Consider the following 44,034-nt stretch of genomic DNA (forward strand, 5'->3'; position numbering starts at 1 on the left):
GATGAGGGAGATGAGGGAGATGAGGGAGATGAGGGAGATGAGGGAGATGAGGGAGCAATATGCTTCTGATGCCCCTCGTCCTTGTGATGTTCCCCACTTCTTCCAGGGCTTATAGAGGAGAACGCTTAAATGAAGGCAGTATGTTGGCACGGCGCTAATGATGTGCGGGTGGAGACGGTACCAGATCCAAAAATTCTTAACCCGCGTGATGCTATTTTGAAAATAACGTCAGCAACCATCTGTGGTTCTGACTTGCACATCTATGATGGCTACATCCCGACTATGAAATCTGGTGACATTATTGGTCACGAGTTCATGGGGGAAGTGGTCGATATTGGTAGTGAAGTTAAGAAATTGCGAAAGGGCGATCGCGTTGTCGTCTCTTCAATTATCGGGTGCGGTCAATGCCATTACTGCCAACATCAGAAGTGGTCGCTGTGCGATAATTCCAATCCCAACGGATGGATACAAGATAAATTATTTGGATTTGGTACATCAGGGATTTTCGGCTATTCCCATGCTTTTGGAGGCTATGCAGGAGCCTTCGCGGACTACATACGGGTGCCATTTGCTGATTACGGCGCTGTGCAAGTTCCGCAAGGCATTCCTGATGAAAAAGTGCTGCCCATCTCCGACGCCTTCCCCACCGGCTATATGGGCGCGGAAATGTGCGATATTCAACCCGGAGACATCGTAGCAGTTTGGGGTTGTGGTCCTGTGGGACTGTTTGCCATGAAAAGCGCCTATATGCTGGGTGCAGAACGCGTCATTGCTATCGACCGATTCCCCGAACGCCTCCAAATGGCTAGAGACTTCGCCAATGCGGAAACTATCAACTATGAGGAAATCGATGCAGGCGAAGCCCTCAAAGAAATGACGGGTGGACGTGGTCCTGACTCTTGTATTGACGCCGTCGGACTTGAAGCACACGGTATGGGTCTAGAAGGATTCTATGATGAAGCCAAGACAGCGGTGAGGCTAGAAACTGACCGCCCCCATGTGTTGCGGCAAATGATTCTGGCTTGTCGCAAAGGTGGTACTCTTTCAATCATGGGTGTTTACTCTGGCTTTGTGGACAAAATGCCACTGGGTGCAGCCATGAACAAAGCTTTGACCTTGAAAATGGGGCAAATGTTCGGTCAAAAGTATATGCCCATGTTGTTGGATCATGTTTTGAATGACAAAGTTGACCCATCTCGCGTTTTCACCCATACCTTACCCCTTGAACAAACAAAGCAGGGCTTTGAGCTTTTCAAGCACAAGAAAGACAACTGTGTCAAAGTTCTGCTTAAACCATAAAGCTTGTTAGTTGATAGTTGTAGAAACGCGCTGTTTGAAGCGTCTTTACATAAGTTGTTAGTTCTCAAAAAGAACCAATAACTACTATCTACTAACTCAATCCAAACTGAATATATCGGAGGAATTGTATGAATCGCTTGCGTCAGATTTTGACTGTTTTTGTAGTAGGATTAACATTTTTTGTAATGCAGGCTTTTGGCTACAGTAACAGACTGATAGCACAAGCTGAAGAAACCGTAGAATCCCCAGTGGGCATTTATTACAAGGGGACACCTTCTGATACAAGCTCTGGTAAAAGCTCTGATAAAAGCTCTGATACAAGCAATATCCAAAACGACAATAAGCTGGTTGAAAAAGCTAGAAAGAATCTGAAAGAAACTGCTGATAATGTCAGAGAAAAAGTTAGCAATATTGGTGAATCTGTTTCTGGCAGTAGTTCTGGCAGTAGTGATGGAAACGTGAAATCCCCAGTGGGTATTTATTACAAGGGGACACCTTCTGATAGAAGTTCTGATACAAGCAGTATTCAAGACGACAACAACCTGATTGAAAAAGCCACAAAAAAGGTGAAAGAAACTGCTGATAATCTCCGTGCATCGGTCGATCTAGATGAAAACGTAGCAACACCAGAGGCAAATTATTACAAAGCACAACCACAAACAACCACGAGCAGTAACGGCAACAACCTGATTGAACAAGCCAGAGAAAGCCTGAAAGAAACTGCTGACAATGTCACCGAAAAACTCAATCTTAATGAAGAACTTCCTCGCAGCACAAAAGAATTTTTGAACTCAACTGAAAAAAGAGTTGAAAAAACAGTTGCGCCAGTAACTGGAACAAGAGAAGGGTACTACCAAGAACCCCCTCAAGCTAGATAAGTAGAAAGAGAGTGGGGGAAGTGGAGGAAGTGGGGGGAGTATCTTCTTCCCTATCTTCCCTTACTTCCTTATCCCCATACTCCACTAAACTAAGGACTATTGAATATGAAAGCAGTTTGCTGGCATGGTGCCAAAGATGTGCGAGTCGAGACGGTGCCAGATCCAAAAATTATTAACCCCCGAGATGCTATAGTCAAAATCACCTCGACGGCAATTTGCGGTTCTGATTTACATCTTTACGACGGTTTCATCCCCACGATGGAAAAGGGCGATATCCTTGGTCATGAATTCATGGGGGAAGTCGTTGAGATTGGCAGCGCAGTTAAGAATATCAAAATAGGCGATCGCGTTATCGTTCCCTTCACAATATCCTGCGGCAACTGCTATTTTTGCAAACGCGATTACTGGTCGCTGTGTGACAACTCCAACCCGAACGGCTGGATGGCAGAAAAGTTGATGGGTTATTCACCATCAGGTCTATTTGGCTACTCTCATATGATGGGTGGTTACGCTGGAGGTCAAGCAGAGTATGCCAGAGTTCCCTTTGCCGATGTAGGCTTGTTCAAAATTCCTGATGGATTAACGGATGAACAAGTCTTATTTTTAACAGATGTTTTCCCAACTGGCTACATGGCAGCAGAAAACTGCAACATCAAACCTGGTGATATTGTTGCTATCTGGGGTTGTGGACCAGTTGGACAATTCGCTATCAAGAGTGCTTATTTACTAGGTGCAGAGCGTGTCATTGCCATTGACCGCGTCCCTGAACGTCTACAGATGGCGAAAGAATACGGCAAAGCAGAAGTCCTCAACTACGAAGAAGTGGATGTTGGCGAAGCCCTCAAAGAAATGACTGGCGGTCGTGGTCCTGATGCTGTGATGGATGCAGTGGGAATGGAAGCGCATGGCACCGACTTTATGGCGTTATACGACAAAGCAAAGCAAGCAGTGCGTCTAGAAACAGACAGACCTACAGCCTTGCGCCAAGTCATTCTCTCTTGCAGTAAAGGCGGTCATGTATCAATTCCGGGTGTTTACGGAGGCTTTTTGGACAAAGTACCAATGGGTGCTGCCATGAACAAAGGCTTAACATTCAAGACGGGACAAACCCACGTCCACAAGTACTTACGTCCTTTACTTGAGTACATACAGAACGGCAAAATCGACCCAACATTTATCATCACCCACCGCTTACCTTTAGAACAAGCGCCTGACGGCTACGAAATTTTCAAGCACAAGAAAGACAACTGCATCAAAGTTGTACTGAAACCCTAACATCATGAGTCATTAGTCTGTTGCCGCAAAGAACTAATGACTCATGACTAATAACTAATAACTAACTATGTTTGACTCCCTAAAAAAAGAACTATCTCGCCGCGCTCTTTTACACAAAGCAGGTTATGGGTTCATGGGACTCAGTGTTGCTGGGGCAGTCGGACACATTATCAAACCTGTACGTACTTTCGCCCAAGCAGCACCATCTAAAGAACCGTCTTTGCCTCCTGAAAAAAAGCTAGGATGGGCAGTCGTTGGTTTAGGTAAGTTTGCCACCGAACAGATTATGCCCTCATTTGCTGAGTGCAAGAGGTCAAAGTTAGTGGCTTTGGTGAGTGGCGATCGCCCTAAAGCCGAAAAGTATGCACAGCAATACGGCATCAACCCAAAAAATATCTATAACTACCAGAACTACGACTCTATCCGTAATAACCCGGAAGTAGACGTTATTTATATCATCTTGCCTAACGGGATGCATGCTGAATACAGCATTCGTGGGGCGCAAGCAGGCAAACACATCATGTGTGAAAAGCCGATGGCGAACACCGTCGAGGAATGCCAAGCAATGATTGACGCGGCAAAGAAAGCAAACCGTAAGTTGATGATTGCCTACCGCGCCCAATACGAACCGTACAACCTCGCCACCATTCAACTTGCACAAAGTGGCAAACTTGGCAAGCTCAAGTCGATAACCTCAGACCACGGGCGGACACTCAACCCCAAAGACCCCGCCGATATCTGGCGAATGCAAAAAAAACTAGCTGGTGGCGGTTCCCTCTACGACATTGGTATCTACAGCTTGCAAGCAGCGCGGTACGTTACTGGCGAGGAACCTGTAGCAATTAGCGCCATGATGTATAGCACTCCTGGCGATCCCCGCTTCCGTGAGGTCGAGGAAAATGTCAACTTCGTGCTACAGTTTCCCAGCGGCGTCCTTGCCAACTGTACCTCAAGCTACGGCTACTCCAATACCAAACGCATTCAAGTTTTTGGGTCTGATGCAGTCTTGGAATTAGACCCAGCCACCGACTACTACAAACATCGCCTGATCATTAAGGACAAGAACGGTAACCAAGAGCAAAAAATTGAAGAAAAGAACCAGTTCGCCCTAGAAATGGATCACCTTTCCGAGTCGATTATGCAAAATAAACAGCCCAAAACTCCTGGCGAAGAAGGCTTGCAAGACGTTAAACTTATGCAGCTCATTTACGAAGCAGCCCGTACAGGCAAAACCATCAAAGTTTAGCACTCACAACTCTCTTATTCCTTCTTGGCGCTCTTAGCGTCTTGGCGGTTGATTTTTCACAAACTTAATTGAGGAAACAAATATGGCTGACACAAGTGTTAAAAAAGTAGACTCCGCTTATTCCCCTAAAGGTCAACAAGGTCAAAAGTATCTCGCATCCGGCAAAACTGTTTCAATGCGTCTTTGGGAGAACGAACAACCTGACGAACCCAAAGAACCAGCAACGCGGGAATATGAAACCGTTGGTTATGTCATTAGTGGTCGTGCTGAGTTGCACATCGAAGGTCAAGTCATTCTACTAGAGGCTGGAAATTCCTGGGTAGTTCCAAAAGGAGCATCCCACACTTACAAAATCCTAGAACCATTCACCGCCGTTGAGGCAACCAGCCCACCCGCTCAAGTTCACGGACGGGATGAGGATTAATTTATACACCTTCACTTCTTACCAGAATCACTCATAGTAACATCTCACCAGAGGCTGATCCTCTGGTTTTTTCTTTATTTTCTAAAGGCAGCAGCCTCTGGGATAGCATTCTTTGTCTTCTGCCTAACAACTCAATGACCTCAGTCAGTTTACTTATTTTTTCAGTATTTTTTATTTAACTATAGAGTGAGGTACAACAAGCATTAAATAGGTTTCCTAGAAAGCATAGGCGACACAAATATCAATTGAGCCTGAATTTGTGCCGCCCTGTATGCAAATGAGGTCACAATAATGTTTTACCACACTAAGAAGCTTCAGTACTTCAGACCACCAGAAAAACCCGATCCAATTTACGCCAAGAAAATTCAAGAACTCATCGGTGGCACCTTTGGTGAAATGACCGTGATGATGCAGTACCTGTTCCAAGGCTGGAATTGTCGTGGACCTGCAAAGTACCGCGATATGCTTTTGGACATTGGTACCGAAGAAATCGGTCACGTCGAAATGCTTGCCACGATGATTGCTCACCTATTAAATAAAGCACCCATCAAACTACAAGAACAAGGTGCACAAGACCCAGTGGTGGGCGCGGTTATGGGCGGTACCAATCCACAGGATGTGATTGTAGATGTTATGGCGGCAGCTATGAACCCCCAACACGCTATCGTCTCCGGTTTAGGTGCCACACCATCGGATAGCGTCGGTTTCCCCTGGAACGGTCGCTTCATCGTCGCCAGTGGTAACCTGATGGCTGATTTCCGGTCAAATCTCCATGCGGAATCTCAAGGACGCTTGCAAGCAGTGCGGATGTACGAGATGAGCAACGACGCAGGAGTGAAAGATACCCTGAGTTTCATGATTGCCCGCGACACCATGCATCAAAACCAGTGGCTAGCAGCCCTTGAAGAGTTAAAAGCAGATGGACTGGAAGACACTCCAGTTCCCAGTTCCTTCCCATTGGAATTGGAGAAGCGCGAATTTGCTTATCAGTTCTGGAATCATTCAGAAGGCACCGAAAGTGCTCAAGGTCGCTGGGCACAAGGACCTACCCCAGACGGCAAAGGGCAATTCGAGTATGTTGAAAATCCTAGACCGCTAGGACCAGAACCCCTACCACCCGTACCCGATCCAAGACTGCACGGGACACCTACAGACAGACAAGCGGAAGGTGGAGCAGACCCTTTAATTAAGCGCACAACCATTGGCGGCGAAGGAAGTACCAAATAAATTATCCATTATGTAGGGTAGCTTCCGGCGTACGACAATTGAGATTTTACATACAGGACTTGCATTGCGCCGTAACCCACGATGCGTCACTACAAATTGGAGATTTTTTTAATTGCAAGTCCCTAATCTTGACGCTTTCATTTTGATAATTTTGGTTGTCACTGGGAAAAATAGATAGTAACCAACTAACTGGCACGTACACCTCATACGTGCCAGATTTTTTATGCTGCATTTATATATGTGTCTGGCAATTACCTGTAACTACATCTCTAGCGCTGCTAATGATGGGTGTTAGTATTGCTAGTCCTATGACTTTGAGCCTAGTATATGAACTACCCGCCCTTCTACGAAGTAAGGGCGGGTTTCTACATCCAGCCCAGTAAGAGTAGATTTTTGACGCTTCGCGCGTCCTAGTTGCTTCATACTTCCCGCAGTTTTGCGGGTGCGTGAAGTAGAGCTAGCGACATCGGCGTCTTCGAGGCTCGTTCCAAACCCCGGTAGAGTTCCTTTAGCCCAGTAAAGCATCACTTCTGCGGCAGCAACATCTCTGTCTTGTACATATCCACAGACACTGCACTCATGGACGCGCACATCCAGAGTCTTTTTGTGCTGGTGTCCGCATTTAGGACAGGTTTGACTTGGTTTTACTTTCTTGGTTGGAACTTCAATGAACACACCGCCAATCTGTTCTACTTTGTACTTGATAGTGCTTTTGAGCATCCCAAATCCAACGTCAAGTATTGACTTATTCAAGCCAGCCTTTTGTTTTTTACGTTTGCCAATATGCGCCTTACTGGTCATCTTGGTGACTTCTAGCTTTTCAGTTGCAACGAAGCTATTACCGCTTACAATCTCTGCTGCAACTTGATGTACCCAATCTTGTCGTTGGTTAGCAACTTTACGAGTTAGTTTGCCAACCTTCGTTTGGGCTTTCTTCCATCGTCTAGAAGCCTTAACTTTCTTCTTTCTGTTTGGTGCTTGTTTGCGTCTTTTCTCTTTAGACGCTTGTTTTATTCTGCGTTCGGCATTCCGTAGAAACTTAGGGGCGTCAATCTGTTGATGATTGGTTCCATCAGTCATAGACAAAGCTGACTTGCAACCCAAATCAATACCAATTGCACCAACTGGTAAAACATTACTGTTTAAGACCTGCTCCAAGACATCAATAGTAATAGATGCGTACCACTTCCCATTGCGATAAACAATTGTGCAAGTAGTTGGAGAACCCCAATACTTAGCCTTACCACGCATTACTATGCGTCCAATCTTGGACAAAACAATATATCCGTTTTCGCCACTTGACTCAACAGAGTAGCCAGTTTTAGCTGGATACGTCCATCCCGAATAATGGCGAATTGATTTGTATTTTGGACGTTTGCCCAATCCCTTGAACCACCGTTCAAATGCAAAATCCACTCTTTTGAGAGTAGCTTGTAAGGCTTGAGAGTTAACCTCTTTGTACTCTGTCCAAACCTCTTTGAATGCTGGCAAACTATTCTGCTGCTCTATATAGCTAACAGAATGCTTGAACTTTTCGTATTGCGTAAATCTGTTGTATACAGCAGCGTTGAACAAGTCTTTATGAAGTTTCCGGTGATACCGCACGCGACTGTTCTATTTGTTTGGTTGGGTATAACCGAAAAGTCATTCGTCTTGTCGCCACTACTTGTTTTTACCTTCCTTGTGCTAGTCTATATGTGTCTACAATAAGAGTAACACGGATTCCGGAAATATGGTTAGAATTGCGAGAACAAATAAAATTATTGTGCGGTTGACAGACAAAGAAAAAGAAAGGCTAGAGAATTACGCGGTTGATCTTGGTGTGTCCATGTCTGAGGTCATTCAAGACTACATTAAGTCTCTCCCTGATACGAAGATTGGCAATTCTTCAACCATCCTCCGCCCTGTCAAACCTACGGTTTAATTCGGTTGAGGATGTCTTCATTATTGCCCGCTCCCTATACCTACCATTAGAGTACATTGAAGGTGGGGACTTCCGCAATATCGTTAAATGGTCGAGTGTTGTTTACGCGCTGCTTCCGGAATGCCTGCCGGTGCCTTAGTGTATATAGTTGCTCGGCTTTTTACCCTCCAATTCATGATCTTTGTTGCGTAAGCACAAATAAAAAAGAATTTAGTGATTCCCTACACCCCTAGAAAATCATGCTAACCTTGACCCAACGTCAACCGCCTAATGCTGATACACAAGTGACCTTAACCTTGGCTTTAACAGCAGAAGAACGCACCCGCAGTCGTCATCGTTTTGAGAAAGATGGACAAGTTGTGTTTTTGGGTTTACCCAGAGGAACGGTGTTACGAGATGGAGATATTCTGCAAGATGAAACAAGTGGTAGTTTAGTAAGAGTTATCGCAATACCAGAACCAGTTTTAACTGTCACTGCCAAAACACAGCTAGATTTACTACGGGCAGCTTACCATTTGGGAAATCGTCATGTGCCAGTAGAGATCACAGCGACCTATTTACGGTTATCTCCTGATCCAGTTTTACGCGCCATGCTGGAAAAACTTGGGTTAGAAGTCAAGGAGGAATTTTCACCGTTTCACCCAGTACCAGGTGCTTATGGACATCATCACACTCACTGATGGCAACCTTTTGTGCCTTTTGCAACTAGCTAGCCCAGCTTTACCTGTGGGAGCTTATAGCTATTCTGAAGGATTGGAAACGCTGGTTGAGAATGGCACGATCGCTCATCAAGCAGCCTTACAGCATTGGTTAGAGGCAGAACTGCGTTACGGGGCAATACGGTTAGAGGCGGCGGTGATGGTACGAGCTTATCAATCTGTCAAAATGGGTGATTTCAAGGCGCTATCGTACTGGAATATGTGGTTATCTGCTGCTCGGGAAACAGAAGAATTACGCGCCTCTAGCTGGCAAATGGGGCGATCGCTCATCCAGTTGCTTAGTAAACTAGAACCACAAATCATGCCGATTGTCAATGCTGTTGGTAATCCTTGCAATTATGCGATCGCTTTTGGGATTGCAGCTGCTGATTGGGATATCAATATCAAAGCGGCATTATTGGGATATCTGCATACTTGGGCAAGTCATATGATGACTGCTGGGGTAAAGCTGATTCCTTTGGGACAAACAGTAGGACAGCAGTTAATGCGATCATTACAAGGATTACTTTGTGATGTAGTCGTGGAGATTATGAATTTGGAGGATGATGAACTTGGTTGTTGTAGCTGGGGTTTGTCTTTGGCAAGTATGATGCATGAAACGCAGTATACAAGGTTGTTTAGGAGTTAGGGCAAAATGAAGAGGCAGGGAAGTCTGTCGGAAATTAAAGGTTGAGCCTTTAAAGTTGAAAGTTGACTAATAACTAATGACTAAGTTTAATAAATATTAAATGCATCTTCATTGAGAATTGGACTTTGGACAAAAAGACAAAAAAGATGTGTTCGTGGATATTACAAAATCGCGTTGCTCGCAATTTGATTATTTATGATATTGTCTTACTTGTGTCCAAAAAACTAATTTCTTCATGGAGACAATATAATTGATGTACACTCTTGAGCATCGCGAGCTTCAAGAAGGCGAATTTTGGCGTGAAATCCCTGTTTTCGCTAAGGTTTCTCAAAACGAATTTCTCGACTACAAATGGCAAATAAAAAATTCTATTTCCGACTTGATAAAGCTCGCCGAGACAATCAAAGGCGTCGTTAGCGACGATTTTATTGTAGCTATTAGCAAGGGATTTCATTTTGCGCCAATGAATGTTCGTGTCACTCCCTATTTGCTGAGTTTGATTGACTGGAATGACCCCTGGAATGACCCAATTCGCAAACAGTTTATACCTGTGAGCACCCAGCTGATAGAAGACCACCCGATGCTGACACTTGACTCCCTGCATGAGCAGAAAGATGCTCCAGTATCAGGTCTGACACACCGCTACATTGACAAAGCACTTTTTTTGACAGTAAATGCATGCCCAGTTTACTGTCGTTTCTGCACACGCAGCTATGCTATTGGCGCAGACACTGAAACTGTTAAGAAAGTTGATCTGTACCTCAATTCCAAACATTGGGAAAATGCATTTCAATACATTGAGTCCCGTCCAGAGCTTGAGGATGTAGTCATTAGCGGTGGTGACACATATAATCTATCTGCTGAAGCTCTTAAAAAAATTGGTTTTCGGCTACTTCAGATGCCCAATATTCAACGCATTCGCTTTGCAACCAAAGGGCTTGCTGTCATGCCAATGAAAATTCTCAGCGATGAAAAGTGGCTAGATGCACTCACGGAAGTATTCCTTTTAGGGCGTAAACTACACAAACAAGTAGCCATCCACACGCACTTCAATAATGCTAAAGAAATCACGATGATATCCAAACGTGCTATGGATAAGTTGTTTGAGCGTGGTATAACCATACGTAACCAGTCGGTACTTCTGCGTGGCGTCAATGACACATATGAAAAAATGCAGCTTCTCGTTAAACGATTGAGTTATATTAACGTCCAGCCTTATTATGTCTTCCAACACGACATGGTCAAAGGTGTCGAAGATCTTCGCACTTGTGTTAAAACTGCTATCGAAATTGAAAAGAATGTGCGTGGTGTGACTGCGGGCTTCAACACCCCAACATTTGTCTTAGACGCCCCTGGCGGTGGTGGCAAGCGTTGCATTCATTCCTACGAATACTACAACCGTGAGACGGGCGTGAGTGTGTACACAGCACCATCGGTCAAGCCAGGTAAGTACTTCATGTATTTCGATCCCTTCCACAGTCTGTCAGAAGAAATTCGTCAGGCATGGAGAGACCAAAAGAAACGACAACAAATGTGCTTGGATGCAATATACCATAGCGGTGTGGGAGCGTGCTCGCGCTTAGCCTGAGAAGTAGGGGATTTCTCTAGGTTGATTCGTCATGCCTACCCGCTTCGCGTGCGCTCGTAGGGCTGGTCATTTTTTGGGGAGTATGTAGCGCGATCGCTTCAGGACACCAGTTGTATTATTAGTTGTATTATTATAAGTAGTCTATGATAAAATTTATTCCAGAAAGTCACAGACACACTCTAGGTGTTGTGTTGATCGTTGTTACAGCTTTAATATTGGGAACTATTCCTGCAGCAATCAAGGAGGCGATCGCTAGTCTTTCGCCAGCTACGCAATTTGCAATTCGCTTCACAATTGGGGCAATAATTCTTACCCCGTTTGTTCGTAACCTGAGTCTAAAGTTAGTACGTGACGGGCTAATTCTCGGAGTATTACTTTTTGCAATCTTTGCTACTGCAACGATTGGATTGGAAACTATCTGTGCAAACCAAGCTTCATTTATCTTTGGTCTCAACATGGTCTTTGTCACCTTGTTTGAGCTACTGTTTCGCAAGCGCCTATCCGTTAGGGCGGTACTAGCTGTGATGCTTGCTTTTACCGGAATTGGGGTGATGTCTTGGAAGAGTGGGGAGCCTCTTATCGGCGACTTTTGGTTGTTAGGTTCTGCCTTCAGCGATGCCGTTTATATCATTGTGCTTGAGATGTTTTCGCCACACCACCCACCCATACCATTGACTACAATCCAGATTTGGGTCGTAGCAGTACTAGGCATATTGTGGGCTGGTTTCGGAGTGACTGAACACATTGAGGCAATTCAAACGAGTTTAGGTGTACTAATCTACCTTGGCGTAGTTGCCACTGCCATAGTCATTTTGTTTCAAACAGTTGCACAGCAATGGATATCTGCCCACGAAGCAGCACTATTCTTTGCTCTAGAACCTGTGTTCGGGGCAATTGTCGCATTTTTGCTACTCGGCGAAACCTTTTCAACTCGCAGTTTCATTGGTGCGGCAATGGTGCTAATTGGAATAATTCTGACTTTGATCCGTCCCAAAATTGACGAAAGTGATACAGAAACCCCACAATTACAGGAAAGCACGGTTCCAGACGGTATGGCACAAAAGGGCGAAGTTTTGGTAGGAGTGCTAAGTGCTAATCAGGAAATTGAAGAGCTGCTTTAATTTTTTCTCATAGCGTATTATAAGTGCAGTTGTAAAAATGACAGATGAAAACACCTATCAATTCCATAAACTCCTCTCTTGCTAATGCATGTCAGCTAACTCAAGCTAGCTGCTGCAAGGCGGGTCTGTTGTTTTTGCCCGAACAAGAATATCAAGCAATTGTTCAGTGGCTTGCAGGCAACTCAGCAAGTGAACTTGGTGAATTCGAGTCTCGATGTGTTAAGTACGACGGATTCTACCTCTACGACCAAAAAGATAATTGTCAGTTTCTAACCGAAACAAACCTGTGCAGGCTGCATCCAGAGGGTGTAAAACCGTCCGAGTGCTTTTGGTGGCCCGTGCATATTTACGGCACAGAGCCAGAAAATCTTGAATTGTGTGTTGCAACTAAATGCTGTACTGCCTGCGAGTACATTGACGCTAACTCATATCTGCTTGACGACATTACGAAGAGGGCTCATGAACTTGGATGTGATGTAATTTGTCGCTTCAGAAGAGTCTACTTGGGAAGCTATGAAAAACGGTTCTTGCGTAAGTTGTAGCGGCTTTAAGCCCCCATTGGGCACCCTAAAGTGTTAGACTACGGATTTTGGACGAGCGATCGCTATGAGGCAAAATTTGGTTGCTTAAGAAGTGGCGGAAATTGTATGCGATCGCCATGACATCACACGCGAACTTGCTTTTTTGTCCAAAGTCCAATGACTAATGACTAATGACTAATTGCTTATGAACGCTTTTCGAGTTGGTGTTGCAGGTCCAGTGGGTTCTGGGAAGACGGCTTTGGTTGATGCTTTGTGTAAGGCGATGCGTGATAAATATCAGATTGCTGTGGTGACGAATGATATTTATACGCAGGAGGATGCTCAGTTTTTGGTGCGTTCTGAAGCTTTGGTAGGCGATCGCATTTTGGGTGTCGAAACTGGAGGTTGTCCTCACACTGCTATTCGGGAAGATGCTTCAATGAATTTGGCAGCAATTGAACAGTTAGAAACGCGGTTTTCAGATTTGGATTTGGTATTTTTGGAAAGCGGCGGTGATAATTTGGCTGCAACTTTCAGTCCGGAATTGGTGGATTTAACGATTTATGTTATCGATGTTGCCGCTGGTGATAAAATTCCCCGCAAAGGTGGTCCTGGAATTACTAAGTCTGATTTGTTGGTAATCAATAAAACTGATTTAGCTCCTTATGTTGGCGCAGATTTAAGTGTCATGGAACGGGATGCTAAAAAAATGCGTGGTGAAAAACCTTTTGTTTTCACAAACTTGAAAACACAGGAAGGTTTGGCAGAGGTCATCCAGTTTGTTGCTATAAATGTTTGCTAATACGGTATGACTATTATCTAGGGTCTACGTCTTTGTATAAAAAAGAGGAAATCAATGGCAATTTTTGAAGTTATAGCAAGAGAAGGATTGCGTTTAGTCAAGGTTATTTTGCAAAACGAAACAGTCAAGACAGAGTCAGGTGCTTTGTACTATATGCGTGGCAATATTACCATGCAATCTAAAGCACCTTCAGCAGGTGGTTTGTTGAAATCCCTAGCAACAGGTGAAAACATTTTTCGCCCCACTTATACAGGAACTGGTGAATTATATTTGGAGCCTTCGTTATCTGGATTTCATATCATGGAATTAAACGGCACTGAATGGATTTTGGATAGTGGCGCATATTGGGCAAGCGACGGTTCTGTAGAGGTAGGTGTTGAGCGAAATAAATTGGTTGCTGGGTTAGTCGGTGGTGAAGGCTTGTTTCAAACAAAAGTCAAAGGCAGAGGTAAAGTGGTCATGGTAGCACAAGGATCTGTAGAGGAGGTGCATTTGCAAAATGACCGTTTAGTTGTGGATGGTAATTTTGCAATTGCTCGCACAAGTACCTTAAATTATCGTGTTGAAAAAGCCACTAAGTCTATTTTTGGTTCCATGACTTCAGGTGAGTTTTTAGTCAATACTTTCGAGGGAACGGGTACTGTGTTACTTGCTCCTGTTCCTTATTGGGGAGTGATGTTGCTACGTCAAATTACCGCAGCGATTCCGAATAACTCTGGTTCAAAATAACTAGAAAAATTTAGAAAAGGAAGGAATTAGAAATTACAGCTATTTTCAGCTAATTGAACCACAGATTTTTGTAGAGGGCAAAGGCTAGCCTTTCTTTGCCCCAAAGAGCGTGGTTTATCTACTTGAAAACCGCTGTAAATCATCACAACTACCCCAACTAGTGGTTTGTTTCATTAATTCTAATGGGTTACAAGAACCCCGACTTTGTAAAAGTTGTCGGAGATCTGACCGTAATTTGTAATTACCAACACAATTACAAATTACGAATTACAGACTACTAATTATATTGGTTTTTGGAGTTTGCAGGCAAGCTGAATTAAGTCATCCGCAGCGGCAGGTTGGAAGAGAAAAAACAAAGATTCGGGTCAAGCTGTTTATTTTTCACTTGTGCGATCGCCTAACTAATACAACGAGTAAAATTTATGTTAAAAACCCGCTTACCCTGCCCCTGTTAATCTCTTGCATTTTATAATATTTGCAGCCCAAGCAGCACCTTCTCTACGAAAAAATAAAAAAACACAAGATTAAACCAGTACAAAAGCATTATTAAAAATGCAGTAAGAAATTTCACCAATAGACTCTTATACTTAATATTTTCATAAGCAATATAAGCTGACAGTCCTAGAAGCATTTCTGGAATAACAAGATACACAGCCCAGTGATTAATTGTGATAACATTCTGAGAAGACCATGAAGGCAATGCCCACATAGTCTGTTCAGCTATACCTACGATAAACAAAGAAACAGCAGCTACACAAATGTAAGCAGTTCTCTGAGAAATATGCTTCTGTACTTGCTCTCCTGCCAAGATTATCAGAATAAGAGGAATAGTCCACATAAAAGCCATGTAGACTGGTATTGGATCAATTTTTATAAAACTATCTTCGGGATAAACCAGCACACCAAGCCCAGAGCAGAGAAACGAATCAGGCAGTACTATAAAAAGACTAAGGGGGAAAACAAATAGCCATAAATCAACCTAGTCATTGTGTTCAAGCCACAAACCTATTCCAGGAATAGCCAAGTTATAAATAACGACTAAGGCGAATAGTCGAATGCCTATGGGTTGCCCCAGAGGAACCATGAGCATTACCATAGAAAGAACGGTAAATGCAATATGTAAAATCAGAATATCCCGTTCTTTGTTTTCGATTAATTCCTTGTTCATATATCTGACGTTTTATTCCAAATTGTCTTGATGGTTGTAAGAATTCAGAATTCAGAATAAACAATGCGTATAGCTATAGGGATAAATAATTGCACAGAATCCATAGAAATGAGATTCCTTGCTCTCTATAACATTCTAAGTTCTGGCTCCTGATTTCTGAATTCTTACTAAGGATTGGTACTGTTTGGATCAATTAGGTCACCAAACATCAAATGACTAAGAAATTAGAATTCTTCGCTTCTGAAAAATCAAGTTAATCTCTGAGCGGTAATTTTTCGTATATCTTCGGATACTATCTCAGCTTTGTTAGGTGTTAATTCCAGCAATACACGCCAAAACATTCGAGGAGTAAAAAGTGAAGAGGTTGGTTTCAACATATGCATTACCTCAGCAAAAGATTGACAGATATCTGGTTCTTTAGCAGCTTTTTGTAAAAGCTGGTAAGTATATCTTTGGATTAATTTATAAACAAACCAAGGCTGGGGTTTAATACCCTTAGTTTTGCTCCAATTGAAGTCTTCTAAAATTGCCAGTAACCAAGGATGAGCAATCACTTTGGCTAATTTTTTCTGAAACCGGATTGAAAAGCCAGTCAGTTTGCCTTTCTTGTATTTTTCTTCTTGGAGCAAATCATCTAAAGTTAATGCACTCAAAGCTCCTACTGTAATTCCCTGCCCATAAACAGGATTAAAGGCACAAACAGCGTCTCCAAGTGTAATAAAACCATCCGGCATTTGAGAAAGTTTTTCGTAGTGATAGAGACGGTTTTGTGTTTGACGATAACTGTGAATTTCCGACACAGGTTTTGCAGATTTTATCGCTTCATGTATTTCTAAAGCTGGTAGCGTTTTACTAAACTCCAGAAACCCTACTTCATCAGTTGGAGGATAGTCACCATTAATTCCAATCAAACCAACATGCCAAAGATTATTTCCTACCGGATAGATTCCACCACCACGTAAATACGGTGGTCTTGGGTACATTTGAACAGCTTTCCAATCAAATTTGAATTCAGGCGAAGGTTGATATAAACGCGATGCATAACCAATTGATGCATCAACTACAGTTTTTTTTTGAAGTGTATAGCCTATTGTTGCTAACCATTTGTGAGCCTCTGTTGCTCGACCAGTCGTATCTACAACAAGTTCGGCAAGTAAGGAGTTAATAGATGGGCTGTCATCGTTTATTCTGTTGTCGCTCCTACACAGTAAGACGCCATTCACCCGTTTTTGAAGAGCGTCATATAATAAGTCAGTGACTTCATGCCCCTCAAGAATGTGGAAGCCTTTAAAAGCTTCTAAACGAGATTTTATAGTCCAATCTAGAAGTGGTCTGCCCAGAAATAGCGTACGTAAATTGAAAGAAAATCTTGGCACTAATTGCGAACCATAAACAATTAATACATCTTTAGGCCAATCTATCTGTACTGCACCTAAATTCAGAAGTTCTTGCTCAATTCCAGGAAAAAGTGATTCCAAAATGATATTAGCGCGTACCATTAATTGATGGAGTTGATGGGCTTGAGCAACTCCTCGGCGAAATTCTGGTTTGACAGGATAAATATCGCGTTCAATGAGTGTGACGCGTTCAAAATGATTGAGTAATATCCTACTGGTTAAAAGTCCGGTCATGCTACCGCCAATTACAATGGCGTGATTTAATTTTGTTGTAGTCATCATCATTTTTGAACAGAAGAAAACACTTTAACTAGTTCAACGTACATTCGATGAATCTCCCCCTCCCCTTCTCCCCCTCAGCCCTAACGATAAGTATTCAACCCAACACAATATGGCGTCACTTTCAAGTTGCAAATGGTGTCAGGTTGTCTAACACTGAACCTAACGGGTTTGTTGCCATAATTGCTAAAATTTGCTGATATTCCTCAAACAAATTTTCGACATATTCGTGTCCGTAAAAGGCGGTATTGTAATTGACATTAATGTTGTACTGAGCGGAACCGTTAATGCCAATGGAAAGCTTCCAGTCAGTGGCTTCAACCCCGTTACGCGGTAAGCGGCGATGTGGTTTGTTTTCCTGAGTGGTTTGTATAATTTGGAATACACACGCTGGCTGCTTCATCATTGCTGCGGCGATACGGATGTCATGGCTAACGAGACGAGGCAAAGAAACTTTTCTGTGGTCTAGACCAGCAAAAATATTTTGGGCTGAAGCTTGAATCACGTCTGCTATGGTAGGGGTTTGTGTCAGATTCACAACTAGCGGAAATAGCTGCAAAAATGTACCAATGGTTGCTTCACTTTCTAAATCAGGACGGCTGCCATTATTGACCACTGCATAGAGGTGGGATTGCCCAGTCATTTGGTATAAAAACAAGTAGTACCCAGCAAGGAAAAATGCGGAGGCTGGCACGCGAATTTGCTGACAATACGAGTGAATCAGCGCCGCTGTTTCCTTTGCTACGGGTTCGCTAATGCTAAAATCCTCGCGGTCATAGGTACTTGGTTGTGGAGGTACAACCGTAGGTTTGCATTGTGCAAAGTGCTTTTGCCAAAACTCGATATCTGACCTGTAACTGGCGCTGTTTCTTAGCGATGCCCATCGAGTGGCGTAATCGCTATACTGAGGACGGACTGCTAGAGAATTGAGTTCATTTCTCAACAGCGCTTGATACACCGCACGCAGTTCATCGGATACCTGCTGTATACCGATGAAATCGACAAAACCATGATGGGCGATCGCAATCACCGTATGGATATTACGACTATGTTTGATCACCGTGCAGCGCAAAAGCGGTCCTGTCTCCATGTCAAAAGGACATTTACTTTCTTTGGTGGTGATTTCCTCAACAATAGACTGTAACTCCATCTCATCGCTGACATATTCATAATTGTGGTAAGTCCATGACACGGATTGGGGTGGTAGTACCTTTTGGCGTACAACAGCGACTTCCAATTGAATTTTGAGAGATATCAATCGATGCAATAATCTAGCTTGGACAGAATTTGGTTTCTCTAACAATGCAATGGTTGCTTGTTCCAGACGCTTAAATTTTGATAGACTTCCTTTATTCTTTGAAGAACTAGGTAGCAGCTTGCTCAGTATTTGAAGAAACCAAGCGCCTTTGCGAATTAGGCGAGTTCGTAAAATTTCATTGCGTTCGACGACCAAGTCACACGCACGCTGGAATAAAACAGGGTCAAACTCACACTCCCAAATTGAACGGTTCGGGATGGAAAATGTTGGTGCAAATGTGTCCCCAGAAGTAAGTTGTGAGGCTACCCAATATAGTTCGAGTTCTGGAGAGAGGGGGTGTTCGTTGTCATTACCCCACCAAGGTTCCTGGTAGGTTTGGGCAAGGAATGTGAGGATTTCTGCTTTACCCTCTTGTAGTTGTGGAATTAGGGTTTCTTTGTCGTATTCCTCTTCAAGTGCCTCACTAGATACATATAAGTCTTGGTTTACTTCTCGAAGCGCCTCAATACTCTGGGCTAAACTAGCGATAGTAGGAGCTTTAAACAAATGCTGTAGAGACAACTCCAGAGAGAAATCTTTGCGTAAGCGAGAAATTACTTGCGTAGCTAACAGGGAATGTCCCCCAAGTTCAAAGAAATTATCGTGAATGCCTACTTGCTCTACCTGGAGTACTTCTTGCCAAATAGTAGCAATGATTTCCTCAGTCTCCGTTTGGGGTTTGACGTAAGCAACTTCTAGTTCTGGAGGCACCACTTTGCTGACAGGCAGAGCAAGGCGATCTATTTTACCGTTAGGGGTTAGAGGTAAAGAATCAAGCAGCACAAAAGCAGAAGGCACCATATAATCTGCTAACTTCTGATTTAGAAAGCCGCGCAGTTCTTTTGTAAAAACATTTTGGATAATTTCGGATAAAGATAAGTTGGGAACTACATAGGCTACAAGGCGCTTTTCCCTTAGTACATCCTCTGTGGCTATGACCACAGCTTCTTTGACAGTAGGATGTTGTACAAGTATCGACTCAATTTCTCCTAGTTCAACCCGCATCCCCCTGATCTTGACTTGAAAATCAGTGCGACCTAATAATTCTATGGAACCATCTGACCAGTAGCGAGCTAAGTCGCCAGTTTGGAATAATCGCTGCTTTCGATCTTGACTCAAAGGGTTTGAGATAAACTTTTCGCCATTCAGCTTTGGATGATTGAGATAGCCACGAGCCAAACAAGCACCACCTATATAAAGTTCGCCGACTTCTCCTGGTGTAACAGGTTGAAGATGTTCGTCAAGGATATAAGCTTGGTTATGGGGATAAGGATAGCCTACGGGTATGTAAATATATCCTCGTTCAGGGTCAAAGTCCTTTGGAACGGAATAAGCACAGTTACCAATGGTTTCTGTTTGACCATAGACGTTGAAAATGCGTATCCGCTCTTGAAACAGGTCTCGTAGTTGTTTGTAAACTTGAACTGGCGGTAAGTCACCAGAAAGCACAATAGTTCGTAATTTAGATTTCTGAAGTGCCTCTGTGTGTCTTTTGTCCAGAGTTTCTAATGCCTGAAGTCCATAGCGCCAAATTGAGTGTATGCCGTCAGAAATCGTTACTCCTTGTTTGTGGATCAGCTCAAACAAACTGATGGGGTTTTTGGTTTGTTCGCGCTTCGCAATAACACTGGTGGCTCCTCGATACAGAGGCACCATTAATTGCCTGACTGAGGAGGAAAACGAGAAAGATGCCACGTGGAGATAGACATCCTCAGGCTGAACTTGCAACACTTGGCTGACTGCTGGAATATAATGCGAGACATTGGCGTGAGTAATTTGCACGCCTTTGGGTTTTCCAGTCGATCCCGAAGTATACATCACGTAGGCAAGATGGTGTGGTGCTAGCTCACTGACTAGATTTTCTTGGCTCTCTCTAGCAATAGCGTCCCCATCCGTGTCAAAGCAGACCAGCCGTGGCTCCTGCTCAAAAAGCTCATTGACCAACCGCCTCTGAGTCAACAGCACCGACACCTGAGTATCCGATAACATGAAAGCCAAGCGCTCTTTGGGATACTCTGGGTCAAGTGGCACGTAAGCCCCACCTGCCTTAAGAATGCCCAGTAGTCCCACCACCATCTCTAAAGAACGCTCTACACAAATGCCTACCAGCACATCTGCTCCCAGACCCAAAGACTTAAGGTAGTGTGCTAACTGGTTAGCACGGCAGTTTAATTCGCGGTATGTAAGTTGTTGATTGTCAAATACAACTGCTACAGCATCCGGGGTAAGCTCTACCTGCTCCTCAAACAATTGATGAATACACTTATCCTGAGGATAATCCACCTGAGTATTGTTGCATTCCAAACTAAGTTGATTTTGAGTAGGTATCATAATTCGTTCAATTATTATTTTGTAATAACATCTGCAAAATCATAAATTAATTCAACTATCTTTCCACCTTTTCACGCTTCTATATAGTTATCTAACTGCATTAGCTCGTATATCCTTCTTAAAATCTAATTCATAATTTTCAAGGAAGCGTTTTACAACATAATCTTCCACTGTCTAAACTTCGCTAACAGCTTCTTGATGCCTATTATCAGCGCAGGATAACTTGACTTTACATGACTGCAATAAATTTAATACTGCATTTTATCTCAAAATATTACTATTTAAAAAAAGTGTAAGTAAGTCGGCACAATAAAACCAAACTGTGTGAAGGAAAGTAAACAAGACGAAAACCCTTTTTCCCCCTGCCCCCTGCCCCCTGCTCCCTGCCTTATCCCAACGATAATTATTTACGCCGACCTACTTATTGAGCTATCTCGTAAGTTAGCAGTATATCAACAAAATAGTCAATTATTTATCGCAATTATATTACTTTTCTTACTTTTCTTACTTTTCCTACTTTTCCTACTTTTTATTGTCGAGAGCGCTCCAGCAAGAAATCGAAACTTGGATTTATTCCTAAAATCTTTACCCGATCAATTTTCTCCACATGAACTGAACGCAATGCTGCTAAGATTTTTTGTAAAACTCGTCTCATAATTTCTCGTGTAGCTACTGCCAAGTTCAATGATTGTCTACGGTATAATTTCAAAATTTTAGAGAAAATGCAACCACAGTTAAGACAGTTAAGACAGTTAAGCAAAGGTTGAAAGAAACTTAACACAATAGCTTAATAGCTTAATACTAACTTCAAAAAGTCAGCTGCACTCTTAGAGGATGTTTGGAAAGTGTAGTTTTGTACCAAAATTTATCAATGATCCCCCTAAATCCCCCTTAAAAAGGGGGACTTTTACCCCCCTTTTTAAGGGGGGTAAAAGTCCCCTCTGGGGTTGGGGGGCAAAGGGGGGATCAAATAAAATATTTGATACTTCTCAAACATCCTCTTAGAATAATTGAACACACTAGCACCACAGTGCCTGGAAATAAACCGATTACCATTAGACACTGGAATTTAGACTAAAGCAGGCGATCGCGCGGAGCGCAGTGCCCCGAATCGCGATCGCTACGCGGTTACAATGCAAAAAAATGAAGGGATGCTTGTAGTTAGAACAAGCACCCCTTAAGCGGAAGATGAGAGAAGCACAACCAACTCTCAACAACCGCTATGGATTCTTTTGCCAAATTAAAAGCATTTCGTCAAACCGTAATACTAGTTGAACGACTTAAATGTTGCTTAGTCTAAACTCCAGTTTTTACGCTTCAGCAGTGAAGCGATGCCCAAAGCAGACAACATTAATACCCCTAATGTAGAAGCAGGTTCAGGGACACGCGAAATCGAAGTAAAGGCATTTGTGGAAGATAGAGTAGCCCCTGTGGGAGTATTAATGAGCGCAAATCCGGAGGACGGGAGAGTCGTAACTAAATCGGATAAAGCATTGGAACCTAGGGAATTAGGTAGGTAAGCGAACGTAGCCAAAAATTTAGGATTGCTAGGATCAAAGTTTTTAAAATCATTAAACCCGATGACGTCTGCAGAAAGCCCACTATTATCTGGTCTCGCTAAATTACTTCCCACTACAATCGAATTGGAAGAACCTTTAAAGATATCTTTTCCGGCATTAATAGTATACTCTGGACTCGCGTTTCCATACAAAGTGGCACCGTCAGGTGTCACGCCCGCTGGGATTGAGTCATCAAAGACAAAGTTACCGCTAACTGGCTCACCAGTTTCTTGAGCGTTGAACTGGAAGTTGAAGATAAAAAGGGAAGCTTGAGCAGGAGCGCTACTTACAGTTCCCAGCAACGTAAACGCTGCTCCGACGATAGCCATTAATAACTTTTTTTTGGCTTTCATAACACATCTCCGAAAAGTGCCAATGCGTCTCTATAAGTGGCTGAATATCTGCAAACACGTGAGGAGAAAATCAACCAGTTTCCACTTTAAGAATATACTTATGCCTAAAAATAAAAAATGAATTATCTTTAGGAAAATTTAGTATGTTTTTTATTATTTAAAAGACGACTAATAGGGCCTTGCTGATTTTAAGTATGAAACGCGATTTTGTCATGCTGTTAGCGTAGCTTGTCGCTCTGATAGGCACGCAGCAAACCGAAGAATGACAGCATTCATCCCTCGCTTGGGCAACCCCACTCATAGTATCTCGTCAAATTCGGTAAATGCACCCCCACTTAGAGATATTCTGCGGCTGATACAAAACTGAATGCAACAATGCAACTTTATGTAAGTTCGGGCATAAAACCCGCTATTCTAGGCAATAATTCTGACAAAGCACCTTCAGCCGCCATGACTCACCACATTCTCAAAGCCACCAAAGAAACCGTGCATCTGGGTGGGTTCTCTCATCTTTTAGAACCAGCACTCACTGTTGACTCTGGCGACACAGTTGACGTAGAAACATACACTGGCTACTACCTTTACGACAAAGCACCACCGGAGTTTCTCACATCTGCCTTTCTGGATATTTGCCAAAATCTTCCCCCAGAACGCAAAGTTGCAACAGGACCACATCTACTCACCGGACCAATTTACGTCCGGGAAGCGGAACCTGGAGATGTTTTGGAAGTAAAACTAGAAGCAATCTCACCCAGTTTACCCGTTGGCTTCAATGCGATTCGTACAGGTTGGGGAGCGTTACCACATCAGTTTCATCAACCCGCCTTGAGATTTATTCCCCTCAATTTAGAGGATAACATCGCTGAATTTCCCAAAGGGAGCGGTATTAAAATTCCCCTCAAACCTTTTTTTGGTATCCTAGGTGTTGCAACTACGGAAGCATTGCGAAACTCAATCCCTCCTGGTCACTATGGTGGTAATATCGATAACCAGGAACTACAGGCTGGTTCTAAGATTTTTTTGCCGATTTTCGTTCCTGGTGCCCTATTTTCTATCGGTGATGGACATTCAGCACAGGGAGATGGTGAAGTCAATGTCACGGCAATTGAAACTTCTATGAACGGCAAGATTCATCTTAAACTTCGCAAGAATTTACCTTTGACAATGCCAATTGCTGAAACTCCTACAGACATCATCACAATGGGATTCGGTCAAACATTAGATGAAGCCTTAGAGTTAGCTTTAAAAAACATGATTAATTTTTTAGAGCGCTTCATCAATTTGTCGCCGGAAGATGCTTATGTATTATGTAGTTTAGCCGTCAACTTTCGCATCACTCAAGTTGTCAACAGTCCACAAAAAGGCGTTCACGGAATGCTACCAAAATCAATTCTACCTAGAGAATTTTCGTTTTCACAAGAAGCAGAGTAACGCAACATCAAATTCTTAGTTCAACATGATCACAAATTCAGAATCAAGAACTGATGAAGTTTTGACTCTGAACTCTTGATAGCCTTAACGAATGTTTGCAAGACAAATAGAATTGCTATATTAAGGCTAATATTTTCAGGCGTTAGTGATTAAGCTTTAGTTTCAGCGCATTCCTATTGGCAAGATTCTCATGTAAAAGAGCTGTACACTCCGGAACACCCACATTTTTCTTCTGCAACCATCCGTCACTATCTTTTAGCCGTTGCATTTCTTCTTCAAGCGCGGCTTGAGCAGCAAATAGACAAGGGGTACTGTAGTTAACAATAGACACACCAACTTCCCTAAGGTCTTGTAAGCCATATGCAGGAGATTTCCCTCCGGCAATTTGATTAAATAAAAGAGGCTTGTCCAATTTACTTTTTAGAGTTTTAATGACCTCTAAATCCTTGATTCCATCAGCCAATATGGCATCAGCGCCCACCTCAGCAAATGCCTTAGTTCTTCTAACAATTTCGTCAATATCACTTGCATCTGTCCGAGCCACTACAAATATATCTTGACGAGTTGCCAAAACTTTTTTCAATTTCTCAAGGTAATCATCCAAGTCCATCAGCAGTTTGCCATCAACGTGACCGCATCTTCTTGGTCGTTTTTGGTCTTCAAGAATTACCCCTGCTGCTCCAATATTTTCTAATAAATGAACTACATGACAAGCAACTTCAGTATCAACATATCCATCATCAATATCGACAATAATGTAATGCTGGGGAAGCAGGGTTTTGACTCTTTGGACAAACGCAACTATATCAGACCAAGAAATAAATCCAATATCGGGTAAGCCGTAGTAACTAGCTGCAAAACCGAAACCACTAATAAAAATTCCATCGTAATACCTCGCCGCTATTGATGCCGAAAAAACATCATAAACGCCAATGAAAGGAATGATGTCTCTAACCATCAACTCATTTCGTAAGCGACTACCAAAAGTTGCATCCATATTGTTAAATGTTGAGTAATCAGTCGTGTTAACCATAGTTACTGCCACTCCATTGATTGAATTTGGTTGAGCAGTCGTTAGACTTCTTTGTCCAATTTGTCCAAAAGGTATTTGACATCTGCAAACACATCAACTATTGCTTGAAAGTGTTATTTTCTAGCCTGACTTTGGTAATTTTTACAGTCATGCTAATAAAAGTGGAGTTCTAAAAAAAAGCTCAACTTCCACTAGTTCTTGTACTCAATGTGCATATTAGTAGGTTAGAAAAACTCTTTGCTGCTATTATTTTGTAGGTGAGGCTTGATGTCTCTCCTGATTTATTTAAGTAAGTCGGCGGGAATAAACAGAACTATGTACTTTATGTAAATGCACCTGAAACTCTTACCAATGACCATGACCTATGACAAAGCACGGTCTTCACCAGTTAACTTTAATGTGCCGACCTACTTATTGCAAATGATAATAATACGTTAATAAAATATATGTCAATGGTGAGAGGACATAATGCTTATTATTAATCCTAATATTTCTATCGAAAATAGTTTAATTTCATATAAGTAATCTATATAGCAATATAATTGTAATAAATTTCCTTATGGTGTTATTGTAGCTAAATACTCGCGTTATTAATAAATTTTATTGAAATAATATTCATGAGCTATTTTCAGTATAATCATATTTATTGCAGGCGTATTGAGTAATAGCTTCTAAAGATGCTAGTGTAAAAAAATGATAACTTTATTATTGAGTTTACAACAAAGTACGACTTAGGTTTCTTAAGACAAGATTATTTGACAGTTGCCAAAATAGCGTTAACAAAGAAAAGTTGTTCCCAGACTGTAGCGGTATTACAATTGCCATAAAACCTTTTTCTGGTATCCTTAATGTTGCTACTCCAGAAGTAACCCAAAGTTATATTCTTCCTGCTTGCCGTGTGGCAATATGTATAACTTAGAATTACAAGCTGGTGTTAGATGCCTACATAACGTATACTTGCTCAGTGACTTTGCGGTATCAAAAGTTTGCACTGAAGCTATTCATCTAAGCCAATATTACTTAAACAATTACGCTATAGAAATCTGACCTAATGTGTGAGATAGTGTAATTCATAGTAGGTTGAAAGATTGTGAGATTAAACAAATAGTGGTTGAATGGTTGGGTAAATTTGCCTCAAGCCAGTCTCTTTTCTATTTGAAGAAGAAAGCATTTCAACGTCACTTGAATATTAGTCCAAAACTCCTAATCAATATGGTTTCTACACACAGGTTGCTTCTTGTTATTAGTGGACTATTTTCTGGCATTCTTGCTGGATTTTTAGGAATAGGCGGCGGTACAGTTTTAGTCCCTATACTAGTTACTTTGGGATATACACCAGTGCAGGCAGTCGCTACCAGTAGTCTAGCAATTTTGATTACATCTATTTCTGGTACTGTGCAGAATTGGCGCATGGGTTACATTGATTTTAAGCGGGTGATTTTGTTAGGATTGCCTGCTTTAATCACTGCACAAATTGGTGTTTATTTGGCAAATCTTGTACCTTCTTATATTTTGCTGAGTGCCTTTGGATTATTGCTGTTATTGAATATTTATTTGGTGGAATTGCGTAAGCGCCTGACAAAAGGGGAAGTACAAACTCAAGAGCAAAGGTTTAACCCCACGCTTGCCAAAATCTTTACAGGAGGAGCAGCTGGTATATTAGCAGGTTTATTTGGTGTAGGTGGTGGTGTCATTATGGTTCCACTGCAAATTTTGCTACTAGGGGAACCAATTAAATTGGCGATTCAGACGAGTTTAGGCGTGATTGTTATTACAGCAATTTCTGCCACTATAGGGCATGCTGTCAGCGGCAATATCTTATTTATAGAAGGAGTAATTTTGGGAACTGGGGGACTTGTAGGAGCGCAAATTAGTACTCGCTTTTTGCCTAAATTGCCAGATCAAGCTGTGATTTTCGCGTTTCGGACTCTGCTAGCAATTCTAGCAGTTTATATGTTTTGGCAAGCTTGGCAGAAGTATTAAAAAATAACTACGGATAAACACAGATAAACACAAATAACATTTAATCGGTGTTTATCTGTGGTATGATAATTATTATGTATAAAATCTTAATTCTAATTCATACGTTTATAATTTTGTATAATCTAAACCATTATTTTTTCTTTTTTAAGTAAATGGGCAGAAAGAGCAAAAAGCTAAAATCAAGCGAATAACTGATACCCAATCTCTGCTACCAACACGAAAAGTTTATTTGAGCGAGTCGATTAAATCGATAAATATGGAGCGTCGCAAGTTTTTAAAATATGCCACTTTAGCAGGAACTAGCTTTACCTTTATTGGTTGTACAGGTGGCGGAAAGTCGAAATCACAAGGTGAAGCTCCTGTCCTAACTTCGCCGATGGCGGCGAATGAACTTCTCAAGGTAGGATTTGTCTATGTTGGACCTGTGGGTGATTTTGGGTGGACTTATGCCCACGATTTAGGTCGCAGAGAAATGGAGGCAAATCTTCAGCAGAAAGTGAAAACGACTTTTGTAGAAAATGTCAGCGAAGGTGCGGACGCTGAGAGGGTGATTCGTCAATTGGCATTAGAAGGTAATAAGTTAATTTTTACGACTTCTTTTAGCTATATGAACCCCACAATTAAAGTAGCAAAAGACTTTCCCAATGTTGTTTTTGAACATTGTACTGGATACAAACGCGTCAGGAATGTCGGTACCTATCTGGGACGCTTTGAAGAACCGCGATACCTAACTGGTATGATTGCTGGCAAGATGACAAAATCGAATGTGATTGGTTTTATTGGTTCATACCCAATTCCTGAAGTCATTCGCGGAATAGGTGCGTTTACGCAAGGACTGCAACAGACAAATCCCAAAGCAAAAGTGAGGGTGGTTTGGGTGCAAAATTGGCATGATCCAGCTAAAGAAAGAGAAGCTGCCCAAGCTTTAGTTAATTTAGGTGCGGATGTCCTAACGCAGCATACCGACTCGATCGCTCCTATTCAACTAGCAGAGGAAAAGGGTATTTATGCTTTTGGCTACAACACTGATATGAGTAGGTTTGGTGCAAAAGCTCACCTAACATCAGCTATCAATAAATGGGGGAAATTTTATATAGATAAAGCCTTGGCTGTGATCAACGGAACTTGGAAGTCTGAGGAAGTTTGGTATGGAATTGCTCAAGGAATGGTGGATATTTCGCCCTTGAATCCTGTGGTTCCTGAAGATGTTCAACAATTGGTCATAAGGAAACGCGAGGAATTTATGAGCGGTGCTGCACATCCTTTTGATGGGGCGGTGAAAGACCAAAATGGTGTGGTACGAGTCCCGAAGGATCAGGTGTTGGGCGATAAGGAACAACTGGCGATGGATTGGTATGTTCAGGGAATTGAGGGAGTCAAAACAATTCAAAATTCAAAATTCAAAATTCAAAAATAATACCCCATGGCGCGCATCCAGGGGCTTGTATCCCAACTGTCAATTCAAAATTTTTCTTAAATTTTGTAAAGTGCGTGCCGTAGGCATACTAAGAATTTCGCGAATTTTGAATTCAAAAAATGGTCATTCCCAAGGTAAAGTCTTGAAAAATGAACCGCCCTAAGCGATTGCCCAAGGGGTAGGCAAGAGAGCGCAATCGCATTGCTGCAATCTACAAAGGGCTAGTTTCTCCCCTCAAGTTAATGCAAGATACTAATCGTGATAAAATTGGAAATTGGATTGGGAGCGTCGTCAGCGAAATTCCACAACATCGCGTTTGATTAAGACTTCGCGATCAGCAAAAAAGCTCTGTCCCAAAAGAGGAGTATCACCTCCTCCAATCGCGACTTCTACATTCTCAGCCTTAGCTCCACCAACTTCTATCGATTTCACTTCGCCAATCGGCATTTTCACTTTTTTGCCATCGGCGAGTATGAAAACACCTTCACCCACGGGCTTAACTTTCAAAGTTTTTGCCATCTCCTGGGTGATAGTGGTGAGAGAGGCTCCCGTATCCAACATCATCTCCTGTTGATAATCGTCATTGAAAGTCACGTCGATTCTTGGGGTGAGATCATCACCCCGTTTAATTTGGGCTGGTCCAGACTTACGTGGGTAATGAATAACCAGAGCTATCAGTAACATCAACAAGGCTAATTCCATATAAAATACCCCGTAGAAACACTGAGCAAATCAAAAATGTGGATTTTGTATTAAAAACAAAACCAGGGCAAAACTTTCCGGATTCCTTTGTTAGATATATTGGCAATGTTGAAAGGCTGCTTGAACAATTTGTCGGGGTATATTTATTCAGCTAGATAAAAAAAAATTTTGAAATAGAAGTTGACATAACATCACTATAGTGATAATCCTAAAAGATACTCTTTGAAAAAAAATGACTTTTCAAGCTAGTTAACAATCAAACAATAAAATTGGACGCTGCATCGAAAAATTAGCTTTCATTGCACAGCAAGCATCCCATGCTCATTAAACTTAAGCCTGATAGTATACAGTCAAAAAGCTGGCAATTGCTATCACCAGCAACTCCATTGATATGTGCTGACTGCAACTCTATAAGCTAAAGCAGTATCAACAGAACCCATAGATAAAACTGTACTGCAAGTTGCCAGAGTCATGAGACTTAATTTTTTGACAGTAAACATAATGATTACCTACTGTCAATAACTAACTAATCGTAGGAAAAAAAGCCCCTCATAAAAGAGGGGCATGTATGTGGCATAAAGAACGCATTAAATGCGAACGAAGTAACTTTTTAGAAAAGCACAAAAGTTTTAGGTGAATATACTATTTGCTTACTGTGGTGGATTGAAATCGCGAATCAATTCACGCCAGGTATTACTTCCAACGGCTCCATCCGGTGTCAGACTATTGTTACGTTGAAACTCTGTAACTCTCCTTTTAGTTGTCTCTCCAAAAGAACCGTCCACACTCAGAGCAAAGCCCAAATATCTCAGTAGCTTTTGCACCAAAATAACAGCATCGCCAGAGTCTCCTGTTTGTAATTGGGGCAAAGGCTTGACAGCTTGAAGTTCAATATTTTCTAGATTTGACATGATGAAAATCCTCTTGATGGTTTTAATGAAATATCTAGGACTTACGCATTGGCAGAAATTTGATTGTATGCGTAAAGCCTTAGTTGATTTACGGGACAGAAGTTAAGCACTCTTACGCGCTTTCCTTCTGTATTTTTAATAAATGTAAGCACGCATCAACTTATGCAGTTCTGGGATAGAGATGGAAAAATTCCCAGTATTCTGGTCAAGGCAACCCTACATAGCAACTATCCTTGTACTAGTAAGCTGTTGCGCCTACAAGTTGCAAAGCGACAAGTAACAAAGTTCTTGTGCTATGGGCTAGACAGCCCGTCGGTAACAATGCAACTTAAAAGGGCGACAGCTTATCTGGCGCGATGCCAAGACGATCCAACTGGGGCACCCGCCTCACTAGGACAACCCTTGCGTCCTAATAATTAATATGTAGCGTCATATACTATTTGCTAAAATTTGGTTGTGTACTATACGCAAAATTACCTAATATGTCTATACTTACTCTCTTTTTGTTCAATCAGCTAAGAATCATAGTTAATATAGACTATTGAGTTTTGACCATTGCTGAAATAATCAACATAAGTTATAGATTTTGAATTTTACCTGCGTGAATTTTTAATTATGCAACCTCCATTTTTTCAATCAATAACACAACGTCCGGTTCTGAAATTACCGAATAATGCCAGAGTTGCTGTTTCGGTGGTGATGAATGTTGAACACTTCGCTTTTGGCAAACAGGGGACAGCAATTCAACCTGATTTAAATAGTTATCCAGAAATTGCCAATTATGGTTGGCGCGACTATGGCAATCGAGTTGGGATTTGGCGCTTATTTGACTTATTTGCTGAATTAGAAATTCCCGTGACGGCAGCAGTGAACGGCGAAATATGCACACTTTATCCGGAAATTATCGCAGCCATGCAGCAACATCATTGGGAAGTGATGGCACATGGTCTTAACAATTCCAAAGGTCATAGTGGCATGGATAGGGAAGCAGAAATAGAAATCATTGATAAAACGCTGAGTTTACTAGAAGAAGCCACTGGAAAAACTCCAAAAGGTTGGTTAACACCGGGGTTTTCAATTACAGAATCAACGTTTGAATTGTTGTATTCTGCGGGAATTGTTTATACTGCTGACTGGGTAAACGATGACCAACCCTATTGGTATTATTTACCCAACGGACGCTTGTTGGCAATTCCCTATACTCTCGAAACCAATGATATTACCTTATGCTTGAATAACCGATTTTCTGGTGCAGAATTTGCCCAAGCGATAGAAGATCAATTTGACCAACTTTGGTTAGATGGAGAATCTCAAGGGCGGGTTATGACTATTAGCTTGCATCCTTTTATTGTGGGTCAACCACTGCGGTTTAAGTATTTAAAACAATGTTTGTTACATATTAAAAGTCAACCTAATACATGGTTGACAACAGGTGAGGGCATTTATGAATGGATGACTGAAACCACAGGAGTCAAGACACCGCAATATGAAGAAGACAATGAATAAAAAGACTAAGTAGAGCGGCACAAATAAAGTTAACTCGTTCAGTCATTAGTCATTAGTCATTAGTCATTAGTCATTAGTCATTAGTCGTTAGTAAGAGGGCGCGAGTTTCAGGCGTTATTACCTTCGCTCTTCTTGGTTCTGTGTATTCCTACTTATTTCACAAATTGAACAAAAAACTAAAAATGGGAAAAATGGCAAGATTTCAGTAATATTACTAATTGACGAAGAGAACGCTATTTGAAAAGATTACGAATGTTCATAAGCCCAGAATTTATGCGGATTTGATGGCAGCAAAAGTGTAGTCAATAGCAAAATTCAGGGACAATAGAATTATGAACAAAGTTATGCAGTCCAGCAAAAAATATGTTGTTCCGTTTATGGTTGTGGGTATAGTTGCCAGCCTCAGCAGCTGTAGTTTTCATCCCATCTCTCATCATCTTGAAAGCACAATGCCAACAGCCAATACAACAACTAACAGCCAACTTGCTGCACAAGCAGCAACTGATAGCAAATTATCTTCAACCGAAGAAACCCCAACCCAAAATAAGGCTTCCTTGAGTTCTGCCGCTGTTACTAAAAAAACTGTTAACGTCAGCCTATTTACAAGTGATACTCAATGTCAAGAATTGATTCCACAACAAGTCTTAGTACCAAAGCAAGAACCTGTGATAAGTGCGGTGGGTAACATTATAAAGCAATTTGATAGTGCTGATTTTAGCTTGTCTGGGTATAGTGTCACTGTCAAAAATCAAGTCGCAACAATTGATTTACAAATATCCCCTGATTCCGAGCGTCAATTCACTTCTCTTTCCAGTTGTGAGCAGTTTGCTTTATTTGGCAGCCTTCGCAAAACTTTATTAAGTCAGGTTGAATGGAATATTAAAAAAGTTCGCTTCACCCACCGAGGGGAAGAAATAGTAGTTTGAAAGAAAGAAAATAAAAGATAAAAATATTTTTTTATTCATTCTTCTGTCTTTATACATAGACTATATCCGCTGCTCAACTATCTTCATAAGCTAGGATTTTCTGTGGCTTTCTTATAAGATGAAAAGCGAAGGCAGTATCGTTTGGTTTGTCCTTTTCCTTGTTGTGCTTTGCCCATGAATTTTTCTTTTGCTCAGGATGTGTCCGTTTATCAGCTGGCTTTGGGAATGCAAGCGCCTCCCCAACCATTGCCCCATAGTCCTGCTAGTCTACTGTCACTTGTCAGATCACAAATTGATTTACTTATTGAGCAACAGATTGCAGCCACTTTGTGGGTAAAGCTACCACCAGGAAAAATTTGGCACTCAGAAATTGAACGCTATCACCAACAACTGAGAATATCTGACGTCATTCGTACTTTGCATATTGAGGAAAGTAGCACAGGAATAGAGGGAGTAGAAGAGAACACCTGCGTGGGTGGGTTCCCTGATTTGAGCAGGCTGTCGAAGAGCGACAAAGATGCGCACAGTAGGAGTGAAAAACTCTCCGCGTCTGTGCGTCTGCCAATGGCAGACGCACGCCAGTCGGACGAGATAGACACTCCGGCAAACAGAGGCAACGCGCTGCCTCCTCAATTGGAACCAGAGGCAAACAGCTCCTCAATGGCAACTTCCCCACGGGGCAGCCTCCTGTGTGCGTCTTCTGATATACGAATACAGAGCTTACCAAATAGCCTGTTGCGTAGGGAATACTTTCTCATGGTGTTGTCGCCGCAGTTTTGCTTTCTCATTCTGGCTCATAGACCATTTAGAAAACGCAGAAATAATTCGGCAACGAACAGAAAAAAAAACCCGCCGTTACTTGCTATAAGTACCTTTGATGGAAAAGTCATTCAGCGAGTGTTAGATGTTATCAAACAGGCGATAACACCAGAATCATCCGTGTTTATACCGAACGATTTTATTTGTCCCCCCGCAAGCGAGCCAACACTCATAAGTCAACTGTTGGCAAAACAACTCCAGCAACAGGATGAAATTCATCGTCAAAGAACGACAAAGCGTCTTGCGCACATGCAGCAGCAAAATCAAAAATTGCAGGAAACTCTGCAACTTCAAGATGAATACTTGAGCAATGTGTGTCAGGAACTGCGCGCGCCTTTAACACATATGAAGACAGCCCTGAGCCTTTTAAATTCCCCTAATCTCAAACCCCCTCAGCGACAACGTTATTTCCAGATGCTCAAACAAGAATGCGATCGCCAAAATGCCCTGATTACTGGTGTGTTGGATCTGGTACAGTTAGAGCGGAATTTGGAGCGGATACCTTTGGAACCTGTGCGTCTGTCGGACATTGTGCCTGGAGTTGTTAGTATCTACCAGCCCTTAACCCGAGAAAAAGGTATCATGTTAGCCTACACTGTACCTACTGACCTTCCACCTGTTTGGTGTGTGAGCGGTGGACTGAGGCAGATTGTGATTAATCTGCTTTCCAACAGCATTAAGTTCACCCCCAAAGGTGGACAGGTTTGGGTACGAGCACGTGTTCAGGGTGATTATGTCCAATTGGAATTTCGCGATACTGGTATTGGTATTGCCGATAGCGAAATTCCCAAAATCCTTAATCGCTTTTATCGCGTACGTCCAGTCGCAACTGAAGACCCTGGTGGTGTTGGTTTGGGCTTATCAATTGTGCAATTATTACTATGGCGCTGCGGTGGTTCTCTGTCTGTAAAAAGTAAACTATATGAAGGTTCTACTTTGACTGCGCAGCTAGCGATCGCCCTTTAGGGCGCTGCGCTTTGCGCAATCGCGATTCGGGGCAGTGGCTGAGCCAATCGCCCCGGAAAATCGACCACAATCATCCTTTTGAGACAAACTTTATGTTCATCACCTTGATTGCAGATTATGGTAATGGTGACCCAGCTTTTGCTGAGGTGACGCAACGTTTACTCATAGGACTACCGGAAGCACAGATTCATACTCTCTCAGTTCCTGCCTTCAGTACTCTGGCGACAGGCTTTTGGATTGCCCAACTTGGTCTTAATCCCGGTCCCCAAGAGCGTTTAATTTATCACAACTGCGCACCTCGTCAAGATGATAAACAACCTAGACTAAATAATGAAGGCGAAGGACTCACTTATGCCTTGCTAGCCAATGGTGTCACAGTCGTAGGCGTCAATGCTGGTTACAGTCTCTCTTTTATCAAAGAATATGCACAAAAACTGCAAATAGTCAAGGTTTCTAGAGGTGGGTCGCAGTTCCGTTCTCGTGATGTGTTTCCCAATGCAGCAGCGGCGATTGCCTCCGGCACTGCCCCTTGGGCAATCGCTCAAGGCGACTTTAGCCTTTTAGGAGAAGTTTTGAACCCAAGCAATATACCTGATCCCCCGAGCGATCGCGTTGCTTGGATTGATGGCTACGGTAACATCAAAACCACCATTCCATCACATTCTCTCAACCTCAAACCTGAAGAGAAGGTGGTCATCCGCGTAGGTGATGTGGTCAGTGATGCAGTCTACTCCGATGGTAGTTTTAAAGTGCCAGAAGGAACTTTAGCTTTTTCTCCAGGGAGTTCTGGTTGGTCAATGCCTGATGGGTCAAAATCAGTTCGTTGGATGGAACTATTTCTGCGTGGTGGTAACGCCTGGGAACGCTTCGGCAGACCCCGTGTTAATCAGTTAATTACTCGCATCGGCTAAGGTTGAGGAAAAGAGCTTGACTTTCCATAAATCAGATGCCGATGATCAACGATTAATTCTTCACTTCCCACTTTTGCTGACTGCTGACTTCCAAAGGAAGGAAAATCGTTAGTACTTCTCCGTGACGGGGACGCTCGCGCACAATCAGTTTACCGCCGATCGCCTGAAACAAATGCTTAGTTGCAGCGAGATTCAAACTTATCGTACCCGTTTCTGGTTGGAACATCAGCAATTGACCAAGAGCTTTGCGAATTGGCGGTGTGCAGGTCGATGCTGATGCTTTCCCATTATCTCCAGCTTGAGGTAACGGCAATAACTGTAATTTCAGTTGATCCCCAGCAGGAATGACTTGTACTTGAATATGGCTACCACCGGGTAAGCTGCGGGTGAAATTCTCCATCAAACCAGTGAGAACCCGATCCAACATGGTAGGATTACTGATGACAGTGGGTAACTGCTGAGGTAAAACCACATCCAAAGTCAAGTTCCGCCGATTTGCTGCTTCTTGCCAGCGGGGGATGCTTTGCTGCAACACTTGCTCGAGAGACATTGCCGTGAGTTGAGCGTGTGTGCATTTTACCGTGGCAGATGTTTCCAGTTCTGCTGCTCTAAAGAGCAACTCCATCCGGTCAATTTGCTCAGTGCATTCACGGTCGATCATTTGCAAACGCTTGATAACGTTGGCAGGCAGCTCACGCTGTTTGAGCAGTAGACGAGTGATGGTGCGGATGGTAGTCAGAGGAGTGCGAACTTCATGAGCAAAAGCTTGCAGCAGTTCTACATCAGGACGAGGTGAAGAGATATGGGGAGATGGAGGGCTAGAGGTTGCCACTTTGTAGGGTGAAGCAGAAGCGTCTGGTGCAGAAGTTCCTATAGAACGAAGTGCGCGTTGCGGAATGGAGGACTTTGGGCTTTTCTCTAGAGTTGGGGAATAAGAAGCTTTGGGTTCGCACAAAGTAGAGTTGGCGGGCAATGAAGATTCGTTGTGTCCCCGTGTTCCGGTGTCTTCTTCTGGTTCTGGAAATTGCGTTAGCAACAACCGAGTGAACTCCATGACTATGCGATAATCTGGAGTTTCTGGAGAATACTTTTGTACTAATGCCTCTAAATCGGCAAACAACTGCGGATGGCTTAATCTGACTCTTGCTCCGAGCGATCGCCATGCTAACTCAACAACCTCTGGCTCAAAAGAAAATGAAAAACTTTTATCACCATTGGTATCTTGTGCTAAAACCAGCACTAATCTAAACTGCTTGGTGAAAACCAAACAAAACTGCTCCCTAGCCAATGGATCTGTTCCTAACAGAGGTAAAACCGACTCACCAGGAGCAAATGCATCTGCCACAGTCACATCATGAGGCATTTGAAATGGCATGAGTGCCAAGGGGTTAAATGGCTTTGCCGTAAAAGTGACTGTTTGCAAGCTTTGAGCTAGTGTTGGTTCGCTGAAGACAGGTGCTGGCGCAGCTAAAACTAATCCTTGGGTATCTTCAGGTAACGCTGTTGCCAAGGTATTTAATAACAACTGCTCTGTCGCCGCTATGCTTACGCGCCACTGCTGCTGTGCTTTGGCAGATGAGCATTCAGCCACTGTTGATTTATTTGCTAAAACTTCGCTCAGACTTGGCAAGATCCATTTATACACAACTTTTCACCCCTTCAATAAAGAGCGACTGACAGCATTTTGGGCAGACATTCACTACTTATTTACGAGGTTATAAGGATTTGTTTGTTAGTGAAAGTCGTAGAACCGAACAATTGGAGCGCAATTTCCCCTGTAAGTAGTCATGAAGAGTCATCCTTTGTAGATATTGCACTTTTTTTTGTTAAAACAAGCATTGAATCATTATGCAATTTTACAGCTATTTTTAGGTAAATAGACTTTTTTTGTCTCGAGCATAGACAATGCAGCGGCTTCAAGGCAGAGTAGGCGCAAAGACGAGCCAGCGCTATACAAGGGTTGCAAACCGCTATATTGATTAGTCTAGGCTCATAACCAATCTGTTGATAGATACTTAGCTTACACTTGCGGACGATGTAAGTTAGAGCAAAACAAGGCAAAACAGTAATGTGAGCGCAAAACAAAGTAGAAACTACATAAATTTGTGCTTACTTTTCGCTATGAAATGGAGGAGTAAAATGGCTTTGGGCGAACACAAGCGTGCCGTTGGCGTATTTTCTAGCCGTCGTGAAGCTGAGTATGCACTCACCGAACTCAGAGATGCTGGCTTCCCGATGAATAAGATTTCTATCATTGCTAGAGATGCGGATCGTGAAGGTGATATTGCTGGTGTCGAAACGCAAAAGCGTGTTGGCAACAAAGCTGATGAAGGAGCCGCAACCGGAGCAGTGACTGGTGCAACATTAGGGGGCATTACTGGCTTGCTCGTAGGTTTAGGTACCTTGGCAATTCCTGGTGTGGGTCCTATATTACTCGCAGGCGAAATAGCTACAACTCTGGCTACAACTGTTGCAGGTGCTGGAATTGGTGCAGCAACTGGCGGATTATTGGGTGCGCTAATTGGTTTGGGAATTCCTGAAGAACGAGCCAGAGTATACAATGATCGGGTCTCTCGTGGTGATTATTTGGTGATAGTAGACGGTACAGATGATGAAATTCGTCGTGCTGAAACTGTTCTGACAAACCAGGGTATTCAGGAGTTTGGCATTTACAATGCACCTGGTGTTGCAGGCACTCGTACAGATGAGTCTGCTCCCGTTCTGAACAATCCATCTTCTGATCGCATTGTGAACAATGAACCTCAGGTAACTATTGTTGACCGTCGTGATGCAACTATTTAGTAAGTCATCAGTCATGAGTCGCTGATCAAAAAACCGCTTTTTCTAGACTATTGACTGTTGAGTCTGGACTTTGAAAGATTCGCTCCTCAACCTCACACACAATTAACAGTGTTCAGTTATCAGTCAGTTATCAGTCAGTTATCAGTCAGTTCTCGTAACAGAATGAAGTTAGGCAATTTCAACAAGGATTTGCGTGTTCTTGTATCCATTTTGTAAATGAAAAGATAACTGTCTGCTGTTAATAACTGCTTCTGTCAATGAAACTTTTGAAACATTCAAGTGGAACAGAGAAGATGAACAAGTTTATTCCATTGATCATTAGTGGCGTTATAGCTGTTGGTGCGGTTGGTTGCGAACCCCCTTCTAGAACGAGTGCAGATGCTCCTTCTAGTACAAATGAAAACGTTAACGCTCCAACACAAGAAACTGCTCAGAAAACCCAAGAAGACGCTACCGATCAAGTTCGTAAAGACCAAATAGAGTCTGACATTAGAGCACGCGAGCAACGTAACAATGCCACCGGCGGTGATGCAAAAAGAGAAGATGATGATTTGGAAAGCGAAGTTCGCGGCAAGTTAGAGGCAAATATACCAGCTAGTCAGTTAACAGTTGACGCTGAAGAAGGTGATGTCACTGTAGCGGGAACAGTTCCTACTCAGGAGCAACTGAATAAAATTTCTACTTTGGCACAAGAGATTAAAGGTGTCAAAAGTGTGAAAGTTGAGGCAAAAGTTGCTCCAGCGCAACCTAATTCAAACACGAACAATAAATCAGGTCAGTAGCAAGTTTTATCTTTCGAGGGGGTTTGGGGGAGCTATAAGACCCACGTCCTACCCGATAGGGAGGCGTGGGATACATGGACTCCCCCTCGTTAATTTTATGGGGTTCAATACCCCTAAAATTAACAAAAAAACACGTATATTTGTTGGCAATTCCTAACAAAAACGTTAGGATAAATATACCGTATAACCAGCGGTTGCCTTGACTCAAACGGACACGCTTTCTTCTGCGTGGTGAACACCGCAAACGGCATAAATCGGTCTGTACCTTGACCATCGGAGTTAAGGGGTTCCAACCAAAAACTTCGGGTGAGATGTGCCCGATTCTGTAGTTGGGTAAAAACTTCTCTGCGAGACGCTTCGCGAACGCAGTACGTAGGTGTATTTTCCATTCGTTTTCGTAGGGAGAGCAGTACGCACGGGCTATGCGGAACGGAAACCGCCTGGGCAATCGGTCTGCCGGGGTCGTATGGGAGAAATCCTGCACGACTAGGTAAGTGATGCAATACCCGGAAGGGAAATAACCAGGAAAACCCAATCGTGAGGTTGGGAAGCCTACACCGTAATCTCTGATTCGGTGTAGCAGAGGTCACAGCTCATAAGGCTACGATAGGCATCTACCATACTAACTAGATTCAAAAACTAACGCTCGCATTCTTCATAGAAACAGAAGAATGCGAGTGCTTCTATATTTCAGCTAATACCGTTTTGGAAAAAGAATGCGACACATCGACAAGACCCCTCCTCAACCCTCCCCAAGGCATCGGGGAGGGTGCCGTCAGGCGGGTGGGGTATCTGTCGCATTTTTAATTGGTATAAGCCACCAAATTGCACAAGGGAAAAACTTACCCTTTTGTTTGTGTGCGCCAGTGCTTGAGAGTGACCATGTAAATGAAAATGATCATTAATACAAGGGGCGTTATTGTTGTTGGCTCCGGTACCTTCTTCACTTCCTGTCCAGGCACAGTTACGGGAGGAGTGGACGGCACTTCAATGATTTGGTTTTCACCCGGAGGACCACCATTGCCTGATGGAGGAACAGACCCACCGCCACCAGAGGAAGAGGAAGTGCCAACAGGCGGTGTAGCTGCGATGCTGCTACCACCGCGACCGGAGGAATCACCGCCACCAAACGAAAGAAGAAGTAGGAGCAAAGCAAGACCGGCACCGCCAATCAGCCAGGTAGGAAAAGAACTCCCTGAGCCTTGTTGCAACACGCTATCTTCTGGTATGTTGCCAGGAAAATCAACTTGTGCAAGGCTGGAAGGAAGATCAAGGCTGATCGCTTCTGGCTCTAACGATACTGGAGATTCCCATGAAACGACTTCTCCAGCGATCGTTTCAAGTTTATCAGTGAACCCATCACCTGAGGGGGGAACGCCAAGATTTGGACGTCCCAAATCAGCACCATCTGGCGCATATGGAAAGGAGAGTTCTCGGAGAATAGTGTATTTGAGAGACTGTTCATTTCCAGATTCTAACGCAAGCTTGGCTGCTGAAAGTTTCTCTAAGAAAAACTTGGTTTCCTCCGGCTTTAGACCCAGAGCTTGAATCTGCTGCTGAGCATCGGGAATTTTTGCAATCTCCCGAAGCAACAGACGCCCATAAGAGTATTTCAAATCCAGCAAGGCATTACGAGGATCAAGCGAGTTCCCACCTCCTTGAGGTGCCCAGTCAAAGTTTTTGGTGATCTGTGCCAAACCTTCTTGTGGAGTCTGACTTACCGTCTGCCCAAGAAGATACTGATGCCCATCCACGATAGCAGCGTTGCCGTCCTCCCAGAATGAGGCGTACGGTATCTGAGCAAGATTGGGATTGTTTCCGTAGAAGGAAGCGAAATTGCGGAAGTTTTCTTCCCCACCAGCGGCTTTCATCAGCAACTCTTGGTAGGTTGGTCCACCTTTCGACTCAAGTATTTTCTCGAACACTGCTCCAGCCTTGTTACAAGAAGCACCAAATCCTACACTACATCCAGCAATGCCTCGCATTTGGCTTAAATCTCGCCCTGATCTCTGGTACTGGAGATAGTTTTGCTCCAGTCCTTGTTGGATGCCATAGTGTCCAACGTTGAGTTGAGCAGAAGCAGGTTGAGATGCATTGACTACTGTTGCAAAAGATGATAATGTAACCGCTATTTTTTGAACTTTTGACTTCAAGGGATTTACCTCCAACAAGTAATTTTCGATGCACCTTATGAGACTGGAGAGGAAGTTAAATTCTGAGGCGAGTTGATGTTAATTGTGATTGCTGTCCCTTTAAGTTTTTCGCCTGTAACAGAGTGGTAGATGACAACAGCGCTGTTTGGTTGGTCGAAGAGGTAACCACGATTAGAGGGTTGTACCTTTGCTTCCTTCACTAGGGAAAAGAAGGATTCCAGATATCTGCGTATACTTTCACGGTTCCCTTGATTTGTCTTTGTATGCTTCTCTATAAGCATCATGAATAAGTCTAGGCTGCGGTTGTCCTGCCCTTCAACGAGAATGCCGCCCTCCAGGAAAGAACTGGCTAGAAGCTTTCCATTGATTTGTTGGACTTTCAATAGGGTGTAATAACGTCCCTGTTTCCTAGAATCACTTGCATAACAAACCCAGGCACCATCTGGGTTTTGTGTAAAACCTTGCTGCCCTAAGTAGGAAAGCGGTTCTTCACTTTTCTGGCTCACGAAAGGAGGCAACAAATCTTCCACGGCATCCGAAGAGCAAAGCTTTTGCGTCGTTTTTTGTTGGGGAGTAGTTGGAGTCTCTTGCGCTATTACAAAGTAAGGCATAACAGCAACAGCAGATAGAGAGACAGCAAATGTACTTAGTAAACGAGTAAATATATTCATCTTTTTCTTTATAAGAAGTTATTGGTCTTTAAAAGTTATTAAGGATACCTTCTATCGAAGAGTGTCCTATCTATTTCTTTGGTTATAGATACAATTATCTAGATATTATTTCCGTATTTAGTTAAAATTCCCTATAAATATTTAAAAAGAATGTGTAAATAATTCGTGTTGTGGGTAAGTAAAAATAAGGAACTACCATCGGGCTGAGATTTTCCCTCTCCTCTGTTGTTTACCTTAAAGCTATTAACAACAAGGCTTTTAAATTTTATCCTTCTAAATAATTTGATGAGAGTTCCTGATAACTATAAGCGTTTTTACCGATGGAACCTCGATTAACTTCCTCTCACCTGAAATGTGATTTATGAAGCCAATTTGAAATTTTCGTAAAGTGTCATTATGAAGGCAGCTTTAAATTCTTGTAAAGTGTCAGAGCGTTTCTTGTTGCTGAGATTGCACCGTGTATACAACTCATTTTTCCCTATCACCTTGCGTACAATATCCGTATATGAAACACTGTTGAAAAATTGTACGGCTTGAAAACTTCGTTTATATATCAGCCCTGACTTGTGAAATCTAAAAAATCTCTGGTTGATTCATGACAGTTTTGGGTGCAATGATCATTATTTTGCTTTTCTGACTAACTTTTTGGACAGTATATTACTAGCTTTGTTGCTGTTTTAGCACCCAGATAAAAACATACCAAACAGTGACCTGAGTCACAACATGAATCTCAAGCTCTACATTATAGTTATGAGTAGGATTATATATATCAATCATCTGGTTGACTAGGCAGTGATCTGAGTCACAACATGAATGTAAAAAGTTACATAGTCAGAGGATGATTACCATAAATCAAATTTACTCAGCAGTGATTTTAATCACAATATTCATGTGAATCTCTGCATCATCAGGATATTTTTAGCAAAATAATAGGGTGGGGATTGCGATATTTTTGAACGCAACTGTGTATATGCCGTCAGGGCGAGCCTCTCCAGTTCTACAACTTCGGTGGGAACACAAGCAACTACGGAAAAACTTGCGCAAGTATCTCTACTAGTTTCTGGATATGCGCTGGTTCATGAGTTGCCATGACAGAAATTCGTATCCGACTGGTAGGAACGGTTGGCGGACGAATAGCCGGGGCAAAAATGCCAGCAGCTTTCAGTTGCTTTCCAACTTTGAGCGCATCTGCTGCGCTTGGCAGTTGAAAGCAGATAATCGGTGACTCAGAGGGTAGTAATATCAGCGATAGTGGCTGCTGCTGCATGACCTGTTTGAGGTAAGCTACATTCTGCCACAATTGGGCGCGGCGTTGCGGTTCTTGCTGTAGTATTTTTATTGCTGTTAGCGCCGCTGCTGTATCCGCAGGAGAAAGCGCCGTGGTGTAAATCCAGCTAGGTGCGCGATTTCGCAAAAAGTCTATTAAGGTTGCACTTCCCGCCACATATCCACCTAGACTACCCAAAGCTTTGCTCAAAGTGCCAATTTGAATTAATTGCCTTCCCGTACATCCGAAATGTTCTACGCATCCAGCGCCAGTTTCTCCCAGTACCCCTGTGGCATGAGCTTCATCAACGAGCAGCATACAGCTAAATTCTTCAGCGACATCCAACAGTGCCGATAAAGGACACAAATCACCATCCATGCTGAAGACGCTATCAGTGATGATAAGGCAACGTCGGTAGTTTTGCCTTTGTTGACTCAGTTGGGTTCTTAATGCTTCAACATCACAGTGAGGATATTCAATAATGGTTGCACCACTCAGGATTGCCCCGTTTTTCAGACTAGAGTGATTGTACTGGTCAGATAAAATGAAATCACGTTTGCCTACAAGGGCAGTTATTGTACCCAGGTTTGCTAGATAGCCGGAACTGAATACTAGAGAATCTTCTGTTTGTTTGAGGGATGCGATCGCTCTTTCCAATTCCCTATGTAATTCTCTATGTCCGCTGAGTAATCTAGAACCAGTTGCACCCGTACCAAATTCTTGGACAGCAGCAGTAGCCGCCTTAATCAGCCGCTGATCCCCAGCCAATCCCAGATAGTCATTACTGGCAAAATTAATCACCTCTCGTCCTTCCAAAAGTACTGTTGCACCTGGAAGACCGTGGATTGTTTGTACTGAGCGATACCAATTAGCACGGTGAATTGTAGCCAGAGATTCTTCTATCCAAGCGTAGGGATCTGTGGGCATGGTAGGGAGATGGGGAGATGAGGGAGATGAGGGAGATGAGGGAGATGAGGGAGATGAGGGAG

39 protein-coding genes and 1 pseudogene are annotated in these 44,034 nt (G+C 42.7%); 24 read left to right on the forward strand and 16 right to left on the reverse strand.

Annotated elements, in window-relative coordinates; all coding sequences use genetic code 11:
* The first annotated feature begins 129 nt into the window (after positions 1–129).
* The 6 genes from ACM0OZ_RS35345 to ACM0OZ_RS35370 all read left to right on the forward strand — a co-directional run bounded on the left by ACM0OZ_RS35345 (position 130) and on the right by ACM0OZ_RS35370 (position 6,349).
* Entirely contained in the window at positions 130–1,299 is a 1,170-nt protein-coding gene (locus tag ACM0OZ_RS35345) for a zinc-dependent alcohol dehydrogenase (RefSeq protein ID WP_414587505.1), read from the forward strand.
* 128 nt (positions 1,300–1,427) lie between these two features.
* Positions 1,428–2,177, forward strand: coding sequence for a hypothetical protein (locus ACM0OZ_RS35350; protein ID WP_414587506.1), 750 nt, complete (start codon positions 1,428–1,430; stop codon positions 2,175–2,177).
* A gap of 105 nt (positions 2,178–2,282) precedes the next feature.
* The gene (locus tag ACM0OZ_RS35355) at positions 2,283–3,452 is read left to right on the forward strand and encodes a zinc-dependent alcohol dehydrogenase (RefSeq protein WP_414587507.1); all 1,170 of its coding nucleotides are present in this window, start codon (positions 2,283–2,285) and stop codon (positions 3,450–3,452) included.
* A gap of 67 nt (positions 3,453–3,519) precedes the next feature.
* Positions 3,520–4,698: a Gfo/Idh/MocA family protein gene (locus ACM0OZ_RS35360; RefSeq protein ID WP_414587508.1), complete on the forward strand. Its 1,179-nt coding sequence runs from the start codon at positions 3,520–3,522 to the stop codon at positions 4,696–4,698.
* 82 nt (positions 4,699–4,780) lie between these two features.
* On the forward strand, positions 4,781–5,122 hold the full coding sequence (locus tag ACM0OZ_RS35365) for a cupin domain-containing protein (RefSeq protein ID WP_414587509.1): 342 nt from the start codon (positions 4,781–4,783) through the stop codon (positions 5,120–5,122).
* Between the two features lie 291 nt (positions 5,123–5,413).
* Positions 5,414–6,349 carry a manganese catalase family protein gene (locus ACM0OZ_RS35370; protein ID WP_414587510.1) on the forward strand — a complete coding sequence of 312 codons (936 nt, stop codon included), beginning with the start codon at positions 5,414–5,416 and terminating at the stop codon, positions 6,347–6,349.
* 306 nt (positions 6,350–6,655) lie between these two features.
* On the opposite strand, the pseudogene ACM0OZ_RS35375 reads toward ACM0OZ_RS35370, so the two are convergent.
* Positions 6,656–7,997: pseudogene (locus tag ACM0OZ_RS35375) on the reverse strand (RNA-guided endonuclease InsQ/TnpB family protein).
* Between the two features lie 84 nt (positions 7,998–8,081).
* On the opposite strand from ACM0OZ_RS35375, the gene ACM0OZ_RS35380 reads away from it, so the two are divergent.
* The 8 genes from ACM0OZ_RS35380 to ACM0OZ_RS35415 all read left to right on the forward strand — a co-directional run bounded on the left by ACM0OZ_RS35380 (position 8,082) and on the right by ACM0OZ_RS35415 (position 14,381).
* Positions 8,082–8,273 (forward strand): hypothetical protein, encoded by a 192-nt coding sequence (locus ACM0OZ_RS35380; RefSeq protein ID WP_069351262.1) that lies wholly within the window; start codon positions 8,082–8,084, stop codon positions 8,271–8,273.
* 239 nt (positions 8,274–8,512) lie between these two features.
* The gene (ureE, locus tag ACM0OZ_RS35385; RefSeq protein ID WP_414587511.1) at positions 8,513–8,953 is read left to right on the forward strand and encodes an urease accessory protein UreE; all 441 of its coding nucleotides are present in this window, start codon (positions 8,513–8,515) and stop codon (positions 8,951–8,953) included.
* Positions 8,931–9,620 (forward strand): urease accessory protein UreF, encoded by a 690-nt coding sequence (locus ACM0OZ_RS35390; RefSeq protein WP_414587512.1) that lies wholly within the window; start codon positions 8,931–8,933, stop codon positions 9,618–9,620. The genes ureE and ACM0OZ_RS35390 overlap by 23 nt, the downstream gene beginning before the upstream one ends.
* A gap of 253 nt (positions 9,621–9,873) precedes the next feature.
* Entirely contained in the window at positions 9,874–11,208 is a 1,335-nt protein-coding gene (locus ACM0OZ_RS35395) for a KamA family radical SAM protein (protein ID WP_414587538.1), read from the forward strand.
* Positions 11,209–11,351: 143 nt separating this feature from the next.
* A complete protein-coding gene (locus ACM0OZ_RS35400) occupies positions 11,352–12,329 on the forward strand; it encodes a DMT family transporter (RefSeq protein ID WP_414587513.1) in 978 nt (325 codons plus the stop codon).
* A 44-nt stretch (positions 12,330–12,373) separates the two neighbouring features.
* The gene (locus ACM0OZ_RS35405; protein WP_414587514.1) at positions 12,374–12,871 is read left to right on the forward strand and encodes a hypothetical protein; all 498 of its coding nucleotides are present in this window, start codon (positions 12,374–12,376) and stop codon (positions 12,869–12,871) included.
* Between the two features lie 184 nt (positions 12,872–13,055).
* Positions 13,056–13,652 (forward strand): urease accessory protein UreG, encoded by a 597-nt coding sequence (gene ureG / locus ACM0OZ_RS35410; RefSeq protein ID WP_414587515.1) that lies wholly within the window; start codon positions 13,056–13,058, stop codon positions 13,650–13,652.
* A 54-nt stretch (positions 13,653–13,706) separates the two neighbouring features.
* Positions 13,707–14,381 (forward strand): AIM24 family protein, encoded by a 675-nt coding sequence (locus tag ACM0OZ_RS35415; RefSeq protein ID WP_414587516.1) that lies wholly within the window; start codon positions 13,707–13,709, stop codon positions 14,379–14,381.
* A 466-nt stretch (positions 14,382–14,847) separates the two neighbouring features.
* Here ACM0OZ_RS35415 and ACM0OZ_RS35420 read toward each other — a convergent pair whose 3' ends face one another.
* The 6 genes from ACM0OZ_RS35420 to ACM0OZ_RS35445 form a co-directional block, all read right to left on the reverse strand.
* The gene (locus tag ACM0OZ_RS35420; RefSeq protein ID WP_414587539.1) at positions 14,848–15,321 is read right to left on the reverse strand and encodes a DUF6989 domain-containing protein; all 474 of its coding nucleotides are present in this window, start codon (positions 15,319–15,321) and stop codon (positions 14,848–14,850) included.
* Between the two features lie 39 nt (positions 15,322–15,360).
* Positions 15,361–15,549, reverse strand: coding sequence for a hypothetical protein (locus tag ACM0OZ_RS35425; RefSeq protein ID WP_414587517.1), 189 nt, complete (start codon positions 15,547–15,549; stop codon positions 15,361–15,363).
* Between the two features lie 248 nt (positions 15,550–15,797).
* Positions 15,798–17,048, reverse strand: a complete 1,251-nt coding sequence (locus tag ACM0OZ_RS35430; protein WP_414587518.1) for an NAD(P)/FAD-dependent oxidoreductase — start codon at positions 17,046–17,048, stop codon at positions 15,798–15,800.
* A 301-nt stretch (positions 17,049–17,349) separates the two neighbouring features.
* Entirely contained in the window at positions 17,350–20,853 is a 3,504-nt protein-coding gene (locus tag ACM0OZ_RS35435; protein WP_414587519.1) for an amino acid adenylation domain-containing protein, read from the reverse strand.
* Between the two features lie 529 nt (positions 20,854–21,382).
* Complete coding sequence (locus ACM0OZ_RS35440) at positions 21,383–21,508, reverse strand: hypothetical protein (RefSeq protein ID WP_272937103.1); 126 nt, start codon at positions 21,506–21,508, stop codon at positions 21,383–21,385.
* A 636-nt stretch (positions 21,509–22,144) separates the two neighbouring features.
* A complete protein-coding gene (locus ACM0OZ_RS35445; RefSeq protein WP_414587521.1) occupies positions 22,145–22,765 on the reverse strand; it encodes a PEP-CTERM sorting domain-containing protein in 621 nt (206 codons plus the stop codon).
* A 450-nt stretch (positions 22,766–23,215) separates the two neighbouring features.
* Here ACM0OZ_RS35445 and ACM0OZ_RS35450 point away from each other — a divergent pair, with 450 nt between their 5' ends.
* Positions 23,216–24,196, forward strand: a complete 981-nt coding sequence (locus tag ACM0OZ_RS35450; protein WP_414587540.1) for an acetamidase/formamidase family protein — start codon at positions 23,216–23,218, stop codon at positions 24,194–24,196.
* Between the two features lie 142 nt (positions 24,197–24,338).
* Here the strand turns inward: ACM0OZ_RS35450 and ACM0OZ_RS35455 are convergent, their stop codons facing one another.
* On the reverse strand, positions 24,339–25,193 hold the full coding sequence (locus tag ACM0OZ_RS35455; protein WP_414587522.1) for an isocitrate lyase/PEP mutase family protein: 855 nt from the start codon (positions 25,191–25,193) through the stop codon (positions 24,339–24,341).
* Positions 25,194–26,441: 1,248 nt separating this feature from the next.
* On the opposite strand from ACM0OZ_RS35455, the gene ACM0OZ_RS35460 reads away from it, so the two are divergent.
* Positions 26,442–27,212: a sulfite exporter TauE/SafE family protein gene (locus ACM0OZ_RS35460; RefSeq protein ID WP_414587523.1), complete on the forward strand. Its 771-nt coding sequence runs from the start codon at positions 26,442–26,444 to the stop codon at positions 27,210–27,212.
* A 256-nt stretch (positions 27,213–27,468) separates the two neighbouring features.
* On the forward strand, positions 27,469–28,629 hold the full coding sequence (locus ACM0OZ_RS35465; RefSeq protein ID WP_414587524.1) for a BMP family ABC transporter substrate-binding protein: 1,161 nt from the start codon (positions 27,469–27,471) through the stop codon (positions 28,627–28,629).
* Between the two features lie 291 nt (positions 28,630–28,920).
* Here the strand turns inward: ACM0OZ_RS35465 and ACM0OZ_RS35470 are convergent, their stop codons facing one another.
* From ACM0OZ_RS35470 to ACM0OZ_RS35480, 3 genes are all read right to left on the reverse strand, one after another.
* Positions 28,921–29,331: a TIGR02281 family clan AA aspartic protease gene (locus tag ACM0OZ_RS35470; RefSeq protein ID WP_414587525.1), complete on the reverse strand. Its 411-nt coding sequence runs from the start codon at positions 29,329–29,331 to the stop codon at positions 28,921–28,923.
* 371 nt (positions 29,332–29,702) lie between these two features.
* A complete protein-coding gene (locus ACM0OZ_RS35475; protein ID WP_414587526.1) occupies positions 29,703–29,831 on the reverse strand; it encodes a hypothetical protein in 129 nt (42 codons plus the stop codon).
* 150 nt (positions 29,832–29,981) lie between these two features.
* Positions 29,982–30,242 carry a peptidoglycan-binding domain-containing protein gene (locus ACM0OZ_RS35480; protein ID WP_414587527.1) on the reverse strand — a complete coding sequence of 87 codons (261 nt, stop codon included), beginning with the start codon at positions 30,240–30,242 and terminating at the stop codon, positions 29,982–29,984.
* Between the two features lie 162 nt (positions 30,243–30,404).
* On the opposite strand from ACM0OZ_RS35480, the gene ACM0OZ_RS35485 reads away from it, so the two are divergent.
* The 5 genes from ACM0OZ_RS35485 (at position 30,405) to ACM0OZ_RS35505 (ending at position 35,370) form a co-directional block, all read left to right on the forward strand.
* On the forward strand, positions 30,405–30,662 hold the full coding sequence (locus ACM0OZ_RS35485) for a hypothetical protein (protein WP_414587528.1): 258 nt from the start codon (positions 30,405–30,407) through the stop codon (positions 30,660–30,662).
* 195 nt (positions 30,663–30,857) lie between these two features.
* The gene (locus ACM0OZ_RS35490) at positions 30,858–31,748 is read left to right on the forward strand and encodes a polysaccharide deacetylase family protein (protein ID WP_414587529.1); all 891 of its coding nucleotides are present in this window, start codon (positions 30,858–30,860) and stop codon (positions 31,746–31,748) included.
* Between the two features lie 332 nt (positions 31,749–32,080).
* The gene (locus ACM0OZ_RS35495; RefSeq protein WP_414587530.1) at positions 32,081–32,674 is read left to right on the forward strand and encodes a sporulation/spore germination protein; all 594 of its coding nucleotides are present in this window, start codon (positions 32,081–32,083) and stop codon (positions 32,672–32,674) included.
* Between the two features lie 174 nt (positions 32,675–32,848).
* Positions 32,849–34,459: a DICT sensory domain-containing protein gene (locus ACM0OZ_RS35500; RefSeq protein ID WP_414587531.1), complete on the forward strand. Its 1,611-nt coding sequence runs from the start codon at positions 32,849–32,851 to the stop codon at positions 34,457–34,459.
* A 92-nt stretch (positions 34,460–34,551) separates the two neighbouring features.
* Positions 34,552–35,370, forward strand: coding sequence for an S-adenosyl-l-methionine hydroxide adenosyltransferase family protein (locus tag ACM0OZ_RS35505; RefSeq protein WP_414587541.1), 819 nt, complete (start codon positions 34,552–34,554; stop codon positions 35,368–35,370).
* Between the two features lie 52 nt (positions 35,371–35,422).
* On the opposite strand, the gene ACM0OZ_RS35510 is transcribed toward ACM0OZ_RS35505, so the two are convergent.
* Positions 35,423–37,015 (reverse strand): sensor histidine kinase, encoded by a 1,593-nt coding sequence (locus ACM0OZ_RS35510; protein ID WP_414587532.1) that lies wholly within the window; start codon positions 37,013–37,015, stop codon positions 35,423–35,425.
* A gap of 494 nt (positions 37,016–37,509) precedes the next feature.
* Between ACM0OZ_RS35510 and ACM0OZ_RS35515 the strand changes: the two genes are divergently transcribed.
* Entirely contained in the window at positions 37,510–38,172 is a 663-nt protein-coding gene (locus ACM0OZ_RS35515; protein ID WP_414587533.1) for a general stress protein, read from the forward strand.
* Between the two features lie 293 nt (positions 38,173–38,465).
* Positions 38,466–38,954 carry a BON domain-containing protein gene (locus ACM0OZ_RS35520; RefSeq protein WP_414587534.1) on the forward strand — a complete coding sequence of 163 codons (489 nt, stop codon included), beginning with the start codon at positions 38,466–38,468 and terminating at the stop codon, positions 38,952–38,954.
* 119 nt (positions 38,955–39,073) lie between these two features.
* Here the strand turns inward: ACM0OZ_RS35520 and ACM0OZ_RS35525 are convergent, their stop codons facing one another.
* The 4 genes from ACM0OZ_RS35525 to bioF all read right to left on the reverse strand — a co-directional run bounded on the left by ACM0OZ_RS35525 (position 39,074) and on the right by bioF (position 43,972).
* Positions 39,074–39,544, reverse strand: coding sequence for a hypothetical protein (locus ACM0OZ_RS35525; protein WP_414587535.1), 471 nt, complete (start codon positions 39,542–39,544; stop codon positions 39,074–39,076).
* Between the two features lie 252 nt (positions 39,545–39,796).
* Entirely contained in the window at positions 39,797–41,107 is a 1,311-nt protein-coding gene (locus tag ACM0OZ_RS35530) for a hypothetical protein (protein ID WP_414587536.1), read from the reverse strand.
* Positions 41,108–41,142: 35 nt separating this feature from the next.
* The gene (locus ACM0OZ_RS35535) at positions 41,143–41,778 is read right to left on the reverse strand and encodes a hypothetical protein (RefSeq protein ID WP_414587537.1); all 636 of its coding nucleotides are present in this window, start codon (positions 41,776–41,778) and stop codon (positions 41,143–41,145) included.
* A 1,024-nt stretch (positions 41,779–42,802) separates the two neighbouring features.
* Entirely contained in the window at positions 42,803–43,972 is a 1,170-nt protein-coding gene (bioF, locus tag ACM0OZ_RS35540) for an 8-amino-7-oxononanoate synthase (RefSeq protein WP_414587542.1), read from the reverse strand.
* Positions 43,973–44,034 lie beyond the last annotated feature (62 nt).

Origin of the sequence: Scytonema sp. PCC 10023, assembly GCF_963920835.1 — a bacterium.
Classification (GTDB): domain Bacteria; phylum Cyanobacteriota; class Cyanobacteriia; order Cyanobacteriales; family Nostocaceae; genus Kalymmatonema.

Bases quoted from the DNA above. Each gene is read 5' to 3' on its own strand.
- ACM0OZ_RS35345 (WP_414587505.1), top strand. From the start codon at position 130: ATGAAGGCAGTATGTTGGCACGGCGCTAATGATGTGCGGGTGGAGACG.
- ACM0OZ_RS35350 (WP_414587506.1), top strand. From the start codon at position 1,428: ATGAATCGCTTGCGTCAGATTTTGACTGTTTTTGTAGTAGGATTAACA.
- ACM0OZ_RS35355 (WP_414587507.1), top strand. From the start codon at position 2,283: ATGAAAGCAGTTTGCTGGCATGGTGCCAAAGATGTGCGAGTCGAGACG.
- ACM0OZ_RS35360 (WP_414587508.1), top strand. From the start codon at position 3,520: ATGTTTGACTCCCTAAAAAAAGAACTATCTCGCCGCGCTCTTTTACAC.
- ACM0OZ_RS35365 (WP_414587509.1), top strand. From the start codon at position 4,781: ATGGCTGACACAAGTGTTAAAAAAGTAGACTCCGCTTATTCCCCTAAA.
- ACM0OZ_RS35370 (WP_414587510.1), top strand. From the start codon at position 5,414: ATGTTTTACCACACTAAGAAGCTTCAGTACTTCAGACCACCAGAAAAA.
- ACM0OZ_RS35380 (WP_069351262.1), top strand. From the start codon at position 8,082: ATGGTTAGAATTGCGAGAACAAATAAAATTATTGTGCGGTTGACAGAC.
- ureE (WP_414587511.1), top strand. From the start codon at position 8,513: ATGCTAACCTTGACCCAACGTCAACCGCCTAATGCTGATACACAAGTG.
- ACM0OZ_RS35390 (WP_414587512.1), top strand. From the start codon at position 8,931: ATGGACATCATCACACTCACTGATGGCAACCTTTTGTGCCTTTTGCAA.
- ACM0OZ_RS35395 (WP_414587538.1), top strand. From the start codon at position 9,874: ATGTACACTCTTGAGCATCGCGAGCTTCAAGAAGGCGAATTTTGGCGT.
- ACM0OZ_RS35400 (WP_414587513.1), top strand. From the start codon at position 11,352: ATGATAAAATTTATTCCAGAAAGTCACAGACACACTCTAGGTGTTGTG.
- ACM0OZ_RS35405 (WP_414587514.1), top strand. From the start codon at position 12,374: ATGAAAACACCTATCAATTCCATAAACTCCTCTCTTGCTAATGCATGT.
- ureG (WP_414587515.1), top strand. From the start codon at position 13,056: ATGAACGCTTTTCGAGTTGGTGTTGCAGGTCCAGTGGGTTCTGGGAAG.
- ACM0OZ_RS35415 (WP_414587516.1), top strand. From the start codon at position 13,707: ATGGCAATTTTTGAAGTTATAGCAAGAGAAGGATTGCGTTTAGTCAAG.
- ACM0OZ_RS35425 (WP_414587517.1), bottom strand. From the start codon at position 15,549: ATGAACAAGGAATTAATCGAAAACAAAGAACGGGATATTCTGATTTTA.
- ACM0OZ_RS35430 (WP_414587518.1), bottom strand. From the start codon at position 17,048: ATGGTACGCGCTAATATCATTTTGGAATCACTTTTTCCTGGAATTGAG.
- ACM0OZ_RS35435 (WP_414587519.1), bottom strand. From the start codon at position 20,853: ATGATACCTACTCAAAATCAACTTAGTTTGGAATGCAACAATACTCAG.
- ACM0OZ_RS35440 (WP_272937103.1), bottom strand. From the start codon at position 21,508: ATGAGACGAGTTTTACAAAAAATCTTAGCAGCATTGCGTTCAGTTCAT.
- ACM0OZ_RS35445 (WP_414587521.1), bottom strand. From the start codon at position 22,765: ATGAAAGCCAAAAAAAAGTTATTAATGGCTATCGTCGGAGCAGCGTTT.
- ACM0OZ_RS35450 (WP_414587540.1), top strand. From the start codon at position 23,216: ATGACTCACCACATTCTCAAAGCCACCAAAGAAACCGTGCATCTGGGT.
- ACM0OZ_RS35455 (WP_414587522.1), bottom strand. From the start codon at position 25,193: ATGGATGCAACTTTTGGTAGTCGCTTACGAAATGAGTTGATGGTTAGA.
- ACM0OZ_RS35460 (WP_414587523.1), top strand. From the start codon at position 26,442: ATGGTTTCTACACACAGGTTGCTTCTTGTTATTAGTGGACTATTTTCT.
- ACM0OZ_RS35465 (WP_414587524.1), top strand. From the start codon at position 27,469: ATGGAGCGTCGCAAGTTTTTAAAATATGCCACTTTAGCAGGAACTAGC.
- ACM0OZ_RS35470 (WP_414587525.1), bottom strand. From the start codon at position 29,331: ATGGAATTAGCCTTGTTGATGTTACTGATAGCTCTGGTTATTCATTAC.
- ACM0OZ_RS35475 (WP_414587526.1), bottom strand. From the start codon at position 29,831: ATGTTTACTGTCAAAAAATTAAGTCTCATGACTCTGGCAACTTGCAGT.
- ACM0OZ_RS35480 (WP_414587527.1), bottom strand. From the start codon at position 30,242: ATGTCAAATCTAGAAAATATTGAACTTCAAGCTGTCAAGCCTTTGCCC.
- ACM0OZ_RS35485 (WP_414587528.1), top strand. From the start codon at position 30,405: ATGCAGTTCTGGGATAGAGATGGAAAAATTCCCAGTATTCTGGTCAAG.
- ACM0OZ_RS35490 (WP_414587529.1), top strand. From the start codon at position 30,858: ATGCAACCTCCATTTTTTCAATCAATAACACAACGTCCGGTTCTGAAA.
- ACM0OZ_RS35495 (WP_414587530.1), top strand. From the start codon at position 32,081: ATGAACAAAGTTATGCAGTCCAGCAAAAAATATGTTGTTCCGTTTATG.
- ACM0OZ_RS35500 (WP_414587531.1), top strand. From the start codon at position 32,849: ATGAATTTTTCTTTTGCTCAGGATGTGTCCGTTTATCAGCTGGCTTTG.
- ACM0OZ_RS35505 (WP_414587541.1), top strand. From the start codon at position 34,552: ATGTTCATCACCTTGATTGCAGATTATGGTAATGGTGACCCAGCTTTT.
- ACM0OZ_RS35515 (WP_414587533.1), top strand. From the start codon at position 37,510: ATGGCTTTGGGCGAACACAAGCGTGCCGTTGGCGTATTTTCTAGCCGT.
- ACM0OZ_RS35520 (WP_414587534.1), top strand. From the start codon at position 38,466: ATGAACAAGTTTATTCCATTGATCATTAGTGGCGTTATAGCTGTTGGT.
- ACM0OZ_RS35535 (WP_414587537.1), bottom strand. From the start codon at position 41,778: ATGAATATATTTACTCGTTTACTAAGTACATTTGCTGTCTCTCTATCT.
- bioF (WP_414587542.1), bottom strand. From the start codon at position 43,972: ATGCCCACAGATCCCTACGCTTGGATAGAAGAATCTCTGGCTACAATT.